General features: G+C 71.6%; 55 protein-coding genes and 2 riboswitches (2 of these 57 cut by a window edge). Of the genes, 25 read left to right on the top strand and 30 right to left on the bottom strand.

Going from position 1 to position 56011, the window contains the following annotated elements; translation table 11 throughout:
* The 3 genes in view from ASF89_RS05645 to ASF89_RS05635 are tightly spaced (each overlapping or abutting the next) and all read left to right on the top strand, a layout consistent with a single transcriptional unit that may run on beyond the window.
* Positions 1-848 carry the 3' portion of a magnesium transporter MgtE N-terminal domain-containing protein gene (locus ASF89_RS05645; protein WP_055794507.1) on the top strand. The gene continues 472 nt to the left of window position 1, outside the view, so the window shows 848 of its 1320 coding nt (coding positions 473-1320); its start codon lies beyond the left edge, outside the window; the stop codon is at positions 846-848.
* The gene (locus ASF89_RS05640; RefSeq protein ID WP_055794506.1) at positions 835-1407 is read left to right on the top strand and encodes a DUF1003 domain-containing protein; all 573 of its coding nucleotides are present in this window, start codon (positions 835-837) and stop codon (positions 1405-1407) included. Before ASF89_RS05645 ends, ASF89_RS05640 begins: the two co-directional genes overlap by 14 nt.
* The gene (locus tag ASF89_RS05635; protein ID WP_055812684.1) at positions 1400-2563 is read left to right on the top strand and encodes an Mrp/NBP35 family ATP-binding protein; all 1164 of its coding nucleotides are present in this window, start codon (positions 1400-1402) and stop codon (positions 2561-2563) included. The genes ASF89_RS05640 and ASF89_RS05635 overlap by 8 nt, the downstream gene beginning before the upstream one ends.
* A gap of 84 nt (positions 2564-2647) precedes the next feature.
* On the opposite strand, the gene ASF89_RS16180 is transcribed toward ASF89_RS05635, so the two are convergent.
* The gene (locus tag ASF89_RS16180; RefSeq protein ID WP_255354969.1) at positions 2648-2770 is read right to left on the bottom strand and encodes a hypothetical protein; all 123 of its coding nucleotides are present in this window, start codon (positions 2768-2770) and stop codon (positions 2648-2650) included.
* A 236-nt stretch (positions 2771-3006) separates the two neighbouring features.
* Here ASF89_RS16180 and ASF89_RS05630 point away from each other — a divergent pair, with 236 nt between their 5' ends.
* Positions 3007-3921 (top strand): LysR family transcriptional regulator, encoded by a 915-nt coding sequence (locus ASF89_RS05630; RefSeq protein WP_055812681.1) that lies wholly within the window; start codon positions 3007-3009, stop codon positions 3919-3921.
* Between the two features lie 93 nt (positions 3922-4014).
* Here ASF89_RS05630 and ASF89_RS05625 read toward each other — a convergent pair whose 3' ends face one another.
* Complete coding sequence (locus tag ASF89_RS05625) at positions 4015-4419, bottom strand: hypothetical protein (RefSeq protein WP_055794500.1); 405 nt, start codon at positions 4417-4419, stop codon at positions 4015-4017.
* Positions 4420-4482: 63 nt separating this feature from the next.
* Between ASF89_RS05625 and ASF89_RS05620 the strand changes: the two genes are divergently transcribed.
* Entirely contained in the window at positions 4483-5109 is a 627-nt protein-coding gene (locus ASF89_RS05620) for an O-methyltransferase (protein WP_055794498.1), read from the top strand.
* Positions 5110-5193: 84 nt separating this feature from the next.
* On the opposite strand, the gene ASF89_RS15345 is transcribed toward ASF89_RS05620, so the two are convergent.
* The 3 genes from ASF89_RS15345 to dapE form a co-directional block, all read right to left on the bottom strand.
* Positions 5194-5364 (bottom strand): DUF3117 domain-containing protein, encoded by a 171-nt coding sequence (locus ASF89_RS15345; RefSeq protein ID WP_082474961.1) that lies wholly within the window; start codon positions 5362-5364, stop codon positions 5194-5196.
* 85 nt (positions 5365-5449) lie between these two features.
* Entirely contained in the window at positions 5450-6712 is a 1263-nt protein-coding gene (locus ASF89_RS05615; protein WP_235483991.1) for a hypothetical protein, read from the bottom strand.
* Positions 6697-7770 (bottom strand): succinyl-diaminopimelate desuccinylase, encoded by a 1074-nt coding sequence (gene dapE / locus ASF89_RS05610; RefSeq protein ID WP_055813173.1) that lies wholly within the window; start codon positions 7768-7770, stop codon positions 6697-6699. Before dapE ends, ASF89_RS05615 begins: the two co-directional genes overlap by 16 nt.
* 89 nt (positions 7771-7859) lie before the next feature.
* Between dapE and dapD the strand changes: the two genes are divergently transcribed.
* Positions 7860-8828 carry a 2,3,4,5-tetrahydropyridine-2,6-dicarboxylate N-succinyltransferase gene (gene dapD, locus ASF89_RS05605; protein ID WP_055813170.1) on the top strand — a complete coding sequence of 323 codons (969 nt, stop codon included), beginning with the start codon at positions 7860-7862 and terminating at the stop codon, positions 8826-8828.
* A gap of 84 nt (positions 8829-8912) precedes the next feature.
* Here dapD and ASF89_RS05600 read toward each other — a convergent pair whose 3' ends face one another.
* From ASF89_RS05600 to ASF89_RS05585, 4 genes are read right to left on the bottom strand one after another with little or no spacing between them, the layout of a single operon-like run.
* A complete protein-coding gene (locus tag ASF89_RS05600; RefSeq protein WP_082474960.1) occupies positions 8913-10208 on the bottom strand; it encodes a citrate synthase in 1296 nt (431 codons plus the stop codon).
* Positions 10209-10224: 16 nt separating this feature from the next.
* Positions 10225-11325 (bottom strand): succinyldiaminopimelate transaminase, encoded by a 1101-nt coding sequence (gene dapC / locus ASF89_RS05595; RefSeq protein ID WP_055812677.1) that lies wholly within the window; start codon positions 11323-11325, stop codon positions 10225-10227.
* A gap of 12 nt (positions 11326-11337) precedes the next feature.
* Complete coding sequence (gene fdxA, locus ASF89_RS05590) at positions 11338-11655, bottom strand: ferredoxin (protein ID WP_055794494.1); 318 nt, start codon at positions 11653-11655, stop codon at positions 11338-11340.
* A gap of 2 nt (positions 11656-11657) precedes the next feature.
* On the bottom strand, positions 11658-12959 hold the full coding sequence (locus ASF89_RS05585; RefSeq protein ID WP_082489798.1) for a PIG-L family deacetylase: 1302 nt from the start codon (positions 12957-12959) through the stop codon (positions 11658-11660).
* Between the two features lie 161 nt (positions 12960-13120).
* On the opposite strand from ASF89_RS05585, the gene efeU reads away from it, so the two are divergent.
* From efeU to efeB, 3 genes are read left to right on the top strand one after another with little or no spacing between them, the layout of a single operon-like run.
* Positions 13121-13996, top strand: coding sequence for an iron uptake transporter permease EfeU (efeU, locus tag ASF89_RS05580; protein WP_055794489.1), 876 nt, complete (start codon positions 13121-13123; stop codon positions 13994-13996).
* Entirely contained in the window at positions 13993-15189 is a 1197-nt protein-coding gene (gene efeO, locus ASF89_RS05575) for an iron uptake system protein EfeO (RefSeq protein WP_055812673.1), read from the top strand. The genes efeU and efeO overlap by 4 nt, the downstream gene beginning before the upstream one ends.
* A gap of 14 nt (positions 15190-15203) precedes the next feature.
* Positions 15204-16511 (top strand): iron uptake transporter deferrochelatase/peroxidase subunit, encoded by a 1308-nt coding sequence (efeB, locus tag ASF89_RS05570; protein WP_200937099.1) that lies wholly within the window; start codon positions 15204-15206, stop codon positions 16509-16511.
* Between the two features lie 91 nt (positions 16512-16602).
* On the opposite strand, the gene ASF89_RS05565 is transcribed toward efeB, so the two are convergent.
* The 6 genes from ASF89_RS05565 to ASF89_RS05540 all read right to left on the bottom strand — a co-directional run bounded on the left by ASF89_RS05565 (position 16603) and on the right by ASF89_RS05540 (position 24729).
* A complete protein-coding gene (locus ASF89_RS05565; RefSeq protein WP_156463316.1) occupies positions 16603-17115 on the bottom strand; it encodes a hypothetical protein in 513 nt (170 codons plus the stop codon).
* Positions 17116-17267: 152 nt separating this feature from the next.
* Positions 17268-19178 (bottom strand): translational GTPase TypA, encoded by a 1911-nt coding sequence (gene typA, locus ASF89_RS05560; RefSeq protein WP_055794484.1) that lies wholly within the window; start codon positions 19176-19178, stop codon positions 17268-17270.
* 142 nt (positions 19179-19320) lie between these two features.
* Positions 19321-21078, bottom strand: coding sequence for an ABC transporter ATP-binding protein (locus ASF89_RS05555; RefSeq protein ID WP_055794481.1), 1758 nt, complete (start codon positions 21076-21078; stop codon positions 19321-19323).
* The gene (locus ASF89_RS05550; protein ID WP_055812667.1) at positions 21075-22031 is read right to left on the bottom strand and encodes an ABC transporter permease; all 957 of its coding nucleotides are present in this window, start codon (positions 22029-22031) and stop codon (positions 21075-21077) included. Before ASF89_RS05550 ends, ASF89_RS05555 begins: the two co-directional genes overlap by 4 nt.
* Complete coding sequence (locus ASF89_RS05545) at positions 22021-22950, bottom strand: ABC transporter permease (protein WP_055794476.1); 930 nt, start codon at positions 22948-22950, stop codon at positions 22021-22023. The genes ASF89_RS05550 and ASF89_RS05545 overlap by 11 nt, the downstream gene beginning before the upstream one ends.
* A gap of 147 nt (positions 22951-23097) precedes the next feature.
* Positions 23098-24729, bottom strand: coding sequence for an ABC transporter substrate-binding protein (locus tag ASF89_RS05540; protein WP_055794474.1), 1632 nt, complete (start codon positions 24727-24729; stop codon positions 23098-23100).
* A 234-nt stretch (positions 24730-24963) separates the two neighbouring features.
* Here ASF89_RS05540 and ASF89_RS05535 point away from each other — a divergent pair, with 234 nt between their 5' ends.
* Positions 24964-25749 carry a CPBP family intramembrane glutamic endopeptidase gene (locus tag ASF89_RS05535; protein ID WP_055812663.1) on the top strand — a complete coding sequence of 262 codons (786 nt, stop codon included), beginning with the start codon at positions 24964-24966 and terminating at the stop codon, positions 25747-25749.
* A gap of 54 nt (positions 25750-25803) precedes the next feature.
* Here the strand turns inward: ASF89_RS05535 and gcvP are convergent, their stop codons facing one another.
* The 4 genes from gcvP to ASF89_RS05515 all read right to left on the bottom strand — a co-directional run bounded on the left by gcvP (position 25804) and on the right by ASF89_RS05515 (position 31254).
* Positions 25804-28737, bottom strand: coding sequence for an aminomethyl-transferring glycine dehydrogenase (gcvP, locus tag ASF89_RS05530; protein WP_082474959.1), 2934 nt, complete (start codon positions 28735-28737; stop codon positions 25804-25806).
* Entirely contained in the window at positions 28734-29111 is a 378-nt protein-coding gene (gene gcvH, locus ASF89_RS05525; RefSeq protein WP_055812660.1) for a glycine cleavage system protein GcvH, read from the bottom strand. The genes gcvP and gcvH overlap by 4 nt, the downstream gene beginning before the upstream one ends.
* 67 nt (positions 29112-29178) lie before the next feature.
* Positions 29179-30393, bottom strand: a complete 1215-nt coding sequence (gene gcvT, locus ASF89_RS05520; protein WP_082474958.1) for a glycine cleavage system aminomethyltransferase GcvT — start codon at positions 30391-30393, stop codon at positions 29179-29181.
* Between the two features lie 102 nt (positions 30394-30495).
* Positions 30496-30595: riboswitch (glycine riboswitch) on the bottom strand.
* Positions 30596-30699: riboswitch (glycine riboswitch) on the bottom strand.
* A 105-nt stretch (positions 30700-30804) separates the two neighbouring features.
* Entirely contained in the window at positions 30805-31254 is a 450-nt protein-coding gene (locus ASF89_RS05515) for an SseB family protein (RefSeq protein ID WP_055794468.1), read from the bottom strand.
* Between the two features lie 79 nt (positions 31255-31333).
* On the opposite strand from ASF89_RS05515, the gene ASF89_RS05510 reads away from it, so the two are divergent.
* Positions 31334-31786 (top strand): hypothetical protein, encoded by a 453-nt coding sequence (locus tag ASF89_RS05510; protein WP_156357246.1) that lies wholly within the window; start codon positions 31334-31336, stop codon positions 31784-31786.
* A gap of 79 nt (positions 31787-31865) precedes the next feature.
* On the opposite strand, the gene ASF89_RS05505 is transcribed toward ASF89_RS05510, so the two are convergent.
* The gene (locus ASF89_RS05505) at positions 31866-32651 is read right to left on the bottom strand and encodes a putative protein N(5)-glutamine methyltransferase (RefSeq protein WP_200913404.1); all 786 of its coding nucleotides are present in this window, start codon (positions 32649-32651) and stop codon (positions 31866-31868) included.
* Positions 32652-32735: 84 nt separating this feature from the next.
* On the opposite strand from ASF89_RS05505, the gene ASF89_RS05500 reads away from it, so the two are divergent.
* The 5 genes from ASF89_RS05500 to ASF89_RS05480 all read left to right on the top strand — a co-directional run bounded on the left by ASF89_RS05500 (position 32736) and on the right by ASF89_RS05480 (position 36704).
* Positions 32736-33218, top strand: a complete 483-nt coding sequence (locus ASF89_RS05500) for an FBP domain-containing protein (RefSeq protein WP_055794464.1) — start codon at positions 32736-32738, stop codon at positions 33216-33218.
* A 41-nt stretch (positions 33219-33259) separates the two neighbouring features.
* Complete coding sequence (locus ASF89_RS05495) at positions 33260-33571, top strand: antibiotic biosynthesis monooxygenase (RefSeq protein ID WP_055794462.1); 312 nt, start codon at positions 33260-33262, stop codon at positions 33569-33571.
* A 146-nt stretch (positions 33572-33717) separates the two neighbouring features.
* Positions 33718-34842: an outer membrane lipoprotein carrier protein LolA gene (locus ASF89_RS05490; RefSeq protein ID WP_055813164.1), complete on the top strand. Its 1125-nt coding sequence runs from the start codon at positions 33718-33720 to the stop codon at positions 34840-34842.
* Positions 34843-34852: 10 nt separating this feature from the next.
* Positions 34853-35854 (top strand): ABC transporter ATP-binding protein, encoded by a 1002-nt coding sequence (locus ASF89_RS05485; protein WP_055813161.1) that lies wholly within the window; start codon positions 34853-34855, stop codon positions 35852-35854.
* Positions 35841-36704: an ABC transporter permease gene (locus ASF89_RS05480; protein WP_055794461.1), complete on the top strand. Its 864-nt coding sequence runs from the start codon at positions 35841-35843 to the stop codon at positions 36702-36704. The genes ASF89_RS05485 and ASF89_RS05480 overlap by 14 nt, the downstream gene beginning before the upstream one ends.
* Before the next feature lie 35 nt (positions 36705-36739).
* Here the strand turns inward: ASF89_RS05480 and ASF89_RS05475 are convergent, their stop codons facing one another.
* The 7 genes from ASF89_RS05475 to ASF89_RS05445 are packed head-to-tail and all read right to left on the bottom strand — an operon-like array spanning position 36740 to position 45556.
* On the bottom strand, positions 36740-37666 hold the full coding sequence (locus tag ASF89_RS05475) for an acetamidase/formamidase family protein (RefSeq protein WP_055812657.1): 927 nt from the start codon (positions 37664-37666) through the stop codon (positions 36740-36742).
* On the bottom strand, positions 37663-38526 hold the full coding sequence (locus ASF89_RS05470; protein ID WP_235483990.1) for a GntR family transcriptional regulator: 864 nt from the start codon (positions 38524-38526) through the stop codon (positions 37663-37665). The genes ASF89_RS05475 and ASF89_RS05470 overlap by 4 nt, the downstream gene beginning before the upstream one ends.
* Positions 38507-40174 carry an ABC transporter ATP-binding protein gene (locus ASF89_RS05465; RefSeq protein ID WP_055812654.1) on the bottom strand — a complete coding sequence of 556 codons (1668 nt, stop codon included), beginning with the start codon at positions 40172-40174 and terminating at the stop codon, positions 38507-38509. Before ASF89_RS05465 ends, ASF89_RS05470 begins: the two co-directional genes overlap by 20 nt.
* Positions 40158-42065 (bottom strand): gamma-glutamyltransferase family protein, encoded by a 1908-nt coding sequence (locus ASF89_RS05460; protein WP_055812652.1) that lies wholly within the window; start codon positions 42063-42065, stop codon positions 40158-40160. The genes ASF89_RS05465 and ASF89_RS05460 overlap by 17 nt, the downstream gene beginning before the upstream one ends.
* A complete protein-coding gene (locus tag ASF89_RS05455; RefSeq protein ID WP_055812649.1) occupies positions 42062-42949 on the bottom strand; it encodes an ABC transporter permease in 888 nt (295 codons plus the stop codon). Before ASF89_RS05455 ends, ASF89_RS05460 begins: the two co-directional genes overlap by 4 nt.
* Entirely contained in the window at positions 42949-43902 is a 954-nt protein-coding gene (locus ASF89_RS05450) for an ABC transporter permease (protein ID WP_055794450.1), read from the bottom strand. The genes ASF89_RS05455 and ASF89_RS05450 overlap by 1 nt, the downstream gene beginning before the upstream one ends.
* A gap of 4 nt (positions 43903-43906) precedes the next feature.
* Positions 43907-45556 carry an ABC transporter substrate-binding protein gene (locus ASF89_RS05445; protein ID WP_055812647.1) on the bottom strand — a complete coding sequence of 550 codons (1650 nt, stop codon included), beginning with the start codon at positions 45554-45556 and terminating at the stop codon, positions 43907-43909.
* A gap of 283 nt (positions 45557-45839) precedes the next feature.
* On the opposite strand from ASF89_RS05445, the gene ASF89_RS05440 reads away from it, so the two are divergent.
* From ASF89_RS05440 to ASF89_RS05430, 3 genes are all read left to right on the top strand, one after another.
* The gene (locus tag ASF89_RS05440; RefSeq protein ID WP_082489796.1) at positions 45840-47507 is read left to right on the top strand and encodes a glycosyl hydrolase 53 family protein; all 1668 of its coding nucleotides are present in this window, start codon (positions 45840-45842) and stop codon (positions 47505-47507) included.
* A 163-nt stretch (positions 47508-47670) separates the two neighbouring features.
* A complete protein-coding gene (locus ASF89_RS05435) occupies positions 47671-48162 on the top strand; it encodes a MarR family winged helix-turn-helix transcriptional regulator (RefSeq protein ID WP_055812645.1) in 492 nt (163 codons plus the stop codon).
* Between the two features lie 160 nt (positions 48163-48322).
* Entirely contained in the window at positions 48323-49318 is a 996-nt protein-coding gene (locus ASF89_RS05430; protein WP_055812643.1) for a hypothetical protein, read from the top strand.
* Between the two features lie 56 nt (positions 49319-49374).
* On the opposite strand, the gene ASF89_RS05425 is transcribed toward ASF89_RS05430, so the two are convergent.
* Complete coding sequence (locus tag ASF89_RS05425) at positions 49375-50067, bottom strand: SDR family oxidoreductase (RefSeq protein ID WP_055812641.1); 693 nt, start codon at positions 50065-50067, stop codon at positions 49375-49377.
* Between the two features lie 160 nt (positions 50068-50227).
* Here ASF89_RS05425 and ASF89_RS05420 point away from each other — a divergent pair, with 160 nt between their 5' ends.
* Both ASF89_RS05420 and ASF89_RS05415 read left to right on the top strand, forming a co-directional pair.
* The gene (locus ASF89_RS05420) at positions 50228-50530 is read left to right on the top strand and encodes a hypothetical protein (protein ID WP_055812638.1); all 303 of its coding nucleotides are present in this window, start codon (positions 50228-50230) and stop codon (positions 50528-50530) included.
* 23 nt (positions 50531-50553) lie between these two features.
* Positions 50554-50772 carry a hypothetical protein gene (locus tag ASF89_RS05415; RefSeq protein WP_055794436.1) on the top strand — a complete coding sequence of 73 codons (219 nt, stop codon included), beginning with the start codon at positions 50554-50556 and terminating at the stop codon, positions 50770-50772.
* Positions 50773-50800: 28 nt separating this feature from the next.
* Here the strand turns inward: ASF89_RS05415 and ASF89_RS05410 are convergent, their stop codons facing one another.
* Complete coding sequence (locus tag ASF89_RS05410) at positions 50801-52426, bottom strand: ABC-F family ATP-binding cassette domain-containing protein (RefSeq protein WP_055795498.1); 1626 nt, start codon at positions 52424-52426, stop codon at positions 50801-50803.
* Between the two features lie 108 nt (positions 52427-52534).
* Between ASF89_RS05410 and ASF89_RS15340 the strand changes: the two genes are divergently transcribed.
* Entirely contained in the window at positions 52535-53521 is a 987-nt protein-coding gene (locus tag ASF89_RS15340) for a bifunctional methionine sulfoxide reductase B/A protein (RefSeq protein WP_326933901.1), read from the top strand.
* Between the two features lie 68 nt (positions 53522-53589).
* Here ASF89_RS15340 and ASF89_RS05400 read toward each other — a convergent pair whose 3' ends face one another.
* Positions 53590-54294 carry a hypothetical protein gene (locus ASF89_RS05400; protein ID WP_156463315.1) on the bottom strand — a complete coding sequence of 235 codons (705 nt, stop codon included), beginning with the start codon at positions 54292-54294 and terminating at the stop codon, positions 53590-53592.
* Positions 54295-54476: 182 nt separating this feature from the next.
* Between ASF89_RS05400 and ASF89_RS15655 the strand changes: the two genes are divergently transcribed.
* The 3 genes in view from ASF89_RS15655 to ASF89_RS05385 are tightly spaced (at most 8 nt apart) and all read left to right on the top strand, a layout consistent with a single transcriptional unit that may run on beyond the window.
* Positions 54477-55160 (top strand): molybdenum cofactor guanylyltransferase, encoded by a 684-nt coding sequence (locus tag ASF89_RS15655; protein WP_055812632.1) that lies wholly within the window; start codon positions 54477-54479, stop codon positions 55158-55160.
* Positions 55161-55168: 8 nt separating this feature from the next.
* Positions 55169-55441, top strand: a complete 273-nt coding sequence (locus ASF89_RS15650) for a DUF6457 domain-containing protein (protein WP_055813153.1) — start codon at positions 55169-55171, stop codon at positions 55439-55441.
* Between the two features lie 4 nt (positions 55442-55445).
* Positions 55446-56011, top strand: partial view of a molybdopterin molybdotransferase MoeA gene (locus tag ASF89_RS05385; protein ID WP_055812630.1) — the 5' end (the start) only. Its footprint extends 610 nt past the window's final position; the window shows 566 of its 1176 coding nt (coding positions 1-566); the start codon lies at positions 55446-55448; the stop codon falls past the right edge of the window.

Genomic DNA, 56011 nt, shown 5'->3' with positions numbered 1-56011 from the left:
AGGCGGGCGAGGCCCAGAGCGCCGAGCACCTCATCGCCGCCTACTCCGACCTCGTGCCGGCCGATCTCGCCAACACCCTGCTCGAGCTGACCCCCGAGCGTCGGCACGAGGTCGCGGCCGAGCTCTCCGACGACCGTCTCGCCGACGTGCTCGAAGAGCTGCCCGAGAGCGAGCAGATCGACATCTTCGGACAGCTCGACGACAACCGCGCCGCCGGCGTGCTCGACCAGATGCAGCCCGACGACGCCGCCGACCTCATCGCCCAGCTGACCGAGGAGCGGAAAGAGGAGCTCCTCGGTCTGATGGAGCCCGACGAGGCCGACGACGTCCGGATGCTCCTCAGCTACGACGCCGACACGGCGGGCGGTCTGATGACCACCGAGCCCGTCATCGTCTCGGCCGACGCGACCGTCGCCGAGGGTCTGGCCCTCATCCGTCGCCACGAGCTCGCCCCCGCCCTCGGGGCGGCCGTCTGCGTCACCCTGCCGCCGTACGAGCCGCCGACCGGCAGGTTCCTCGGCATGGTGCACTTCCAGCGCATGCTGCGGTACCCGCCGAACGAACGGCTCGGCACTCTGCTCGACCAGCAGCTCGAGCCCGTCCGGGTCGACGCGACGGCCCTCGAGGTCACTCGCGTGATGGCCACCTACAACCTGGTCTCGGTGCCCGTCGTCGACGCCGCTCATCGACTGGTCGGGGTGGTGACCATCGACGACGTCCTCGACCATGTGCTGCCCGACGACTGGCGCAGCCAGGATCCGGGCCAGCCCCTGAACCGGATCCGACCGCGCACCCGGCGCGCACCCGTGAACACCACCGCGAGGAGGGCCACCGATGGCACGCGATAACCGCAGCACGGTCCGCCTCGACGCGCCGAAGGGCCTCCGCACGCGGGTGCTCCCGGGCCGCCGCGGTCCCGGTCGTGACCGCTTCGGGCGCGCGACCGAGTCGATCGCCCGAGGGATGGGCACCCCGTACTTCCTGATCGCCCTGACGCTCTTCTGCGTGGCCTGGATGATCTTCAACACGGTCGCCCCCGAGGCGTGGCGCTTCGACAGCGCCGCCATCGGCTTCACGGCGTTGACGCTCATCCTCTCGCTGCAGGCCTCGTACGCGGCGCCGCTCATCCTCCTCGCGCAGAACCGCCAGGACGACCGCGACCGCGTGCAGTTCGAGCAGGACCGCCAGCGCGCCGAGCGCAATCTCGCCGACACCGAGTACCTCGCCCGCGAGGTCGTCGCCCTCCGTCTCGCGATGCGCGACATGGCGAGCAAGGACTTCATCCGCGCCGAGCTCCGTTCGATGCTCGACGAGCTCGACCGACGGGACGGCGACGAGTCCGGGGCGACCCGCGCCTCCTCGGCTCCGATCCGCCGCGAGACCCGACACGACGGACACCGTGGCTGACGCCGGGTCGACCACGGTGCCGCTCGTCGACGGGGTGCGCCGCGCCCTGGGGCGTGTCCTCGACCCCGAGATCCGCAGACCGGTCACCGAGCTCGACATGATCGGCGAGGTGTCCGTCGACGGAGCAGGGGCGGCGAGGGTGGGCGTGAAGCTCACCATCGTGGGCTGCCCCGCCGCCGACACGATCGAACGCGACGTCCGCGACGCCGCCGCGTCGGTGGCCGGCGTGACGACGGTCGACGTCGACGTCACGGTGATGACGCGCGACGAGCGACGCGCCCTGACCGAGAAGCTGCGCGCGGGTCGCGCCGCCCGGGGGATGCAGTTCGGGCCCGAGTCGCTCACGCGGGTCTACGCGGTGACGAGCGGCAAGGGCGGCGTCGGCAAGTCGACCGTCACGGCCAATCTCGCCGTCTCGCTCGCGGCCCGCGGTCTCGCCGTCGGCATCGTCGACGCGGACGTCTACGGCTTCAGCATCCCCGGCCTGCTCGGACTGGTGGGCGACGACGGGGCGTCGGTCAAGCCGACCCAGGTCGACGACATGATCCTCCCGCCGGTGGCGCACGGCGTGAAGGTGATCTCGATCGGCATGTTCGTCGACGACGCCTCGACCGCCGTCGCCTGGCGCGGACCGATGCTGCACCGCACCATCCAGCAGTTCCTCACCGACGTCTACTTCGGCGACCTCGACGTGCTGCTGCTCGACCTCCCGCCGGGCACCGGCGACGTCGCCATCTCGGTCGGCCAGCTGCTCCCCCATGCCGAGGTCCTCGTCGTGACGACGCCTCAGCCCGCAGCCGCCGACGTGGCGGAACGCAGCGGCGTGGTGGCTCGCCAGACCGGACAGCGCCTCCTCGGGGTCGTCGAGAACATGGCCGGGCTCGCCCAGGCCGACGGGACGGTGCTCGAGCTCTTCGGCTCCGGCGGGGGCACCGAGACGGCGAGGCGGCTGTCGGCCGGGCAGGCCGAGCCGGTCGAGGTCCTCGCGAGCGTCCCGTTGAGCATGGCGCTCCGGGAGGGCGGCGACGACGGGGTCCCCGTGGTGCTCGCCTCCCCCGACGACCCCGCGGCGCGCGCCATCGGGACTCTGGCCGATCGTCTGGCCGTCCGCGCCCGGGGTCTCGCCGGGCGGAAGCTCGGTCTCAGCGTGGGCTGACCCCGCCGGGTGCGCGGAAGGGGCGCCTCGCGATGCGAGACGCCCCTTGCGCTGGTGCCGCCGCGACACGCGGCGGCGGAGGACCTAGCTCCAGCGGGTGTAGGTCTTCGTGGGGATCGCGTGGAAGCCGTCGCGCGCGACGGAGACGATCGACCCGGTGATGCCGACGACTGCGGCGATGGCGAGGACGATGATTCCGGTCAACATGATGTTTCTCTTTCTCGGCGCGATGCGTCGCGCGTTCTGATGGTGCGGACACGACGCGGTTCGACGTCGTGCGTGATGGGCGGAGCCGCTGTGCATCCAACGGGCACCCGAGCCTCGGGACCAGGTCGACCGAGGGGCCGGAGCGCATGGGGTCGCTCCGAGGACATGTCCATTCTGCGCCCGACAATGACTTAGATCAATCTCGCATTGCTACCGAGACACCGTAGATTGGCTACATGGACGTCAAGAGGCTGGAACTGCTGCGCGAGCTCGCCGAACGGGGCAGCATCGCGGCCGTGGCCCGGGCCACGCACCGCACCCCGTCGGCGGTGTCGCAGCAGCTCAAGATCCTCGAGAAGGAGGCGGGCGTCGCCCTGACCGAGAGGATCGGGCGCGGGGTCGTGCTCACCGGGTCGGGTCGCGTCCTGGCTCAGACCGCCACCGACGTGGCCGTGGCCCTCGAGCGCGCGCAGGCCGTCTGGGACGACTTCGTGGCGACGCCCCAGGGCGAGGTCACCCTCGCGACCTTCCCCACCGGAGGTCAGATGCTGCTGCCCGGTCTGCTGCGGACCGTCGCCGAGACGCCCGGGCTGGTGGTCCTCGCGACCGACCACGACCCCTCGATCCGCGAGTTCGCCGACCTGGCGGGTGATCACGACGTGGTCGTCGCGCACGCCTCCGAACGCCGGTCGTGGCGCGGTCGCGGGCTGGTCGAGGTCCCTCTGCTGACGGAGCCGCTCGACATCGCGCTCCCCGCCGATCACCGCCTGGCCGGCCGGGCGTCGCTCTCGCCCTCCGACCTCGAGGGCGAGAACTGGATCGGCGTGCCGAGCGGGTTCCCGTTCGAGTGGGTCTACGCCGAGATCGAGAGGGTGACGGGCAGCCCCGTCCGCATCTCGCAGCGCTTCAGCGACACGAAGGTCACCGAGTCGCTGGTGGGGGCCGGTCTCGGCATCGCCGTGCTGCCTCGATTCACCGCCAAGGAGGCGCGGGACGACATGGTCCTGCTGCCTCTCGAGAGCATCCGGGCCGTCCGGTACGTCTCGGCGCTGATGCGCCGCGACCGCGCGGAGAGACCGAGCGTCCGCCGGGTGGTCGACGCCCTCCGCGCCGAGGCGACCCGTGTGGCGGGCCTGCACGGGGGCGTCTAGCCTCGCCCGCCCGGAGCGACGATCCTTCGGGCCGAGGCTCACGGTAGGTCGAGGCTCAGGGTGGTCCGAGGCTCTCGCCGGGCCGGAGTCCGGCTAGGTGGCCTCGGAGTCGTAGGGAGCGACCTCGCCCGCGGCGAGCGGCACGCCGGGCGACGGGGAGCCGCGCGAGGGCAGACCGGCCGACACGGCGCCGGCCGTGGCCATGGCGGCGGGAGCCATCGACGTCGTCGTCTGCGACGGCGGGTCGAGGAGCGCGTCGCGGATGATGCGGCGCGGGTCGTACTGCCGCGGATCGAGCTTCTGCCATTCGACGTCGTCGAACTCGGGCCCCATCTCGCTGCGCATGCGCTCCTTGGCGCCGTTGGCCATGTTCTTGACGGACTTGACCAGCTGGGCGAGCTTCGACGCGTAGACGGGGAGTCGATCGGGGCCGAGCAGGAAGACGGCGAGCACACCCACGATGAGCAGCTTGTCGAACGTCAGACCGGAGAGGGACACGCAAGCAGACTAACCGCTGCCGCCGAGGGCGACCCCCTAGAGTTGGCCTTTCGAGGAGTGAGTGTGTCGCAGATAGAGTCAAGCTGGAAGTTCGCCGAAGAGCTCGTCACCGAGAGCGGACCCCTCGCAGAGGCTCGTCAGCACTCGCTCGAGGTCGGGGTCGAACCGGTGTCCCCCGCGGTCGGCGCGCAGCTCGCCGTCGTCGCCGCGGCGTCGGGCGCCAAGAACATCATCGAGGTCGGCACCGGCGTCGGGGTGAGCGGTCTGTGGCTGCTGCGCGGCGCGCCCCGGGCGACGCTCACGTCGATCGACCGCGAGGTCGACCACCAGCAGGCAGCACGCGACGCCTATCTCGGCGCCGGCGTGCCCGTGAACAGGTTCCGGCTCATCACGGGCCGCGCGTCCGATGTGCTCCCCCGGATGAACGAGAACTCGTACGACATCGTCTTCGTCGACGCCGACCCGGGATCGGTCATCGAGTACGTCGAGCACGGCCTGCGACTCGCTCGCCCGGGCGGCCTCGTGCTCGTCGCGCACGCGCTCTGGCACGGCTCGGTCGCGAATCCGGCACGACGCGACGCGACGACCACGCAGTTCCGAACGCTGCTGACCGAGGTGTCGACCTCCCCCGCGGTCATCAGCTCGCTGTCGACCGCCGGCGACGGTCTCCTGCAGCTCGTCAAGCTCTGAGCGACGCCGTCGCGGACGCACAGGACAGCCCCGCCGATCGGTGATCGACGGGGCTGTCCGAGGTGGTGCTGGGAAGGTGGCCGACTAAGCGCCGACGACGCTCGCGAGGGCGTCGTGGAGCTCTCTGGCTTCGTCGTCGTTGACCGACACCACGAGGCGTCCCCCACCCTCGAGCGGAACACGCACGATGATGAGACGACCCTCCTTCACGGCTTCCATAGGTCCGTCGCCGGTCCTCGGCTTCATGGCTGCCATCAGATAGTCCCCTTTCGCAAAGATGCTCGTCCTATTATCCGTGATTTCTTCGCCCGCACCTAAACGTCGCCCGGGCGATGGCCGATCACGGCGGCGTCCAGTCGTATCCGTCCACCCACCAGCTGAAGTACAGCCAGGCGAACTGACCGGCGACGAACGCGACGAGCAGCCCGACCCGCCAGACCCGCGATCGCGGCACGGCGAGGATGCCCAGCAGGGGGAACAGCGGCATGAGCAGTCGCCAGGTGCTCGACTGGGGGAAGAACACGGCGAGGAGGTACAGCGCGTAGGCGAGTCCCCACAGGCGGAGGTCGACCCCGATGCGCCGACCCCACGGCCCGAGCAGGAGGGCGGCGAACCCGACCACGACGAGCACGAGCAGAGGGATGCCGAGCCCGCTCGGGAACCAGTAGCCGGCCCCCTGGATCCACGGCGTGAACGGGACGAGCGGCCCGTGGCCGACGTACGGGGCGCGCCAGGCGAGCTCCGTCTCCGTATAGGCGTCGGGGCGCCCGGTCACGAGACCCGCGACGATCAGCCACCCCACGCCGAGCAGGGCCGTCGCCCCCGCGCTGACGGACACGGCGATCATCTCGCGCCGCGGGAAGGGATCGTCGGCCCGACGGAACCACCGGTGCACGGCGTGCAGACCGATCGCGAGGGCGAGGGCCAGAGCCCCGGGCCGCGTGAACGACAGCGCCGCCACGAGCGGCAGCATCGGGAGGTACTGCCGCCGCACGAGCAGCAGCAGGCACCCGCAGAGCAGCATCAGGAACATCGACTCGGCGTAGGCCACCTGCAGCAGGGGCGAGACGGGCGAGAAGCAGAACAGCGCGACCGTGAACAGCGCCGTGCCCTCGGGCAGCACGTGCCGCATGAGCCGGTACAGCAGCAGCGCCGTCGCCGCCGCGCAGGCCACCGAGACGGCGACGGCCATCGGGGCGAAGGGGACCCCGGTCAGCTCGGTCAGCGCCCGCACCGTGAACGGGTAGACGGGCATGAACGCCCAGGCGCTCTCGCCGACCCGCCCGTCGGCCGTCGTCGGCAGGGTGGTCGGGTAGCCGACCACCGAGATGATGTAGTACCAGTGGCCGTCCCAGATGGTGGCGAAGCTGGGGTAGTCCGGGCTCGGCAGGGTCCACGCGTTGGGGCCCTGCGCCCGGGCGAAGCCGAGCAGCAGCGTGGTGCTCACCACCCGCGAGAGGGTGAAGACGACCAGGACCCGCGCCCACCAGGGGGTGAGACGGTAGCGGACGACAAGGGCACGGCGCCCCCGCGGTCCCGCCGCGCCTCCGGCGGTCTCCGAGGAGGCGCGGGTCGGCTGCCTGACGCTCAGGCCGTCAGCCACGCCCGCAGTCCGCGCTCGTTCTCGACGATCTGGTCGACGGGCACCCGCTCGTCGTCGTGGTGGGCCAGGAGCGGGTCGCCCGGACCGTAGTTGACGGCCGGGACCCCGAGGGCCGAGAAGCGCGCGACGTCGGTCCAGCCGTACTTCGGCTTCGCCTCGCCGCCCACCGCGGCCAGGAACTGCGCGGCCAACGGGGCGTCGAGGCCCGGACGGGCCCCCTCCGCCAGATCGACGACCACGACGTCGAGATCGGGGAACAGCTCGCGCACGTGGGCCACGGCCTCGTCACCCGAGCGGCTCGGCGCGAACCGGTAGTTGACCGTCACGACGCATTCGTCGGGGATGACGTTGCCCGCGACCCCGCCCGTGATGCCGACGGCGTTCAGGCCCTCGCGATAGACCAGGCCGTCGACCTCGACCTCGCGGGCCTCGTAGGCCGCGAGCACGTCGAGCACCGCGGCGGCGCGGTGGATGGCGTTGTCGCCGATCCACGACCGGGCGCTGTGCGAGCGGCGACCGGTCGTGCGGATCTCCACCCGGAGGTTCCCGTTGCAGCCCCCCTCGATCTCGCTGCGCGTCGGCTCGCCGAGGATGGCGAAGTCGGCCGCGAGCAGCTCGGGGCGGTTGCGGACCAGCCGACCGAGGCCGTTGAGATGGTCGGAGACCTCCTCGTGGTCGTACCAGACCCAGGTCACGTCGACGTTCGGCTCGGCGAGCTCGACCGCCAGGCGGAGATGGACCGCGCAGCCCGCCTTCATGTCGACCGTGCCGCGCCCCCAGAGGTAGTCGACGCCGCCGTCGCTCTCGAACCGCGTGGGCAGGTTGCGATTGAGCGGAACCGTGTCGATGTGGCCGGCGATCACGACGCGCTGGGACCGGCCCAGCCGGGTGCGGGCCACGATGGCGTCGCCGTCGCGCAGCACCTCGAGGTGATCGTGGCCGGCGAGGGTCTCGGCGATGGCGTCGGCGATGCCGGCCTCGTCGCCGGAGACGGACTCGATGTCGCAGAGCTGGCGGGTCACGTCGACGGCGGACACGCTGAGGTCGATCTTCGGCATGGCCCCGAGTGTACGGGGGCCGCCGCGACGGCTCCTGCCAGGCTCCGACGACCGTGACCACGGCGGTCGCGGACGATACGGTTGTCAGCATGACTTCCGACGACACCGCCGCCACCCACGCCCACGGTGACGGGCTGGCGACCGTCTCCGCCGACGGCACGACGCTCGACACCTGGTTCCCCTCCCCCTCCCTCGGCCGCCTGCCGACCGACCGCGACCCGGCGCTCGTGCCGTCCGAGATCGCCGACGCCGCCGGGCCCGATCCCCGCCGGGCCGTCGATCTCGTCCCCGTGACCGTCGAGATCGAGCTCAGCGCGCCTCCGGCGTCCACCTCCGACGCCTATCTCCGACTGCACCTGCTCAGCCACCTGCTCGTCGAGCCGAACACGATCAACCTCGAGGGCGTCTTCGGTCACCTGCCCATCGTCACGTGGACCAACGCGGGGCCCGTGCACCCGGCCGACTTCGCCCGACTGCGCGCGTCGCTCCAGCGCGCCGGCATCGCGACCACCGGCATCGACAAGTTCCCCCGGATGCTCGACTACGTCTCCCCCGACCGGGTCCGCATCGCCGACGCGTCGCGGGTCCGGCTCGGCGCCTACCTCGCACCGGGCACGACCGTCATGCACGAGGGCTTCGTCAACTTCAACGCCGGCACCCTCGGCACCTCCATGGTCGAGGGCCGGATCTCGCAGGGCGTCGTCGTCGGCGACGGGTCGGACATCGGCGGAGGCGCCTCCATCATGGGGACGCTGTCGGGGGGAGGCGCTCAGCGCGTCACCATCGGCGAGCGCGCCCTGCTCGGAGCCAACAGCGGCATCGGCATCTCGATCGGCGACGACACCGTGGTCGAGGCGGGGCTCTACGTCACGGCGGGCACGAAGGTCGTCGTCGTCGGCGGCACCGCCTCGTCGGACGGCTCGACGCAGACCGTCAAGGCCGTCGAGCTGTCGGGCCGCCCCGGGCTGCTGTTCCGCCGCAACTCGCTGACCGGCGCCGTCGAGGTCCTGCCCCGCAAGGGCCACGGGATCACGCTGAACTCGCAGCTGCACGCCTGACGCGTCGGCTCGAACGCGACGAGGGGCGACGCACCGTGCGGTGCGTCGCCCCTCGTCGTCTGGCCCGATGGGCCGCCGATGCCCCTAGCGCTCGGGCCAGTCCCGCTGGGTCGAGCCCAGGTACAGCTGCTGCGGGCGACCGATCTTGGTCGTCGCGTCGGCGTTCATCTCGCGCCAGTGCGCGATCCAGCCCGGCAGGCGCCCGATGGCGAACAGGACCGTGAACATGCGGGGCGGGAACCCCATCGCCTTGTAGATGACACCCGTGTAGAAGTCGACGTTCGGGTAGAGCCTGCGCTCGGCGAAGTAGTCGTCGGCCAGCGCGATGCCCTCGAGCTCCATCGCGATGTCGAGCAGGTCGTCTTTCACGCCCAGCGCCGACAGCACCTCGTTCGCGCTCTCTTTGACGAGCTTCGCGCGCGGGTCGTAGTTCTTGTAGACCCGGTGGCCGAAGCCCATGAGCTTGACGCCCTCTTCTTTGTTCTTCACGCGCTCGACGAAGCGCTCGACGCCCTGGCCGCTGGCCTTGATGTCGGCGAGCATCGAGAGCACGGCCTCGTTGGCGCCGCCGTGCAGCGGACCGTAGAGCGCGCTGATCCCGGCCGAGATCGACGAGAACATGTTGGCCTGCGTCGAGCCGACGAGCCGCACGGTCGACGTCGACGCGTTCTGCTCGTGGTCCTCGTGGAGGATGAGCAGTCGCTCGAGGGCCTTCGACAGGACCGGGTTCACCTCGTACGGCTCGGCCATGGTGCCGAAGTTCAGCTTGAGGAAGTTGTCGACGAAGCTGAGCGAGTTGTCGGGGTAGAGGAACGCCTGACCGAGGCTCTTCTTGTGCGCATACGCCGCGATGACGGGCAGCTTCGCCAGGAGACGGATGGTCTGCAGCTCGACCTGCTCGGGGTCCGAGGTGCTCATCGAGCCCTCGTAGAACGTGCCGAGGGCGCCGACGGCGCTCGAGAGCACCGACATGGGATGCGCCGAGTGCGGCAGCGCGTCGAAGAACCGTCTGAGGTCTTCGTGCAGCAGCGTGTGGCGGCGGATGCGGGCGTCGAATCCGGCGAGCTCGTCGGGGGTGGGCAGTTCGCCGTAGATCAGCAGCCAGGCCGTCTCGAGGTAGGTCGAGTTGGCGGCGATCTGCTCGATCGGATAGCCCCGGTAGCGCAGGATGCCCTGATCACCGTCGATGTAGGTGATCTTGCTGCGGGCGGTCGAGGTGTTCACGAACCCGTTGTCGAGGGTCGTGTAACCGGTCTGCTTGGTGAACGTCGAGATGTCGATCGACGAGGCACCCTCGGTGCTCGGCACGATCGGGAACTCGGCTGTTCCCCCCGGGAACTGCAGCGTGGCCTTCTGGGCGTCGTTGGCAGTGTCAGTCACTCCGCCAGCCTAGCGGTCAGTGCTCCAGGCGCTCCACGGCGGCGGCGATGCGCTCGTCGGTCGTCGTGAGCGCGACGCGCACGTGCTGCTCGCCGCCGATCCCGTAGAACGAGCCGGGCGCCACGAGGATGCCCCGCTCGGCGAGCCAGGCCGCGCTCCGCCATGCGTCCTCGCCTCGTGTCGCCCAGAGGTAGAGCCCCGCCTCGCTGTGGTCGATGCGGAATCCGGCTCGCTCGAGGGCCGGCGCGAGCGCCGCGCGTCGAGCGCCGTACAGCTCTTTCTGCGCGATCACGTGATCTTCGTCGCCGAGGGCCACCCGCATGGCCTCCTGCACGGGGGCCGGCGGCATGAGCCCGGCGTGCTTGCGCACGGCGAGCAGCTGAGCGATCAGCACCGGGTCCCCTGCGACGAACCCGGCTCGATAGCCGGCCAGGTTCGACTGCTTGCTGAGCGAGTAGACGCTGAGGACTCCGTCGAGCCGGTCGCCGACGACCCGGGGGTCGAGGATGCACGGTGTCGGCCGCGTCGACCACTCGCCCTCCCAGCCGAGCTCCGCGTAGCACTCGTCGCCGGCGATCACCGCGCCGAGCTCGCGGGCCCGGGCCACGGCGGCTGCGAGGCGTCCGACGTCGAGCACGGCGCCGTCGGGGTTGCCGGGGCTGTTCAGCCACACGAGACGCGTCGTCTCGGGCCAGTCGGCCGGGTCGTCGGAGGCGAGGGCCTCGGCGCCGACGAGGGCCGCGCCGAGGGCGTACGTCGGGTAGGCGTTGGCCGGGTGGACGATCGTGTCGCCCGGGCCGAGACCGAGCCAGAGCGCCGACCCGGCGATGAGCTCCTTCGAACCGATCGTCGGGAGGACCGACTCGGTGCCGAGACCCGAGACGCCGCGTCGGCGCGAGTACCACTCGACGATGGCCTCGCGGAGGGCCGGGGTGCCCGCAACCTGGGGGTACGAATGCGCGTCGGTCGCCGCCGTGAGTGCCTCGCGGATCACCCGGGGCGTGGGGTCGACGGGAGACCCCACCGAGAGGTCGACGATCGAGCCCGGATGGGACCGTGCTGTGGCCGCGAGCTCCGAGAGGGTGTCCCAGGGGAACTCGGGCAGAGCGAGCGCCACGACCGACGGCCTCTACGCCTGGGGCGGGAGGACGGCGATGACGGGGTGGTCCTTCGCGATCACGCCGACCTTGGCCGCGCCGCCGGGAGAGCCGATCTCGTCGAAGAACTCGACGTTGGCCTTGTAGTAGTCGGCCCACTTGTCGGGCAGATCGTCTTCGTAGTAGATGGCCTCGACGGGGCAGACGGGCTCGCAGGCGCCGCAGTCGACGCATTCGTCGGGGTGGATGTAGAGCGAGCGTTCGCCCTCGTAGATGCAGTCGACGGGGCATTCGTCGATGCAGGCACGGTCTTTGACATCCACACAGGGAAGTGCGATCACGTACGTCACGTCTAGGGTGTTCCCTTCGCCTCGGGCAGAGCGTCCATCTTATCGCGGCCTCGCTGCACGTCCGCGCCGCGGTCGAGGAACGGCCACGCGAGCACGACCATGGCGACGAGCACCGGGCCGAAGGTCCACAGGTAGCCCGCGAGATTGGCCGGGACGAGCGCGGACCCGCCCGCACCGGGCTGCGACAGCAGCGCCGTGACGCCGAGCAGCCCCACGGCGACGGCCGCGACGATCGTGCGCGAGCGGAAGACCTGACGGAATCCGACCAGGAGAGCCGCGGCCATCGCCATCGACACCACGAGCCCGGTCGGCAGCACGGCTCCGGCGACCGACGACGTCCCCTGATGGGCCACCGTGCCGATCGCCCCGAAGACGGCCCCGGCGGCGACGGCCAGCAGATACGTGCCGATGCGACCTCCGACGCTCATGTCGCTGAGCTCGGACGTGTTCGCGGGCCGCGGCGGGAGCTCGTCGGGGTCGGGCACGAAGCGGAACGACTCGGACGAGGCCAGACGGTCGACGCGGCCGTGGGGGTAGCGGATCCCGGCTGCGCCTCCGGGCAGGTCGACGACCTCGAGCTGGGTCCGGTACCGCCGGAGGGCGGCGACGACGCGCGGTGCGACGGGTCGGACGTCCATCGTCACGACCGATTCGTCGTCGCGGAGGGCGGCGGCCTCGGCTCCGGTCGCCTCGTCGGCGCCGGCGACGATGGCGAAGTAGGGCACGCCGGCCAGGCGGGCGGCCCGGACGGCGGCGCGATTGGCCCGGACGTGGTCGGGGTGGTGGTAGCCGCCGTCGTCGTCGTACGAGACGATCACCGTGGGTCGCACGGACTCGACCACCGCCGAGAGGTCCGAGACGATCTCGCCGAACTCGGCCGCGCAGAACGCCGCCGGGTGGAGGTCGTCGGTGGGGCCGGCGACTCCGTCCGCCCGCCAGACCATCCCGCTGTCGCGGTACGCCCGGGTCTCGAGCCCGGCCGTGCGGGCGCCCGCCTCGCCGAGGAACCGGTGATCGCGCACGCCCAGCTCGCGCAGCGCACCCGCGATCTCGCCCTCGCGGTGCACGGCGAGGGCCATCTCGTCGCCGCGCAGGGCGGCGAGGTCGTCCGGGATGACCTCGCCGAGCTCGCCGCGCGTGCACGTCACGACCGTGACGCCGGCGCCGGCGTCGACCAGCGTCGCGATCGTGCCCCCCGTGGTGATCGTCTCGTCGTCGGGGTGAGCGTGCACCACGAGGACCCGCTCGACCCGGGGTGCCGGGGAGTCGGGGCCGTCGCCTCCTGGCGTGCCGAAGTAAGTCATCACTGGACAGGATAGGCCGCGCCGCACTATGGTCGGTCCTCGTTAGGCCGCCCTTAGCAAGGTTAGCCTAACCAAACCAATCGGTGCGGTGGTCGTCCGCCGCCACCAGGCGCCGCCGTCGACGCCCGCCGCCGACCGCCGCCGACCCGAAGGCTCCACCCGTGCTCGCCAATTACCTCATCGGACTCCGAGAGGGCCTCGAAGCCGCTCTCGTCGTCGGCATCCTCGTGGCCTACGTCGTCAAGGTCGATCGACGCGATGTCCTCGCCCGCCTGTGGCTCGGCGTCGCCGCGGCCGTGCTGCTCTCGCTCGGCGTCGGCGCGATCCTCACGTTCGGCGCCTACGGCCTGACGTTCCAGGCGCAGGAGATCATCGGGGGCGGCCTCTCGATCGTCGCCGTCGGGTTCGTCACCTGGATGGTCTTCTGGATGGCCCGCACGGCCCGCAGCCTGAAGTCCGAGCTGCAGACCGGCCTCGACCGCGCCCTCGAGGGCGGGGCCTGGGCCGTCGTGGCTCTGGGGTTCCTGTCCGTGGGCCGCGAGGGCATCGAGACGGCCCTCTTCGTCTGGGCCGCCGTGCAGTCCACAGGCGGCGGGCCCGTGCCGCTGCTCGGCGCCGTGCTCGGCATCCTCACCGCCTGCGCCGTCGGAGTCGCCGTCCACCGGGGCGTGATGACCATCGACCTCAGACGCTTCTTCACCGTCACCGGGTACTTCCTGGTCGTCGTGGCCGCCGGCGTCCTCGCCTACGGGATCGGCGACCTGCAGGAGGCCGGCGTGCTGCCGGGCCGCACCTCCCTGGCCTTCGACGTCAGCGGAGCCGTCCCGCCCACCAGCGTGCAGGGCGTCGTGCTGCAGGGTCTCGTGAACTTCACGCCGACCCCGAGCTGGCTGCAGCTGCTCGCCTGGCTCGCCTACCTCGCCGTCGTCATCCCCCTCGTCGCCCGGGCGACCAGGAGGCGCGGGCCGAGTCGGCCCGCCGCGCCGGCCCCCGAGTCCCCCACCTTCGCCACCCGCACCGCAGGAGCCCCCGAATGACCGCTCGCCCCCTCCGCCCCCTCGCCGTCGCCTCGGGCGTCGCCGCCCTCGCGCTCGCCCTCACCGGTTGCGTCGCGAACTCGCCCGCCGGCTCGTCGGCGGCCACCGCGGTGACGGTCGACGGCTCCGACGACGGCTGCGTGCTGTCGACGACGTCGGTGCCGAGCGGCCCCGTCACGTTCACCATGACGAACAGCGGCAGCGACAACAGCGAGTTCGAGCTCCTGGCCGAGGACGGACTCCGCATCATCAGCGAGAAGGAGAACATCGGGCCCGGCACCTCCGGGTCGATGACCGTCTCCGTGCCGGCCGGCGAGTACTACACGGCCTGCGTCCCCGGCCTCGTCGGCGAGGGCGTCCGCGCCTCGTTCACGGTGACCGACTCGGGCACCGCCGTCGAGCCGACGGGCTCCGAGAAGGAGCGCATCGACGCCGCCGCCGCGGCGTACGTCGGCTACGTCGAGGACCAGACCGGTCAGCTCGTCGCCGCCACGGACGAGTTCCTCACCGCCTACACCTCGGGTGACGACGAGCGGGCCCGCGAGCTGTACCCGACCGCCCGCGCCCACTACGAGCGCATCGAGCCGGTGGCCGAGTCGTTCGGCGACCTCGACCCGAAGATCGACTTCCGCGAGGCCGACGTCGAGCCCGGCACGGAGTGGACCGGCTGGCACCGCATCGAGAAGGACCTCTGGCAGCCGTCGGCGGACGCGAACGGCGGCACGCCCTACGTCGCTCTCACGACCGCCGAGCGGCAGCGCTTCGCCGACCTGCTCACCGCCGACACGGCCGACCTCTACACCGCCGTCACGGCGAGCGGCTTCTCGGTGGGCATCGACACGATCGCGAACGGCGCCGTGGGTCTCATGGACGAGGTCGCGACCGGCAAGATCACCGGCGAGGAGGAGATCTGGTCGCACACCGACCTCTACGACTTCCAGGGGAACCTCGAGGGGGCCCGCGTCGCGTTCGACGGCGTGCGCGACGTCGTCGACGAGAAGGACCCGGAGCTGGCCACGTCGATCGACGACGAGATGACCTCGGTCGAGACGCTGCTGTCCGGCTACGGCAGCCTGGACGCCGGGTACCCCTCGTACACCGAGCTGACCGACGCCGACCGGAAGAAGCTGTCGGACGCCGTCAACGCGCTCAGCGAGCCGCTCAGCCGCCTGACCGCGGCCCTGGTCTCCTGACGGTGAGCGGCGGGGTGCCCCGTACCGGCGGGGCCGGCGCCGACGACCAGAGGTCCGGCCTGTCGCGACGGGGCCTCCTCGGGCTCGTCGGCACGGGCGTCGGCGCCGGCGTGCTCGGTCTCGGCGCCGGGATCGGCGCCGACCGAGCCGTCAGCGCCCGCACGGCGGGCGGCTCGGGCGCCGCAGCGTCGTATCCGTTCTTCGGACGTCACCAGTCGGGCATCGTCACCACCGCCCAGGACCGCCTCCACTTCGCCGCCTTCGACGTGGCCGACGGCACCACCCGGGCCGAGCTGATCGAACTGCTGCAGGACTGGAGCTACGCGGCGTCCCGCCTGACGGCCGGTCTCGACGTCAGCCCGACGGGGGCGACGGGCGGGCCCCTCGCCGCGCCTCCGGACGACACCGGCGAGGCTCTCGGGCTGCCGGCAGCGGGGCTCACCGTGACCATCGGATTCGGGCCCTCGCTGTTCACCGGCACCTCGGGCGTCGACCGGTTCGGTCTCGCCTCACGGCGGCCGGCGGCCCTGATCGATCTGCCGCACTTCCCGGGCGACCAGCTCATCGAGGCGGCGAGCGGCGGCGATCTGTGCATCCAGGCGTGCAGCGACGACCCGCAGGTGGCCGTCCACGCGATCCGCAACCTCTCGCGGATCGCCTTCGGCCGCGCCTCCCTCCGCTGGTCGCAGCTCGGCTTCGGACGGACGTCGTCGACGACCCGCGACCAGACGACTCCCCGCAACCTCTTCGGCTTCAAGGACGGCACGGCGAACGTCAAGGCCGAAGACACCCGCGCCGTCGACGAGGGGGTCTGGGCGACGGCCGACGACGGCGCGCCCTGGATGGCCGGCGGCTCGTACCTCGTCGCCCGCAAGATCCGCATGACGATCGAGACCTGGGACCGCGCCTCGCTCGCCGAGCAGCAGACGGTGTTCGGTCGTGACAAGGGCGAGGGCGCGCCGCTCTCGGGCGGGTCGGAGTTCACCGAGCCCGACTTCACCGCCGCGGCCGCGACCGGAGGGCCCGCCATCGCGCCCGACTCGCACGTGGCCCTCGCCCACCCGCAGAACAACGCGGGCGCGACCCTGCTGCGCCGCGGCTACAACTTCGTCGACGGCAACGACGAGCTCGGTCGGCTGAACGCCGGGCTGTTCTTCATCTGCTTCAACCGCGACAGCCGCCGCCAGTTCGTGCCGATCCAGCAGGCGCTCGCCCGCAGCGACCGCATGAACGAGTACGTGAAGCACGTCGGCTCGGCGATCTTCGCGGTGCCGCCGGGCGCATCGTCGGACGGCTGGGTCGGCGAGACGCTCTTCGCCTGACGCCGCCGTCGGTGCCGACGGGAGGACCTGCAGGAGGCGCGGAGCCCGCCGGGCGGACACCGCGCCTCCGGCAGATGGTCGCCCCCGTGGCTCAGACCGGCGTGACGACGTAGGTCGCGGTCGAGACGCCCTCGGTGTCGGTCGAGACGGTCAGCAGGACCCGGTACGTCGAGCCGGTGAACGTGCCGAAGCCGCTGTCGGCGTCGGAGTCCACCCCGCTCGCGGTGTAGCCGGCCTGCTCGAGACGCTGCTGCGCGGCGGCGAACGCGTCGGGTGCGACGGTCACCTGCGCCACCCAGCCGGACCCCTCCGGCCCGGAGCCGCCCCCGCGGACCGTGCCCTCGACGAGCGGGACGTCCGCGGGGAACGACTCGGGCAACGTGCCGTCGGTCGTGACGCCGGCACCGCCGAGCACCTCGCCCGCGGCGTCCTCGACGGCCTGCTGGACGGTGCCCGTCAGGCCCTCGACGCTGCTGTCGATGGCTCCCCCGACGATGTTGTCGACGGGTGACCCCGAACCGCAGGCGGTCAGACCGCCGACCAGACCGGCGGAGAGGGCCAGAGCGGCGATCGGGCGGAGGAGGGACTTCGGAGACGTCAGCACCCGGCGAGGGTAGCCGCCGTCACTGGACACGCGCGCAGAAGGTGCAGGGTGCGCAGGCGGGCGGCGCTGCCGGACGTCCACCGCCGCCGGACACACCGGACACGCCGAAGGCGGCCCGCAGAGCTGCGAGCCGCCTTCGGATGGAGCGTGTGCTACGCGTTCTGCTTCTTCAAGCGGGCGGTGCTGCGCTGACGCGCGGACGCGTCGAGCTCGACCTTGCGGATGCGGATCGCGTCGGGCGTGACCTCGACGCACTCGTCGTCACCGGCGAACTCGAGCGACTCCTCGAGCGAGAGGATGCGCGACGGCGTCATCGACTCGAAGTTGTCGGCCGTCGACTGACGCATGTTGGTCAGCTTCTTCTCTTTGGTGATGTTGACGTCCATGTCGTCGGCGCGCGAGTTCTCGCCCACGACCATTCCCTCGTAGACCTCTTCGGTCGGCTGCACGAAGAAGGTCATGCGCTCCTGGAGGTTCTGGATCGCGAAGGGCGTCACGACGCCGGAGCGGTCGGCGATGATCGATCCGTTGGTGCGGGTCGAGATCTCGCCGGCCCAGGGACCGTAGCCGTGGCTGATGCCGTTGGCGATGCCGGTGCCGCGCGTGTCGGTGAGGAACTGCGTGCGGAAGCCGATCAGACCGCGCGACGGGACGATGAACTCCATGCGGACCCAGCCCGAGCCGTGGTTCGCCATGTTCTCCATGCGGCCCTTGCGAGCGGCCATCAGCTGCGTGATGGCGCCGAGGTACTCGTCGGGGACGTCGACGGTCATGTGCTCGAAGGGCTCCTGCAGCTTGCCGTTCTCGTCACGACGCGTGACGACCTGCGGCTTGCCGACGGTGAGCTCGAAGCCCTCGCGGCGCATCTGCTCGACGAGGATGGCCAGGGCGAGCTCGCCACGACCCTGGACCTCCCACGCGTCGGGGCGTCCGATGTCGACGACCTTGAGGCTGACGTTACCGATCAGCTCGCGGTCGAGACGGTCTTTGACCATGCGCGCGGTCAGCTTGTGACCCTTGACCTTGCCGATCAGCGGCGAGGTGTTCGTGCCGATGGTCATCGAGATGGCGGGGTCGTCGACCGTGATGGTCGGCAGCGGCCGGACGTCGTCGGGGTCCGACAGCGTCTCGCCGATGGTGATCGTGTCGAAGCCGGCGACGGCGACGATGTCGCCGGGGCCCGCCGAGTCGGCCGGGTAGCGCTGGAGCGCCTTCGTGATCAGCAGCTCGGTGATGCGGGCGTTGACCGTGGTGCCGTCGGCCTTGACCCAGGCGACGGTCTGGCCCTTCTTCAGGGTGCCATGGAAGACGCGGAGGAGCGCGAGGCGACCGAGGAACGGCGACGCGTCGAGGTTGGTGACGTGCGCCTGCAGGGGGTGCTCGTCGTCGTAGGTCGGCGCCGGCACGTGGGTGAGGATCGCGTCGAACAGCGGCTCGAGGTCGGCGTTGTCGGGAAGCGAGCCGTCGTCGGGCTTGTTCGTCGAGGCGGCGCCGTTGCGACCCGAGGCGTAGACCACGGGGACGTTGAGGATCGCGTCGAGGTCGAGATCCTCGACCTCTTCGCTGAGGTCGCTGGCGAGACCGAGGAGGAGGTCCTGCGACTCGGCGACGACCTCGTCGATGCGGGCGTCGGGCCGGTCGGTCTTGTTGACCAGCAGGATGACGGGGAGCTTGGCCGCGAGGGCCTTGCGCAGCACGAAGCGCGTCTGGGGCAGGGGGCCCTCGGACGCGTCGACGAGCAGGACGACGCCGTCGACCATCGAGAGGCCGCGCTCGACCTCACCGCCGAAGTCGGCGTGGCCGGGGGTGTCGATGACGTTGATGGTGATCGGGCCGTCGGTCGCGTGAGCACCGTTGTAGAGCACCGCGGTGTTCTTCGCGAGGATCGTGATGCCCTTCTCGCGCTCGAGCTCGTTCGAGTCCATCATGCGGTCTTCGGTGTCGAAGTGCGCGTCGAAAGAGTTGGTCTGCTTGAGCATGGCGTCGACGAGGGTCGTCTTGCCGTGGTCGACGTGGGCCACGATCGCCACGTTGCGCAGGTCGCTGCGGATGGCAGTCGCCATGGATGTATTCCTTACGAGAAGCGGAGGGGGAGGTGCGCGGGACAGAGCCCGGCGACGACAGTCTACGGCACGTGGTAAAGGGCCCCTCCCCCGTTCCGGTCGGAACGGCGGAGAGGCCCTCGGCCGAGGAGGCGCGGGTCGGCTACCGACCGAACTCGAAGTTCGCGCCGGGGATGGCCTCGAGCAGCTCGCGGGTGTACTGCTGCGCCGGGTTCGCGAAGATCTCGTCGGTCGTGCCGGCCTCGACGATGCGGCCCTTCTGCATGACGCAGACGTTGTCCGCGATCAGCCGGACGACCGCGAGGTCGTGCGTGATGAAGAGGTACGTGAGACCGAGCTCGGTCTGCAGATCGGTCAGCAGATCGAGGACCTGCCCCTGCACCAGCACGTCGAGCGCGGACACGGCCTCGTCGAGCACGATGACGTCGGGCTTGAGGGCGAGGGCCCGGGCCACGGCGATGCGCTGACGCTGACCGCCCGACAGCTCGCCGGGGTACCGGTTGACCATCGAGACCGGCAGCGACACCTGGTCGAGCAGCTCGTGCACGCGCTTCTGACGGCTCTTGCGGTCGCCGATGCCGTGGGTGACGAGCGGCTCGGCGATGGTGTTGCCGACGCTGTACATCGGGTCGAGCGAGCCGTAGGGGTCCTGGAAGACGGGCTGCACCCGACGACGGAAGTCGAAGAGGTCCTTGCCCTTCAGGGCCCCGACGCTCCTGCCGTCGATGGCGACCGTTCCCGACGTGATGGACTCGAGCTGGAGGACCAGCTTGGCCACGGTGGACTTGCCCGAGCCGGACTCGCCCACCAGCGCCATCGTCGTGCCGCGCGGGATCGAGAACGAGACGTCGTCGACGGCCCGCAGCTCGGTCGTCTTGAAGCCGCCCTGACGGATCTTGTACAGCTTGGTGAGGTTCTCGACCTGGATGTACGACGCGTTCCGCTTGCCGAGCTCCTCGCGCTGGTGCGCGCGCTTCATCAGCTCGGCGTCGTCGGCGCCCTCGTCGGAGATCTCGACGTCGTTGGTGTGCGTCGGGGCGATGCTCGACTGGATGCGCTGGCTCGCGAGGCTCGGCGCCGCGGCGACGAGACGCTGCGTGTAGGGGTGCTGCGGGTTCGCCAGGATCTCCTTCGAGGGCCCCGACTCGACGACCTGGCCCTTGTACATGACGACGAGCTTCTCGGCCCGCTCGGCGGCGAGACCGAGGTCGTGCGTGATGAACAGCACCGAGGTGCCGTAGTCGCGGGTCAGGGTCTCGAGGTGGTCGAGGATCCGCCGCTGCACCGTGACGTCGAGCGCCGAGGTGGGCTCGTCGGCGATCAGCAGCTTGGGGCGCGACGAGAGGCCGATCCCGATGAGCACGCGCTGACGCATGCCGCCCGAGAACTGGTGCGGGAACTGCTTCAGACGCTGGTCGGCGTCGCCGAGCCCCGCCTCCTTCAGCACCTCGATCGCGCGATCGCGCACAGCCTGCTTGCCGGTGGCCACGCCGTTGGCGCGGATCGCCTCTTCCACCTGGAATCCGATGCTCCAGACCGGGTTCAGGTTGGACATCGGGTCTTGAGGGACGTAGCCGATGTCCCGACCGCGGATGGCCTGCATCTCGGCGGGCGTCGCCTTCGTGAGGTCCTTGCCCTCGAAGAGGATCTGGCCCCCGGTGACCTCGCCGGCGCCCGGCAGGAGGTCGATGATCGAGGTGGCCGTGGTCGACTTGCCCGAACCGGACTCGCCGACGATGGCGAGGCGCTCGCCCGGCATCATCGTGAAGTCCACGCCGCGGACGGCGTCGACGTAGCCGGACTGGGTCTTGAACCCGATCTTCAGGCCCTTGATCTCGAGCAGGGGGGTCGCCGAGGAGGCGGTGCCCGCCGACTCGGGACGGGTGGAGGTGGAGGTCATCGACGGGCCCTCGCCTTCGGGTCGAGGGCGTCGCGCACGACGTCGCCCATCATGAGGAACGACAGCACGGTCACCGAGAGGGCGGCCGCCGGCCAGATCAGGGGCATCGGGGCGACCCGCAGGGAGGCGCGGGCGGCGTTGATGTCGTTGCCCCACGACATCACGGTGCCGGGCAGGCCGATGCCGAGGAACGAGAGGGTCGCCTCGGCGACGATGAACGTTCCGAGCGAGACCGTCGCCACGACGATCACGGGGGTGATCGCGTTGGGGACGACATGCCGGATCAGGATGCGGAACCGCGAGACGCCGAGAGCGGCGGACGCCATGACGTAGTCGCTGCTCTTGGCGCCGAGCACCGAGCCGCGCATGATGCGGGCGATCTGCGGCCAGGCGAAGAGCGACAGCACGAGGGCGACCGTCAGCGGCGTGCGCGACGGCAGGACCGACATGAGCACGATGGCGCCGAGCACGGTGGGGATGGCGAAGAAGATGTCGCCGAGTCGCGAGACGAGCGCGTCGAGCCAGCCGCCGTAGTAGCCGGCGAGGGAGCCGATGACGATGCCCACCAGGGTCACGAGCACCGTGGCCAGCAGGCCGACGGTCAGCGAGGCCCGGGTGCCGTAGACGACACGCGCGTAGACGTCGAGACCCTGGAGCGTGAAGCCCATCGGGTGCCCGGACTCGGCCGGCCCGTTGCTGTCGGGGAGGCTGGCGCCGGAGGTCGGCGAGGTGCTCGTGAAGAGCTGCGGGAACAGCGCCACGACGATCACGAAGAGGATCAGCACCGCGGAGATCCAGAACAGGGGACGCGTCTTCATGGCGTCCCATGCGTCGTTCCAGCTGGAGCGGGGCTTCTCGGTCTCGTCGACGGCGTCGACGGCCTTCAGCGGCGTCTCGTCGAGCGGGGCGACGTAGTGGTCGGGCGACAGGCCCGGTGTCGTGTTACTTGGCATAGCGGATCCTCGGGTCGAGAACGGCGTAGAGCAGGTCGACGAGCAGGTTGGCCAGCATGAAGATGATGACCATCACCGCGACGAACGACACGACGGTCGGCCCCTCGCCGAGCTGGATGGCCCGGTAGACCGTGCCACCGACGCCCTGGATGTTGAAGATGCCCTCGGTGACGATCGCACCGACCATGAGCGATCCGATGTCGACGCCGAGGTAGGTGATGACCGGCACGAGCGAGTTGCGGAGGATGTGCACCCCGACGACCCGACGACGGGTCAGGCCCTTCGCCGTCGCCGTGCGCACGAAGTCGGCGCTCATGTTCTCGGCGACGGAGGCGCGGGTGAGCCGGACGATGTACGCGAACGACACCGAGGCGAGCACGATCGCGGGCAGGACCAGCTCGCTCCACGGCGCCTGCGAGCTGACGGTGGTGCGGAAGAGGGCGAGCTGGATGCCGAAGACGTACTGCAGCACGAATCCGATGACGAACGTCGGGACCGAGATGAGCAGCAGCGAGACCACCAGGGCGCTGTTGTCGAAGATCTTGCCCTTGCGGAGACCCGCGTAGAGGCCGACGACGATGCCGGCGATCGATTCGAAGAGCAGCGCGAGCATGGCGAGACGGAACGTGATCGGGAACGCCCGGACGAGCTCGTCGATGACCGGACGACCGGAGAAGGTCGTGCCGAGGTCACCCGTGAACAGACCGCCGATGTAGAGCAGGTACTGCACGATGAAAGGCTTGTCGAGGTTGTACTGCGCCCGGATGGCCTCGATCACGGCCGGGCTGGGCTGCTTCTCGCCGAAGAGCGCGGCGATCGGGTCGCCCGGGAGAGCGAAGACCATGAAGTAGATGAGGAACGTCGCCCCGAAGAAGACGGGGATCAGTTGGAGGAGGCGCCGGCCGGTGTACCAGAGCATCAGGCCGCCTCGATTTTCTGCGCGTGCATGGATGTCGCAATCATGGAGAGAGAGTGGTGGACGCCCACCGAGGGGCCCGGAGCAGGATAACCCGCCCGGACCCCTCGGCAGTTGTGATCGAGGCCGAGGCCTCGCTCGATGCGTTCCTTACTGCTTGGTGACCTCGTAGAACAGCGGGACGGAGTTCCAGCCGAACTGGACGTTCTCGACCGTGTCGGCCCACACGCCGGTCACGTTCGAGTACCACAGCGGGACGACGGGGAGGTCGGTCAGGAGGACCTCCTGCGCCTCCTGGAACTTCGCGTTGGCGTCCTCGACGGAGGTCGACGCGGCGCCCTCGCTGAGGAGGCCGTCGAACTCGTCGCTGGTGTAGCGGCCGTAGTTCGAGCCGGCGCCGGTCTGGTACAGCGGCGCGAGGAAGTTGAACAGCGACGGGTAGTCGGCCTGCCATCCGGAACGGAAGGCGCCGGTCATGGCGTCGTTGTCCTCCTGGTCGAGGAGCTCGGCGAACGTCGGCTTGGGCTCGCCGGCCGCCTTGATGCCGAGGGTGTCGGCGATGCTGTTCGACGCGGCGTCGACCCAGTTCTGGTGTCCGCCGTCCGAGTTGTAGGCGATGGTGAAGGTGGTGTCGCCGTAGGGGGCGATCTCCTCGGCCTGAGCCCACAGCTCCTTGGCGCGGTCGGCGTCGTAGTCGAGCACGTCCGAGCCCTCGAGGTCTTCGGAGTAGCCGTCGATGACGGGCGACGTGAAGTCCTTGGCGGGGGTGCGGGTGCCCTGGAAGATGACGTCGGTGATGTCGTCGCGGTTGATCGCGAGCGAGATCGCCGCGCGACGCAGCTTGCCCTCTTCGGTCGTGCCGTCGAAGTGCTCGAGGTACTGGGGGATGGTGATCGACTGGAAGATCGCGGCCGGCTGGTTGGCGAAGCGGTCCGGGAAGTCGCTCTCGTACGAGGCGAACTGGGTGTCGGGCACCTGGTCGAGGATGTCGAGGTTGCCCGAGAGCACGTCGGAGTACGCGGCGTCCTGCGTCGTGTAGAACGTGATGGTCAGGCCGCCGTTGACGGGCGTGCGCGGGCCGTCGTAGTCCTCGTTGGTGACGAGCTTGATGTCCTGGTTGTGAGTCCAGGCGCCTTCGCCCTCGAGCTTGTACGGGCCGTTGCCGACGGGGTTCTCACCGAAGGCGTCGACGTCGTCGTAGAACGACTCGGGCAGCGGCGAGAACGCCGAGTAGCCGAGACGCAGGGGCCAGTCGGCCTCGGGGGCGTTCAGCATGACCGTGAACTCGGTGTCGCTGACGACCTCGAGCGACAGGTCGCTGTCGGCCTCGGCGTCGTAGCCCTCGATGTTGTCGAAGAAGTACGAGGCGCTCTGCGCGTTGCTGATCTGCGCGGCCCAGTTCCAGGCCTTCGTGAAGGACTCGGCCGTGACGGGGGTGCCGTCGGTGAAGGTCTGACCCTCCTTGAGCTTGACGGTCCAGAGCTGGTTGTCGTCGGACTCGATGGACTCGGCGACGTCCATCTCGGTGGCGCCCTCGGCGTCGTACGAGACGAGGCCGGCGAAGATCGAGTCGATGATCTTCCCGCCACCGGTCTCGGTGGTGTTGGACGGGACGAGCGGGTTCTGCGGCTCGCTGCCGTTGGTCGTGATGATGGCGTCGGCGTTGCCCGAGGGAGCTGCGTCGCCCGAGTCGCCACCGTTGCTGCTGCTGCAACCGGTGAGGACGAGTGCTGCCGCCCCCACGACGGCGACGGACCCGAGGCCCATGCGCGTCTTCTTCAATGTTCCTCCTGATGCAAGAAAGGACGCAGCACGATTCCCCATGAGCCGTGCCGCGTTGGATGAGACGACCCTAAGCACCGCCCTCAGGCATCTCCAAACCTGAGGCCGAACGGTTACACGACGGAAACCAATTCGGAGGATCCTTGCGTCGAGGCCCACAACGTTGCGTCCAGGCCCGCATCTACGCAGCTTTCCGTTGCGAGAATTCGGACACGTGGCAGGTATTATCCGGCCATGCCCCTCGAACCGGCCGTCGACCCACCCGGCCGCGCGCGCCTCCGGGTCGAGATCGCGATCGTCCTCGGCCTGTCGCTCGGCGCCTCCGCCGTGTACTCGCTCGTGTCGATCGTGAACCGCCTGACGCAGCCCACGAGCCTCTCGCAGCAGACCGCGACCCTCAACTCGTCGCTGAGCGACCGGGCGGTATTCGACCTCGTCTACCAGGTGCTCGGCGTGCTCGTGGACCTCGTGCCCGTCGCCCTCGTGGCCTACCTGCTCTGGCAGCACCGCCGACCGCACCTCGCGCGTCTCGGCGTCGACTTCTCGCGAAGCGGCCGCGACGTCCTCGGCGGTCTCGGACTCGCCCTCGCCATCGGCATCCCCGGCATCGGGCTCTACCTCGTCGGCAAGGCCCTCGACCTCACGGTCACCGTCGTCCCCACCGACCTCGCCGAGCACTGGTGGACGGCGCCGGTGCTCGTGCTCTCGGCGCTGCGGGCGGGACTCACCGAGGAGATCATCGTCGTGGCGTACCTCTTCGCCCGCCTCACCGATCTGCGCTGGCGACCCGTCGCCATCATCGTCGCCGCCGCCCTGCTGCGCGGCACGTACCACCTGTATCAGGGCTTCGGCGCGTTCGTCGGAAACGTCGTCATGGGCCTCGTCTTCGGCTGGCTGTACGCGCGCTACGGCCGCATCCTGCCGCTCGTCGTGGCCCACGTCGTCATGGACTCCGCGGTCTTCATCGGCTACCCGTGGGCGGCGTCGGCGTTCCCGGCGTTCTTCGGACTGCCGTCCTGACCACGACCGCCGGACGCCCGGGCCGAGCGGCGACTCGGGCCCGGGCGTCGGCGATCAGGCGAAGGCCTCGACCGGAGGGCAGGCGCAGAACAGATTCCGGTCGCCCCACGCCTGATCGATGCGGCGCACCGGCGGCCAGTACTTGGCCCGCTTGAGCGAGTCGACGGGGTAGACGGCCTCGTCGCGGCTGTAGCCCTTCGTCCACTCCCCCGAGATGACCGACTCCGCCGTGTGCGGGGCGGCACGCAGCGGGCTGTCCTCGACGGGATGGCGCCCTGCCGAGATCTGCTCCGCCTCGTGGCGGATGGCGATCATCGCGTCGACGAAGCGGTCGATCTCGGCGAGGTCCTCGCTCTCGGTGGGTTCGACCATGAGCGTCCCCGCGACGGGGAACGACATCGTGGGCGAGTGGAAGCCGTAGTCGACCAGTCGCTTGGCGACGTCGTCGACGGTCACCCCGGTCGCCTCACGCAGCGGACGCAGGTCGAGGATGCACTCGTGGGCGACGAGCCCGCCCTCGCCCGCATAGAGCACCGGGTAGTGCTCGCGCAGCCTGACGGCCACGTAGTTGGCCGCGAGGACGGCCGCGCCGGTGGCCTGCACCAGACCCTCGTCGCCCATCATGCGGATGTAGGCCCAGCTGATCGGCAGGATGCTCGGCGAGCCGTACGGGGCGCTCGAGACCGGCACTCCAGCGTGGGCCGGGCGCTCCCCCGGTGCCGCCACGGCCGCACCGGTGCGCCGGTCGGCCTGCTGAGCCATCGGGTGCCCGGGCAGGAACGGCGCGAGGTGCGCCTTGGCCGCCACCGGGCCGACACCCGGGCCGCCGCCCCCATGGGGGATGCAGAACGTCTTGTGCAGGTTCAGGTGCGAGACGTCTCCGCCGAACTCGCCGAACTTGGCGAAGCCCAGCAGCGCATTGAGGTTGGCGCCGTCGACGTACACCTGACCGCCGGCGTCGTGGACGGCGTCGGTGATGTCGCGGATGTCGTGCTCGTAGACGCCGTGGGTGGACGGGTAGGTGATCATCAGCGCCGCGAGATCGTCCGCATGGGCCGCGACCTGTCGGCGGAGGTCGTCGAGGTCGACGTTGCCCCGGTCGTCGCAGGCCACGACGACGACCCGCATCCCGGCGAGCACGGCGCTCGCGGCGTTCGTGCCGTGGGCGCTCTGCGGGATGAGGCAGACCGTCCGCGCGGCGTCGCCGTTCGCGAGGTGGTAGCCCCGGATCGCCAGCAGCCCGGCGAGCTCGCCCTGGCTGCCCGCGTTGGGCTGCAGGGAGACCGTGTCGTACCCGGTCAGATCGGCGAGCCAGCCCTCGAGCTGACCGATCAGGTCGAGGTACCCCTCGACGTCGTCGGCGGGCGCGAACGGGTGCACCGAGGCGAACTCGGGCCAGGTCACCGCCGCCATCTCGGTGGCGGCGTTGAGCTTCATGGTGCAGCTGCCGAGCGGGATCATGCCGCGGTCGAGGGCGTAGTCCTTGTCGGCCAGGTGCTTGAGGTACCGCATCATGCTGGTCTCGCTGCGGTGGGTGCGGAAGACCGGGTGCGTGAGGTAGTCGCTCGTCCGCAGCAGCGCCTCCGGCAGCCCGGAGGGCCCGTCGCCGCCCCGACCCGGGCGGAGCTCGACCCCGAGGACGTCCGCGATCGTCACGACGTCGTCGCGCGTCGTCGTCTCGTCGAACGACAGCCGGACGCAGTCCTCGTCGACCGCGTGCACGAGATATCCGCGCCGGCGAGCCGAGGCGACGATCTCGGCCGAGCGCCCGGGGACGAAGACCTGGAGGGTGTCGAAGAACGTGTCGTTCTCGAGCTCGAGATCGGAGGCGGAGATCGCCTCGGCGAGGTCGGCGGCGTGGCCGTGCACCCGGGTGGCGATGTGCCGGAGGCCCCACGGGCCGTGATAGACCGCGTACATCGAGGCCATGACGGCGAGCAGCACCTGCGCGGTGCAGATGTTCGAGGTCGCCTTCTCGCGGCGGATGTGCTGCTCGCGTGTCTGGAGGCTGAGCCGATACGCCGGGCGACCGTCGACGTCTTGCGAGACCCCGACGAGTCGTCCGGGCAGCTGGCGCTCGAGACCGGTGCGGACGGCCATGTAGCCGGCGTGCGGGCCGCCGAAGCCCATCGGCACGCCGAATCGCTGGCTCGTGCCGACGGCGACGTCGGCGCCGAACTCGCCGGGCGCGGTGATCAGCGTGAGTGCCAGCAGGTCGGCCGCGACGACGACGAGACCGCCGTGGACATGGCTCGCGTCGGCGACCGCGCGCAGGTCGTGGACCGCGCCGGTGGCGGCGGGGTACTGCACGAAGACGCCGAACGACTCGGGCAGCTCGGCGGCGTCCGGACCGGTCAGGTCGAGTTCGACGAGCTCGATGCCGACGGCCGCGGCACGACCGGCGAGCAGGGCCTTGGTCTGGGGGAAGGCGTCCGCGTCGACGACGAACACGTCGGACTTCGCCTTCGAGGCGCGTCGGGCCAGCAGCATGCCCTCGACGACCGCGGTCCCCTCGTCGAGCATCGACGCGTTCGCCGTGGTGAGACCGGTGAGCTCGGAGACCATCGTCTGGAAGTTGATCAGGGCCTCGAGGCGGCCCTGCGAGATCTCGGGCTGGTACGGCGTGTACGCCGTGTACCAGCTCGGATTCTCGAGCACGTTGCGCTGGATGACGGCCGGGGTCACGGTGTCGTAGTAGCCGAGACCGAGGAGCGTCCGGGAGGCGCGGTTGCGGTCGGCGAGCCTCCGCAGCTCGGCGAGCGCCTCGGTCTCGCCGACGGGTGCCGGCAGAGTGCCTCCGTCGGACGTCGTGTGGATGCTGTCGGGGACGGCGGCCCGGACGAGCGACTCGACGCTGTCGTGGCCCACGACGGCCAGCATGGCCGCCTGATCGGACGGCGTCGTCCCGATGTGACGGTCGACGAACCCGGCGGCCTCGCGGCCCGCCCAGTCGCCGAAGACGCCGCCGGAGCCGTTCTGCGCGCTCATTCGGCGGTCAGGGCGACGTACTCGTCGCGCGAGAGGAGTCCGACGCGGTCGGCCGAGGCGAGGGTGATCTTGATCAGCCAGCCGTCGCCGAAGGGGTCGCTGTTGACGAGGTCGGGGCTGTCGACGACGGCGTCGTTGATCTCGAGCACGGTGCCGAGCGCCGGAGCGTAGAGCTCGCCGACGGACTTCGTCGACTCGATCTCGCCGACGACCTTGCCGGTCTCGACCTCGGTGCCGGCCGCGGGCAGGTCGACGTAGACGACGTCGCCGAGCTTCTCGGCGGCGTAGTCGGTGATGCCGACGGTGGCGGTGTCGCCGTCGATGAGGAGCCACTCGTGCTCGGCGGTGTAGTGGAGCGAGGTGAGGTCGGTCATGCCGAGGCCTTTCGAGGAGGGGGGAGGTGCGGAGGACGAGCCGTCGGCTCGTGGACTGGCAGGGTGATCAGGAGCGCTTGTAGAACGGCAGCGGGACGACCGTGGCGGGCAGCGCCGTCCCGCGGACGTCCACCGCGAGGGCCGGGCCGCGGTCGACCACGTCGGGGTCGACGAAGGCCATGGCGACGGGGTGCCCGAGAGTCGGCGAGAGCGCCCCGCTGGTGACCTCGCCCACGACCGTGCCGTCGTCGGTGACGACCGGGTAGCCGGCCCGAGCCGCACGGCGACCCTGGAGGGTGAGGCCGACGAGGACGCGAGCCTCGGGCGAGGGCTCGACGCCGGCCCTGCCCACGAAGTCCTTCGACGTGTCGACGACGCGACCGAGACCCGCCTGGGCCGGTCGGACGTCGCGGCCGAGCTCGTGTCCGTAGAGCGGCATGCCCGCTTCGAGTCGCAGGGTGTCGCGACTGGCCAGCCCCGCCGGCACGAGGCCGCGCGGCGCACCGGCCTCGGCGATCGCCGTCCAGAGGTCGGCGGCGAGCTCGGGTGCGAGGTACAGCTCGAAGCCGTCCTCGCCGGTGTAGCCCGTGCGGGCGATGAGCACCGGAGCGTCGTCGAACGTGCCCTGCAGCACGCGGTAGTAGCGGAGGCTCGAGAGGGGGGCGTCCGGCTGCAGCCGGTCGGCGCTGATGAGCTCGTCGAGCACGCCCTCTGCCTCGGGGCCCTGGACGGCGATGAGCGCCGTGTCGTCGCTCTCGTCGTCGACCGTGACGTCGGAGCCCGAGGCCCGGGTGGCGAGGGCGGTGAACGCGGCCTCCCGGTTGCCGGCGTTCGCGACGACCAGGAAGTCGTGGTCGTCGAGCCGGTAGACGACGAGGTCGTCGATGATCCCGCCGTCGTCCGCCAGCAGCAGCGAGTACTTCGCCCGACCGACGGTCATGGTCGAGAGGGTGCCCGCCAGGGCGTGGTCGAGGAACGCGCCCGCGTCGGGACCGGACACGGCGATCTCGGCCATGTGCGACAGATCGAAGAGCCCGGCCGCCGTGCGGACGGCGTGGTGCTCGGCGAGGTCGGAGCTGTACCGGACGGGCATCTGCCAGCCGGCGAAGTCCGTGAAGGACGCACCGGCCGCCACGTGGATCTCGTGCAGGGGGCTGAAGCGCTCGTCGTCGCCCTCCGAGCCGACCGGGTCGGCGTCGGACGCTCCGAGCGGGTCGGAGCCGATGAGCTCGGCGTCGGTGGGGCCGGGGGCGGCGGGCAGATTCGAGGCTGCGTCGGACATCGGACTCCTGGGGGACGGCCCGGCCTCGAGCTGTCTCGACCGGGAGCGTGCCGTGCAGCACCTGCACGACGGGGCGGGCCCCGCACGACGGGCGTCGGGCGGGGCTCCCCCTCTGTCATGGGCCTGAGAGCTTCACCGACCGAGGTCGGCTTTCACCGTGGGCGAGAGGTCGCCGCGAGACGCCTCTGCTTTTCAGAGTGGCCAGTCCGTCGCGGTACGCGTACCTGAGAGATTGGCGGGGAGCTTGCTCCTTCGGTGCCCGGTGCTCGCACTGCGTGCGCACCGGGGCTCTCCCGCGACGTGTTCATGGCCCGATGTTCGTTTGTGGCGCTCAGCCTACAGGCGGCGTGTGTCCGACAGGTTTCGCCCCGGCGTCCTTCGCGGCCGGGGCGATGACGTCGGGAGTGCGGGTCAGGACTCGGAGGGACGCTCGACGGAGGCGGCCCCGTCGGCCTGGTGCGCCGCGACGAGCTCGCGCACGTCGTCGGCCAGCTGCGCGACGCCCTCGGGCAGCATCTCGAAGCCCTCGGGGTTGCCGGGGTTGATGACGAGGCCCGTCTGGGGCGGGATCGCCTGGACGAGCTCGGCCGCGTGGATCGTGGCGGAGTGCCCGGCGACCTCTCTCACCTGGTCGCCGATCATGTCGGCGTGGGTGAAGGCGGCGAGCATGGGGGTGCCCTCGCGGTCGAAGAGCACGGGCTGGAGCTCGTTCAGCGACTCCTCGGCCTCGACGGCCGTCGGCACGACGATCTCGGCGTTGACGAACTCGGCGAGCACCGAGTTCATGTCGCCCTCGCCCGCCTGGCCCTTGGCGATGGCCTGCTCGAGGGGGGTCGGTTCGCGGTTCTCTGAAGCGGTCATGGGACCAGCCTGCCCGCAGAACCTCCGTGTCGCCTCCGGAGCAGTATCCTGAGCGCGAAGCCCGCCACCGTGGCGGCCCGTGATCTCCCGAGGAGCCCTCGTGCCCCGCATGGCCGCCCCCCTGATCCTCAGCAGCCTCGTCGTCGTCCTCGCCCTCGCGGGGTGCGCGACGCCCACCTCGGAGCCCGGTGCGGCCGACACCACGGCCCTGGCCACCACCGGCGCCGACGCCTCGAGCACGCCGATCCCGACGACGACCCCTCCGGCGCCCGCCACGGCGCCGACCCGCGAGGCGCCTCCCGCCTGGGACGCCTGCGTGGCCGCCGTCGCCGCCGAGCACCCCGACCTCCCCTTCATCGACGACGTCTGGAACTACGAGGAGGACGACGTCCGCGACTCGGCCGACGGCGCCGTCGTCGAGGTCCGCTACGGGCATCTCGCCGACGGCCGCATCGAGGCGGCCTTCATGTGCGACGTGTCGGGCACTCCCGAGTCGCCCGTCGTGGCCCGCGTCTACCCCGTCGACGTCTGATCCGACCGAGGCGCTCAGCCCGCGGCCGCGAGCACCGGATGACCCCCGGCCTCACCGTCGCGCGGGTCGACCCGACCCGTCACGCAGGGCGGACGCCGATCACGACCGTCGCGTCGAAGCCGTCGTCGTGCTCGCTGCGCGCGACGAGGCCGCTCGCGGTCAGGAGGGCGACGGCGGCGGGCGCCTGCGCGGCGCTCGCCTCGATCAGGACGGACCCCCCGGGGCGGAGCCAGGCCCGCGCCTCCTCGGCGATCCTCCGGTGCACGTCGAGACCGTCGTGGCCGCCGTCGAGCGCGGCGATCCTCTCGTGCAGCCGCGCCTCTGCCGGCATCGTCGCGAGCGCGGCCGTCGGCACGTAGGGCGCGTTGGCCGCGATGACGTCGATGAGGCCCCGGAGGCGCGAGGGGACCACCGCGAACAGGTCGCCGGCGACCACGAGGGCGTCGGCGGGGAGGTTCGCGCGGGCGCACTCCACGGCGACGGGGTCGACATCGGCGGCGACGAGCTCGAGCCGGGGGTGGTCGCGCGCGAGGACGGCGGCGACGGCGCCCACCCCGCAGCAGAGGTCGAGGGCGACGGCCGCGCGGTGCTGCGGGACGAGCGCCGAGGCCCGCCGCGCCAGCGCGACCGTGCGGCGGCGCGGCACGAAGACGCCGGGCGCGACGCCGAGGCGGAGACCGTCGAACCCGGCCCAGCCGAGCACCTGCTCGAGGGGCTCGCCGGCGGTCCGGCGGCGCACGAGCCCCTCGAGAGCCGCGGGGTCGTCGACGGCCTCGGTCAGCAGCGCGGCCTCGTCTTCGGCGAAGACGCAGCCGGCCCTCCGGAGGCGCGCCACCAGCGCGTGCATCGCCTCCGCTCCCGACATGGCCCCAGGCTAGGCCCGCCGCCTCCTCGCGTCGGTGTCGGACGTGCCGCGTAGGGTGGCGGGACCGAGGCCCCGAGGGAGACCATGAAGCCGCTGACCGAGTCCGACATCCGATCGTCGTTCGTCAACGCCCAGCCGGGCGACCTCGACCGGCTGCCGATCCCGGGGCTGCACGAGATGCTGTGGTCCGAGCGCGAGTTCCTGGGGTGGCGCGATCCGCAGGCCCATCACCGCGGCTACATCGTGCACTGGATGGACGACCGGCCGGTCGGTCTCGTCGTCCGCTCGTCGAGCTCGTCGCTCCGACCCGGCATCGCGGCCATGTGCTCGCTCTGCCACTCGCCGCAACCCGCGACCCAGGTGCGTCTGTTCACCGCGCCGAAGGCCGGCGAGGCCGGGTTGAACGGCAACACGCTCGGCACGTACATCTGCGAGGACCTCGCGTGCTCCCTGCTCATCCGGGTGGCACCGCCGCACCTCAATCCGCCCGAGCAGATCGAGCGCCGCGCCGCGGGTCTGCGCGACCGCGTGCAGGGCTTCACCGCGACGGTCATGAAGACCGCCTGACGCGCACCCCGCCCCGTCCCATCCGAACGAGAGAGAGCACCATGTCCGTCGTCAAGATCAACGCCATCCACGTCCCCGAGGGAGCCGGCACCGAGCTCGAGTCGCGCTTCGCCGCCCGCAAGCACTCCGTCGACGGAGCCGAGGGCTTCGAGGGCTTCCAGCTGCTGCGCCCGGTGAAGGGCGACGACCGCTACTTCGTCGTCACCACGTGGCGGAGCGAAGAGGACTTCGCGGCCTGGGCCGCGAACGGGGCCCGAGCCGCCCATGCGCGCCCCGAGGGCGCCGGCGACGCACCCCGCGGGCCCGTCGCCACGGGCGCCGATCTGCTCGAGTTCGAGGTCGTCGACCTCTAGCGGCGGCCGCCCGGCCCGGGCGTCTGCGGAACCGTCTCGACGTCGAACCGTCCGCCTCGGATTCGCAGTGTTCTCCAGGGTTCACGCGTACTCTGCCGACCAGTCGTCGACCCGTCCACGGTCCGATGCGAGAGGCCATGATCACCATGAAGAAGTCAGCCCGCTGGATCCCCGCCGCAGCGATCCCCGTCGCCGTCATCGCCGCCGGCATCGTCGTGCCCTCGGTCGCAGCCAACGCCGAGGTCGACCTGCCCGACAAGACGCCGCAGCAGGTGCTGGCGCTCGTCGCCGGCAGCTCGGACGCGGCGTTCTCGGGCACGGTCGAGCAGACGTCCGATCTCGGTCTGCCCGATCTGCCCGCCGGCATGTCGTCCGGCTCGGGCGACTCGTCGTCGCAGGCCCTCGAGATGCTGACGGGCGACCACACGGCCCAGGTCTTCGCGGACGGTGCCACGAAGCAGCGCGTGCAGGTGGTCGAGGACCTCGCCGAGCGGAACGTCATCCGCGACGGCTCCGACGTCTGGACGTACGACTCCTCGTCGAAGGAGGCCACCCACCTGACCCTCCCCGACCGCTCCGCGAGCGACGCCCTCGAGACCTCCGTCGACGGCGCCGATCTGCCGCAGACGCCCGGTGAACTGGCCGACGCCGTCCTCGACGCCGTCGACGACTCGACGACCGTGACGAGCTCGGACGACGTGTCGGTGGCCGGGCGCGACGCCTACGAGGTGGTGCTCTCGCCGGACGACGCCGAGACTCTGGTCGGTCGCGTCGTCCTCACCGTCGACGCCGAGACCGGGGTCCCCCTCAAGGTCGTCGTCGAGGCACGGGGTCAGAGCGAGCCCGCGATCTCCGTCGGATTCACCTCGGTGTCGTTCGACGCGCCCGACGCATCCGTCTTCGCCTTCGCCCCGCCGGCCGACGCGACCGTCACCGAGGTCGACAAGCCCGCCGACGGTGCCCACGGCGACGGGGCACCCGGTCACGAGGGTGCGTCGACCGAGCACCCCGCTCGCACGGTCATCGGCTCCGGCTGGTCCGCCGTCGTCGGTCTGACCCCCGCGAAGGGCACCGCTCCGGCGGGATCCTCCGCGTCCGACCCCACCGGCGGGTCGGCGGCGCTGCTCGACCAGGTCATGACCCCGGTCGACGGCGGCAGGGCCCTGCAGACGTCGCTCGTCTCCGTGCTCCTGACCGACGACGGGCGCGTCTTCGTCGGGGCCGTCGATGCGGACGCGCTGGTCGCCGCTGCGTCGGCACCGGCCGAGTGACCTCCGTCGCGTGACGACGGCCCCGCCGGCGACCGGCTCGACCTCGAGCCTCGCCATCGAGACGTCGTCGCTCACGAAGTCCTTCGGCCGGCAGAAGGCCGTCGCCGATCTCGACCTCGCCGTGCCGACGGGGAGCGTCTACGGGTTCCTCGGACCGAACGGCTCGGGCAAGACGAGCACCATCCGCATGCTGCTCGGGTTGACGTCCGCGTCGAGCGGGGACATCCGCCTGCTCGGCGGGTCGATGCCGGGCGACGCCCGTGACGTCCTCCCCCGCGTCGGCGCGCTGGTCGAGGGCCCGGCGTTCTATCCGTTCCTGTCGGGCCGGGCCAACCTGCAGCGTCTCGACGCCGCCGATCGCTCGGCCCCGGCCTCGACGCGATCGTCGAGGGTCGACGCGGCCCTCGATCGCGTCGGCCTGAGCCACGCCGCGTCGAAGAAGGCGCACGCCTACTCGCTCGGCATGAAGCAACGACTCGGCATCGCCAACGCTCTGCTCATGCCCCGCGACCTGCTCGTGCTCGACGAGCCGAGCAACGGTCTCGACCCGCAGGGGACCCGCGAGGTCCGGACCCTCATCCGCTCCCTGGCCGACGAGGGGACGACCGTGTTCGTCTCGAGCCACCTCCTGGCCGAGGTCGAGCAGATGTGCACGCACATCGGGGTGATGAGTGCGGGCCGACTGCTCACCCAGGGGACCCTCGACGATCTGAGGGCCCTCGGCCTGCACCGCGTCCGCCTCCTCACGCCGGATGCCGACGCCGCCCGCGACGTCCTGCGTCGGCTCGGCCTGTCGCCGGAGGCGGGCGTCCGATCGACGGATCCGCCCGACTCGCGCGCGGGCGTGGCCCGTGTCGAGGCCGACCTCGTGGTCGAGGGTCTGTCGCCCGAGTCGATCGTCGCCGCGCTCGTCGCCGCCGATGTCCGCGTGCGGGGCTTCGAGGTGGCGGGCGCCAGTCTCGAAGACCGTTTCGTCGATCTCACCGGGGAGGGCTTCGATGTCGCCGGCTGACCCCTCCCCCGCACTGCGGCCGTCCCGTGGCGCGGGGATCTCGCTCCTCCGGAGCGAGATCGTCGTGCTCTTCCGGCGGACCCGGACGATCGCCCTGCTGGGCGCCCTCGCCCTCATCCCCGTGCTCCTCGCCGTCGCCGTCCGCGTCGCGTCGGACGACTCCGACGGAGGCGGCGACGGCCCCGCCTTCCTCGGCGACATCACCCGGAACGGCCTGTTCGTCTCGCTGACGGCGCTCACCGTGGCCATCCCGCTCTTCCTGCCGCTCACGGTGGGCGTGGTCGCCGGTGACACGATCGCCGGCGAGGCCGGTCTCGGGACGCTCCGCTATCTGCTGGTCTCGCCGGTGGGCCGGGTGCGCCTCCTGCTCGTGAAGTACGCCGGGGCCGCTCTCTTCTGCCTGGCGGGGACGCTCGTCGTGGTCGTCTTCGGGGCGATCGCCGGGGCCGCCCTCTTCCCGATCGGTCCCGTGACGCTGCTGTCGGGGCAGACGATCGGCTACGGCGACTACGCGCTCCGCATGCTGCTGATGGCGCTCTACGTCACCGTCTCGCTGCTCGGGCTGAGCGCGATCGGGCTCTTCATCTCGACCCTGACGAGCGTGCCCGTCGGCGCGATGGCCGCCACGATCGTGCTGTCGACCGTCTCGCAGATCCTCGACGCGCTGCCCCAGCTCGACGCGCTCGACCCGTGGCTGTTCACGCACCACTGGCTCGGCTTCGCGGACTTCCTGCGCGACCCGGTGGTGTGGTCCAATCTGGCCGACAACGCCCTGCTGCAGGGCGGCTACATCATCGTGTTCGGAGCGCTCGCCTGGGCCCGCTTCACGACGAAGGACATCCTGAGCTGACATCCCGCTCGACGTCGCGGACGCCGTGAGGGGGATCAGACGCCGAGAGCGCCGGTCGGCAGGACCGCGTGCACGCCCCAGGTCTGATTGGCGACCTGGGTGACCCTCAGGTCGACCACCGCGCTGGCGAACGCCAGGGCCGTGGCGCGGTCGACGTGGAGCAGCGGCGCGAGCCACGAGACCATGGCGTCGAGCGCATCCCCGGTCGCGACGTCGAGATCGGCGTCGAAGCCGAACGTGATGCGCCCGGCCGGGGTCTCGGCGTGGATCCCGTCGACGGGACGGTCGTCGACGAGCTCGAGCCGCACCTCCGTCGTCATCGGGCACTCCACGGCTGTGCCGCCGACCTCGCCGTCGCCCTGCGCCGCGTGGCCGTCACCGAGGTACACGAGCGCGTCGGGCACCTGCACCGGCAGATAGAGCGTGGAACCGGCGACGAGCTCGCGGCAGTCGATGTTGCCGCCGGCCGAGGGGCGCGGCGGGGTCGTCGGGTGCTCGCCGGGTTCGGCCGGGGCGACGCCGGTCACCCCGAGGAACGGCGCCAGCGCCACGCGCGGCCCGCGGCTCTCGATCGCGGTGCCCGCCTCGACGTCGATCTCCCAGAGGAGCCACGACGGCGGCACGGAGTCGAGACCGAGACGGGTCGTGATCGGCGTCTCGCGTCCTCCCGCGACCGTCCATCCCCAGTCGCCCGGCCGGAGGCCGTCGAAGTGGACTGCGAGCGTCTGCCCGGGTCGAGCCCCGCGCACGGCGATCGGCCCGGTGAGGGCGTGCCCGCGGGCCTCGGCGAAGAGCCTCGGCCGCTGCTCGCCCGGCACCGTCTGGCGTTCGAGGTGCCCCGAGGCGTCGAGCGACTCGACGACGACGGCGTCTCCGCTGTCGACCGTCAGCACGGGGGCGTGATCGCGCGAGTAGACGTCGTTGGTCGTCTCGCGCGTCGCGTCGAGATGGTGCCGGGTCACGAGGCGACCGGCCCGTCCGCGCCGACGCGCGGCGCCCCGGACGGGGCCGAAGCGGTGGTCGGCGCGACGACGGGCGGCGTCGCGCGCAGGGCGTCGACCACCGCGGTCGGCACCGTGCGGCTCAGGTAGCCGATGCGCGACTCGCGCACATGCCACCCCATCCGCTCGGCCGCCTGCTCCGGGTCGCCCGCGTCGATGGCCGCGAGGATGACGCGGTGGTCCGGCCACAGCCGCTTGCCCCGCGAGAAGGTGTCGAGAGCGTAGAGCCACTCGATCTTCCGCGACAGCTGGCGCAGCAGGGTCGCGAGCGTGGTGCTGCCGCTCAGCTCGGCGACGCCGAAGTGGAACCGCTCGTTGAGGTCGACCAGCCGGTCGAGGTCGTCGTCGGCGACGGCACGGTCGCCGTCGGCGAGGATCCGCTCGAGCGAGCGACGGACGCGCCACCAGTCCTCCGGCGGCGCGTCGACGCTGAAGAGGGCCCGCGCCCGCGTCGCCGCGCGCCGGGCGGTCGCGATCTCGAGGGCCTCGCGCACGGCGAACAGATCGTCGGCCTCGTCGACCGGGATGGCGGCCACACGCGATCCGACGTTCGGGGTCGACTCGACGAACCCCTCGGCCTCGAGACCCCGGAGCGCCTCGCGCACGGGCACGCGCGAGACGCCGTGCCGGTCGGCGAGCGAGGCCTCGGTCACGCGGGTGCCCGGCTGCAGGACGCCCGTCACGATCTCGCGCCGCACCGCGTCGAGCAGGCTGATCGGCGCCGGGGCGCAGGCCTCTCCGAGGGGGTCGGAGCCGGGGGCCGAGGAGGCGCGGGTCGTCCCGTCGCGTCGGTCGGACGGGTCAGACGGCCAGGCTGGCACCGGGGATCGCTCCTAGCAGTTCGTGGGTGTACTCGTCGCGAGGCGACAGGAACACGTCGTCGACGCTGCCGCGCTCGACGATGCCTCCCCGGCGCATCACCACCACACTATGGGCGATCTGCCGCACGACGGCGAGGTCATGCGTGATGAACAGGTAGCTGAGACCGAGACGGGTCTGCAGCTCGGCCAGCAGATCGAGGATCTGCTCCTGCACCAGCACGTCGAGCGCCGACACGGCCTCGTCGCAGATGAGGAGCTCGGGCTCGAGGGCGAGGGCCCGGGCGATGGCCACGCGCTGACGCTGACCGCCCGACAGCTCGTTCGGGCGGCTCTGCGCCACCGTGCGGGGAAGGGCGACCTGGTCGAGCAGCTCGGCGACGCGGCTCCGGCGCGTGGCGCGGTCGCCGACGCCGAAGATGCGCAGCGGCTCGTCGATCAGCCGTTCGACGGAGTACGTCGGGTCGAGCGAGCCGTACGGATCCTGGAAGACCGGCTGCACCCGTCGCCGCAGCGCATGCCGGGCCGCCCCGCGACTGGCGGTGATGCTCTCGCCGTCGACCAGCGCCGTTCCGCTCGTCGCCGACTCGATGCCGAGCACGATGCGGGCGAGGGTCGTCTTGCCCGAGCCGGACTCGCCGACCACGGCGGTCGTCGTGCCGCGCGGCACGGCGAACGAGATCCCGTCGACCGCCCGGACCGTCTCGCCGCGTCGCCCGCGGAGGCGGTACTCCTTGACCAGATCGGTGACGACGAGGATGTCGTCGGCGGCGGTCGGCGCATCGTCGCCGACCGGCTCGTCGGCCCGGAGGGCGGCGGCCGCGGCGACCGTGGGCGCCGCCGCGACGAGGCGACGCGTGTACTCGTGCTGGGGGTCGAGCAGGATCTGCCGAGGGGTGCCGGTCTCCACCACGCGCCCGTCGAGCATGACGACGATGCGGTCCGTGCGGTCGGCCGCGACGCCGAGGTCGTGCGTGATGAACAGCAGCGACGTGCCGTGCGCGTCGACGAGCGTCTGCAGATGATCGAGGATCGTCCGCTGGACCGTGACATCGAGGGCCGACGTCGGCTCGTCGGCGATGAGCAGCTCGGGTCGGCGCGCGAGCGCCACGGCGATGAGCACCCGCTGGCGCATGCCGCCCGAGAACTCGTGCGGGTACTGACCCGCTCGCCGGGCGGCGTCCGGGATGCCCGCCTCCGTCATCAGCTCGACGACCCTCTCGGTGACGGCCGAACGGCCCCGGGCTCCCCCGGCCCGCAGTCCGTCGGCGATCTGCGCCCCGACCGTCATCGACGGGTTGAGGTTGGTCGACGGGTCCTGGGGGACGAGTCCGATGCGGGCTCCGCGCACCGACCGCATCCGCGCCTCCCCGGCGGTCGTCAGCTCGTCGTCGGCGAGCCGGATCGTGCCCCCGGTGACGCGACCGGCGCCGGGCAGCAGGCCCAGCACGGCGGCGACGACGGTCGATTTGCCCGACCCCGACTGGCCGACGATGGCCACGCGCTCGCCTCGTCCGACGTCGAGGTCGACGCCGTGCACCACGGGGCGGTCGCCGAACGCTACCGTCAGGTCGCGGACGCTCAGGAGGGGCGCGCCGGCGGACGCGTCGGGGGTCGTCGTCGAGACGGTGCGGTCAGCGTCCTGCGGCATAGGCCTGTGCTCCTCGGGGGTTGGCCGCGGCGGACAGCACGCCCGTCGCGGGGTCTCGGGTGACGCTCGACAGCCGGCCGAGCGACCAGTCGCCGGCGCGGGTGACGCGGTGGCCGCGCGACTCGAGGTCGGCGATGACCTCGTCGCCGAGGCGGTCCTCGACGACGACGCCGCCGGGGGTCCAGGTGCGCGGCCAGAACGAACCGGGGAACGCGGTCGTGTGCAGGGCGGGCGCGTCGATGGCCTGCTGCGGCGTGTAGCCGCCGACGATCGTGCGGAGCAGGTAGAGCAGCTGCCACTGGTCCTGCTGGTCGCCGCCCGGCGAGCCGAGGGCGACGACCGGTCTCCCGTCGCGCGAGACGAGGGTCGGGGTCAGCGTCGTACGGGGGCGCCGCCCGGGCTCGAGCGTCGAGGCGGTGCCCTCGTCGAGCCAGGCCATCTGCAGGCGGCTGCCGAGGCAGAACCCGATCGCGGGGATCGTCGGCGAGGACTGCAGCCAGCCGCCCGACGGCGTCGCCGAGACGATGTTGCCCCAGCGATCGACGACGTCGATGTGGCAGGTGTCGCCGCGCGTCGCCCCCGTGGCGTCGACGGCGGGCTCGGCCGACGCGGCGGCGACGGGGTCGTCGTCGACGGGCGTCTCGGCGAACGAGCCGACGGTCGGCTCGCCGACTCCCGCGACGGCGCCGGAGGCCTCGTCGTCGGTGCGGAGCGCCGCCAGCGGACGCGCCCCGGTTACGAGATCGCCCGGTCGCAGCTCGAGCGACGCCCGCGGGCCGATCAGCGCCCGCCTCGCGTCGGCGTACTCGCTCGAGAGCAGCGCCTCGAGGGGCACGTCGCGGTCGCCGTAGTACGCCTCGCGATCGGCCATGGCGAGCTTCTGGGCCTCGATGATCGTGTGCGCGCCGTCGGCGGTCGAGGGATCGAGCAGCTCGTCGGGCATCGGGTCGAGCAGGGCGAGCACCTGGAGCAGGGCGGGGCCCTGACCCCACGCGCCGGTCTTGGCGACGGTGTGACCGCGGAACTCCACGGTGGCCGCCGGCTCGAACCCGGCGCGGAACGCGGCGAGGTCGGAGGCGCGGATCACCCCGGCGTGATCCGTGCCCGACGAGTGACGGTGCGGGCGGCGGACGAACTCGTCGATCGAGCGGGCGACGAGCCCCTCGGCCCACTCGGTCCGGGCCGCCTCGATGCGGTCCTCGCGACCGGTGGGGGCGTCCTCGGAGACCGGCGCCGCGCCTCCTCGGCCGGTGACGGTCGGATTCTCGCCGGCCGCGACGAGCCCCTCGAGCACGGCCGCGTAGGCGGGGTTGGCGACGAGGTCGCCGGGCGCGGGGGGACGGCCGTCGACGAGCCAGCGGTCGGCGGAGGTCGGCCAGTGCTCGGTGAACAGGTCGCTCACGGCGCCGATCGTCTCGGTGACGCGGGCGGTGATCGGGTGGCCGTCGCGGGCGTAGCCGATGGCGTAGGCGAGCACGTCGCCGAGCTCCCACGTGCCGTGGTCGCGCAGCAGCAGCAGCCAGGCGTCGACGGCCCCGGGGACGGCAGCCGCCAGGGCGCCCGAGCCGGGCACGAGGTCGAGGCCCTCGGCGCGGTAGTGCTCGACCGTGGCGCCGGCCGGTGCGGGCCCCTGACCCATCAGCACGGTCGGCGAGTCGGGGGCGTCGGCGGTCGCGAACACGGCGGTCAGGTCGCCGCCGGGCCCGTTGAGGTGCGGCTCGACGACGTGCAGCACGAAGGCGCCGGCCACGGCGGCGTCGAAGGCGTTGCCCCCGCGCTCGAGCACGGCCTGGGCCGACGCCGTCGCCAGCCAGTGCGTGCTCGCCGTCATGCCGAAGGTGCCGACGAGGTCGGGGCGGGTGGTGAACGCCGGAGGCGCGGTGTACGTCACAGTGGTCGGTTCCGTTCGCTGGAGGTCGGGTCGAGCGCGTCGCGGAGGGCGTCGCCGAACAGGTTGAAGCCCAGGCAGATGGCGGCGATGGCCAGACCCGGCACCACGGCGGCGAAGGGCGCCCGCCCGAGGTACTGCTGCGCGTCGCTGAGCATGATGCCCAGACTGGCCGTCGGCGGCTGGATGCCCAGTCCGAGGAACGACAGCAGCGCCTCCCCGATGACGGCGACCGGCATGATCACCGTCGCCTGCACGATGATCGCCGAGACGCAGTTCGGCAGCACGTGGGTGAAGATCACCCGCAGCCCCGTCGCGTCCATCGTGCGGGCGCCGAGCACGAAGTCGGTCGACGCGACGCGCATCGTCTCGCCGCGCACGACGCGGATCATGGTGGGGATCTGAGCGATGCCGAGCGCGATGACGGCGTTGCCGAGACTCGGCCCGCTGATCGCCGCGAGCGCCACCGCGATGATCAGGAACGGGAACGCCAGCATGACGTCGGTCACCCGCGAGATCACGCCGTCGAGCCACCGCCAGTAGCCGGCGAGCAGACCGAGCGGGGTGCCGACGACCACGGCCAGCAGCACGCTGAGCACGCCGACGACGAGCGAGACGCGGATGCCGTGCAGCATGCGCGAGAGGATGTCGCGGCCGAGGTCGTCGGTGCCGAGGAGGTACCCGACCGTGCCGGGCTGCTGGAACGGTGCGGCGAAGTTGACCTCGGTGGGCCCGTGGGGGGCGATCAGCGGGGCGAGCACCCCGAGGAGGAGCACCACGAGCAGCATGACGCCGCCCGCGAGGCCGAGGCGGTTGCGTCGCAGCTGACCCCAGACCCGGCCGCGGGCCGAGCCGAGCTCGGGGGTGGTGGGCACGATGACGGTCATCAGGAGGCTCCTCCGACTCGGATGCGCGGGTTGAGGACGCTGTACAGCACGTCGACGACGAGGTTGATGACGATGTAGCCGAGGGTGATGACGAGCACGACGGCCTGGACCACGGGGTAGTCGCGGGTGAACACCGAGTCGAGCGTCAGCTTGCCGAAGCCGGGGAGGGCGAAGATGCGCTCGGTGACGACGGCGCCCGAGATGAGACCGCCGAGCTGCAGACCGACGATCGTGACGACCACGATCATCGAGTTCCGCAGGCCGTAGCGCATCAGCACCCGGCCGCGACCGAGCCCCTTGGCCCGGGCCGTCCTGACGTAGTCGGTCTTCATCGTCTCGATCATCGAGGCCCGGGTCTGGCGCATGATGACTGCCGCCAGGGACGTGCCGAGGATGAGGGCGGGCAGCGTCAGATGCACGAGGGCCTGGAACGGGTCGACGCTGACGGGCACGTAGCCGGAGGCCGGGAAGATCCCGAGCCCCACCGCCAGCCAGAGGATGGCCAGGATCCCGAGCCAGAAGTTCGGCACGCTGAGGCCGACGAGCGCCGCGGCGTTGGCCATCCACTCGGGCCAGCGACCCCGGTAGCGCTCGGCGACGACCCCGAGGGCCACCCCGACCGCCACCGCGACGACGATCGCGTAGAGCGAGAGCCAGAGGGTGACGGGCAGGGTCGCGCCGATCAGCTCGGACACCGGGGTGCCCGTGCGGGTCGACTCGCCGAAGTCGCCGGTGAGGAAATCGCCCGCGAACCGGAGGTACTGCACGACGATCGTGTCGTCGAGTCCGAGCTCGGTGCGGATCGCCGCGACGCGTTCGGGCGAGGCCTCCTCACCCGCCAGGGCGAGGGCCGGGTCGCCCGGCAGCTGCCGGACGCCGACGAACACGACGATCGAGGCGAGCACGAGCGTCAGGGCGGACTGCCACAGGCGGGTGAGGAGGTAGCGGGCCATCGGGTCAGTCCGCCTCGACGAATGCGGCGTTGCTCAGACGGACCACGCCGTCGGCGTAGGTCGACACCCCGGCGATCTCGTTCGAGAGCGCGGTGAGGCTGCGCACCCGGTACAGGTAGATGATCGGGTCGTCCTCCTGCACCTGCGCCACGGCCTGGCCGTAGAGGTCGGCGCGCTCGTCGATGTCGTTCGTCGCGGCCGCCCGGGTGAGCAGGTCGTCGACCTCGTCGGAGCTGTAGCCGCTGTAGTTGTTGCCGCCGCCCGTCGACAGGAAGTTGTACGTGTTGCCGTGCGGGTCGACTCGGCCCGACCAGCCGAGCTGGAGGGCCTCGAAGTCGCCGCGCGTCTGCACGTCGAGCAGGGTCGAGTACTCGACCGGCGTGATGGTCAGCTCGAAGCCGCCCTCGGCGACCTGGGCCTGGAGCGCCTGGGCGAAGCGGACCGTGTCGGGGTTGTTGCTCACCTGCATGTCGATGGCGTAGGGCGTCTCGACACCGGCGTCCTCGAGCAGCTGCCGTGCGGCCTCGGGGTCGTACTCGGGGCAGGCGTCGCTGGCCTCGGTCGCGAAGGGGCTCTCGGGCGAGATCGGCGAGCAGGCCGGGTCGTAGAGACCGCCGAAGATCGACGAGACGAGCGACTCGCGGTCGATCGACATCGAGAGCGCCTGGCGGACGGTCGCGTCGGAGGCGAGCGGGGTGTCGATCTGCACGGGGTCGGTGCCGACGCCGTCCTGGTTGCCGATGTTGACGGTCAGCCCCTGGTAGCCGAGCGAACCGACCTCGAGCACGGTCAGGGCGTCGTCCGCCTTGAGCGACTCGACGTCCTGGGTCGACATCGAGTCGGCCACCTGCACGTCGCCGGACTGCAGGTTCGCCGCGCGGATGCTCGCGTCGGTGATGATGCGGTAGGTGATCGAGTCGAAGTGGACGTCGTCGGCGTCGTAGTAGAGCGGATCGCGCTCGACGGTGATCGAGGTCTGCGGCACGCGGTCGGCGAACTTGAAGGGTCCGACGCAGACCGGGGCGTCGCCGAAGTCGTCGCCCTGGGCTTCGAGGGCGGCGGGCGACATGACCATTCCGGCCCGGTCGGCGAGCGCCGCCGTCAGCGGGGCGAAGGGCTCGGAGTAGTCGATCTCGACCGTGTCGTCGCCGACCGCGGTGATGCCGGTGATGGGGCCGAGCTCGCTGCGCCGCGACGAGTCCTCCTTGTCGAGTCCGCGCTGGAGGGTCGTGACGACGGCCTCGGCGTCGAGCGGCGTGCCGTCGGCGAAGACGGCGTCGGTGCGGACGGGGAAGCTCACGGTGAGTCCGTCGTCCGACACCTCGGGCAGCTCGGTCGCGAGCATCGGGACGATCTGACCGTCGGCGTCGATGTCGTAGAGCTTCTGGCACATCGTCTCCATGACGTACCGGGTGTAGAGCGACGACGAGGTCGTGGGGTCGAGGCGGTCGGGCTCGGCCGACAGCGCCATGACCAGGTCGCCGCCCTCGACGATCGTCTGGTCGCCGATCGCGGCGGTCGAGACGTCGTCTCGGGTCTCGTCGGAGGTCTCGGCGGTCTGGACCGCCTGGCAGCCGGTCACGGCGAGAGCGAGTCCGAGGGCGGCCGCGGGGAGGCCGAGCAGCCTGCGGCGGGAGTGCGGGGAGCGGGACATGCGGATCCAATGCTCGAGGTCGGAGGGGTCGGGGTGGATTGAATACAATCAGCCGCGATGACACCTCTTCGTATACATCTTGTTACGACCGTGTAAAACGTGCCGGAGCCGAGGAGGCGCGATCCGACCCGCATCTCCGGTCGGAACTGGGATCGATACCAGGCCGTTATCCTCGATGAACGCACGCATTTAATGGGCTCTACCCTTTCACTAAGCAGACAGGTCGTGCTAGAACTGGGAGCGCACACAGTCTCGTGCGCCCCATCGTCAAGGAGGACGACCGATGTCACGAACCCATCGACCCCGCCGACCGCTCACCAGCCCGCGGAGGCGGCTCGGCATCGCCACCGGGGCGTTCGCCCTGACGGCCGCGCTCTGCGGAGGGATCGTGCCGACCGCCTCGGCGACGGCCGCGACGACGGACGACGCGACCCGCGCCTCCCGGGTGGCGGTCGCGAACCCCGGCTTCGAGGCCGGCTCGACGGGGTGGGTCTCGAAGGGCACGGGCACCGCCCGCCTCGAGTCCGGCGGCCACGAGTCGGCCACCCGTCTGACGCACCACCTGCCGACCGCCGGCCGCGCGACGACCACGCAGAAGGTGAAGAAGGTCTCCCCCGGCTGGTGGACCTTCTCGGCCTGGGTGAAGAGCGGCGGACCGGCCGGATCGAGCACCCTCTCGCTGACCGGCTGCGGTCAGGGCTCGAGCAAGGACGCCGCGGGCACCACGGTCGTCCCCTCGACCGAGTCCGACGACGGCTGGCTGCGCCTCACGGTGTCGGCCGAGGTCACCCACAGCCAGTGCACCCTGACCCTCACCACCGCCGGCGACGCGGGCGCCTGGGCGAGCATCGACGACGTCGCCTTCGCGCCGGGGCGGGTGACCCGGGACATCCGCGGAGCCGACCTGTCGGGGCTCCCCCGCAACGAGGACCGCGGCGCGGTCTACCTCGACGCCTCGGGACGCCCCACCGACGCTGTCGAGCAGATCGCCGACGCCGGCGCGAACCTCGCCCGCCTGAAGGTCTGGGTCGACCCGACGGACGGCTACAACGACCAGGACGACGTCGTCGCCATGGCGAAGCGCATCGAGGCCTCGGGCATGGGACTGCTCGTCGACTTCCACTACTCGGACCGCTGGACGGACCCGGGCGCCCAGACGATGCCGAAGGCCTGGGCGGGGCTGTCGGCCCCCGAGGTCGCCACGCGCATCCACGACCACACGCGGAGCGTGCTCGACGCCCTCGCCGCCGAGGGCATCGTCGCCGACGCCGTCCAGGTGGGCAACGAGATCAACCCCGGCATGGTCTGGCCGCTCGGTCAGACCTGGGACGTCGACCCGAGCGACGGGGTCAGCGGCGCCCAGTGGGACAACCTCGCGATGTTCCTCTCGGCCGGCTCCGCCGCGGTGCGCGAGGTCTCGCCCGAGACCGACGTCATCCTGCACCTCACGAACATCAACAACGGCATCGACGGCCTCACCTGGTGGTTCGACCAGGCCACCGCCCGGGGCGTCGACTTCGACGTGATCGGACTCTCGTACTACTCGTACTGGCACGGGAGCCTCAGCGACCTGCAGCAGGCCGTCACCGTGCTGACGGACCGCTACGACCGTGACGCGCTCGTCGTCGAGACCTCGTACCCGTGGACCCTCGCCGACGACCCCGACCACACCTGGGAGAACGTCGTCGCGAGCGCCTCGATGCTGACGGCCGGCTACCCGGCGACCCCCGCCGGCCAGGCAGCGAACTTCCGCGCCGTGCAGGACGTCGTCGCCTCCGCCCCCGGCGGACGCGGCACCGGCGTCGTCGCCTGGGAGCCCGCGTGGACCGCCGTCGACGGCGCCGGCTGGGACCCGGACGACCCGACCTCGGGCAACGCGTGGGAGAACCAGGCCATGTGGGACTTCGACGGGCGGCCCCTGCCCGCCCTCGACGAGTACGCGGCCGACTGACGGCACCCGCCGACGGCCCCGAGGAGGCGCGGTGCGCGACCTCGCGCACCGCGCCTCCTCGGCCGCCCGGCCGTGCCTGCTCGGCCGCTCCCGCCCTGGCTGACAGCGGCCCCGGCGAGACTGGGGCATGATCGAGGCAACCCCGTGACTCGATTGGACCAGCGTGACCACCAGCGACGAAGTCGACCTGATCATCGACGCGTGGGCGCGGGTGCGACCCGACATCGACTTCGCCCCGCTCGACGTGTTCTCGCGACTGCGTCGCATCTCGAGGCGCCTCGACCGGTTGCGCGCCGAGGCGTTCCGTCACGCCGACCTCGAGATCTGGGAGTTCGACGTGCTGTCGACCCTGCGTCGCGCCGGCGACCCGTTCCAGCTCTCGCCGAAGGATCTCGTGGCCGCCACGATGGTGACCAGCGGCACGATGACCAACCGGCTCGACCGCCTCATGGAGCGACAGCTGGTCGAGCGCCACTCGGACCCGCGAGACGGCCGGGCCGCGCTCATCCGCATCACGCCGGCCGGCGTGGAGCGCGTCGACGCGGCGATGAGCCTGCTCGTGCAGGTCGAGCGGTCGCCCCTCGACTCGCTCACCGCGCACCAGCAGGCGGAGCTCGCCGAGCTGCTGCGCGTGCTCGGCGCCGAGTTCGCCTGAGGCCGGCTCGCCGGGCGTCGGCCCACCCCCTTTTGGGGGATGCAGACTTGAGAGTCCGTCACCATAACCTGTGGTGATCCCGGGGGACGTGGCCATCCACCGTCTTGACACCGGCGGTCGTCGCGACGAGGCACCCGACCGCCGTCGCGGAGGGAAGCCCATGTCCAGACGTCTCCGTTCCGTCGTCGTCCTCGCTCTCGCCGCAGCACTCACCGCTACCGTCGCCGTCCCGGCATCCGCCGCGGGACCCGCCGCGGGTGGCACCGGCAATCGCTACCTGCTTAACGACCGGTGGAGCGGCGCGGCCAACATCGACGTCCGCTACGGACGCGACACCGACGTCGTCTACACCGGCGACTGGAACGGTGACGGCAAGGACACCCTCGCCGTCCGCCGAGGGGGCACCTACTACTTCTCGGACAAGGTCGGCGGCAAGGCGACCACGACCGTGAGCTACGGCCGAGCGAACGACGTCGTCGTCATGGGCGACTGGAACGGCGATGGCCGGGACACGCCGGCCGTGCGCCGCGGCAACGTCTACCTCGTCAAGAACAGCCTGTCGGCCGGAGCCGCCGACGCGACCATCCCCTTCGGCCGTGCGAGCGACGACGTCGTCGTCGGCGACTGGAACGGCGACGGCAAGGACACCCTCGGAGTCCGGCGTGGGAACCAGTACTTCCTGAAGAACAGCATCCGGGGAGGCGCGGCCGACATCACCTTCAGCTTCGGCAAGACGACCGACAAAGTCTACTTCGGCGACTGGAACGGCGACCGGAAGGACACCCCCGTCGTCCGCCGGGGCAACACCTACTTCATCTCGAACGCCACGCGTGGCGGCGCCGCGGAGACCTCGCTCGTCTACGGCAAGACCACCGACGTCACCCTGACCGGCGACTGGAACGGCGACCGGAAGGACACGCTCGGCGTCCGACGCGGCGTGGTGAAGCCCCCGGCGCCGAAGCCCGCACCGGCACCGGCACCGGCACCGGCACCGGCACCGGCACCCACCGGACCCAACGGCGACCTCGACTGCGGCGACTTCTCGAGCCAGGCCGCCGCGCAGGCGGAGTACGAGCGATGGATCCGGGCGGGCCTCGGCGACGTCCACGATCTCGATCGCAACAACGACGGTCGCGCCTGCGAGTCGTCCTTCTAGCCGGGAACGCGGGCCCGGGCCATGCGCGACTGATATCGCGACACTCTGCTCGCGGGCTAGCGGGACGCCGTGAAGGCCGTGCTGGGGAGGTCCTTCTCGCCGTCGACGATGGCACGCACGATACGGGCCGCGACGTCGTCGGGGTCGAGGGCCGACCCGAAGGCCGGGGCGGTGCCCGCCACCGCGCGAGTCGCGAGCCCGGTGTCCGTGTGACCGGGGCGGGCGTCGAGCACGCGGACGCCCCGACGTCGGTACTCCCGCGACGCTGCGGACACGAAGGCGGCGAGGCCGGCCTTCGACGCCGAATAGGCGGCCATGCCGGCGGTCGGCGACTCGCTGACGACACCGCTGATCGTCACGACGAACGGGTCGCGTCCGGCGGCGGCCGAGTCGGCGAGCGCCGCGGAGGCGTCGCGCAGCACCCTGATCGGGCCGAGCATGTTCACCTCGACGAGCTCGGAGAGGGTCTCGTCGCCGACCTCCGCGGCCGGCCCGAAGGCCACGACTCCCGCCGCGACGACGACCCCGTCGAGTCGGCCGTGCGACTGCAGGGCTGCGGCCACCAGGGAGGCGCCCCCCTGCTCCGCGCGGAGGTCGGCCAGGTAGGCGTCCGGCCCGGACAGCGACTCGGGCCTCCGCGCCGCGCGGACCACCGTGGCGCCCTCGTCGTCGAGCATGGCGGCGATGCGGGAGCCGAGGCCCCCGGAGGCGCCGAGGACGAGGACGACTGCGCCGGTCAGATCGGTCATGAGCCGGAGCCTACGCCGGGCTGCTCCGGCGACGGACGATAGCGGCGTCGGGCCCGAGGCGTCAAGGCGTGTCGGCGTGCGTCGGTGGAGGTCGGCACGGTGGCACGATGGAGGCCTCGTCGACGACGAGTGGACGCACGCCGCACGACGAGGGAGAGCCATGGACGACGATCCGATCGACCCCACCCGGATGCGGAATCAGCCCGCCTTCCGCACGTCGACGGGCACCGAGTGGATCGTCATCGGCCTCGTGCTCGCCGGCATCAGCAGCGCCGTCCTGCTCTTCCAGGACCATGCGACCTCCGACGTCGTGGCCGCCGTCGTGATCGCGCTCTTCGTCGCGATGCTCGTGGTGCGCCTCGCCGTGCCTCGACGTCGACCCCGGGTGACGACCCTCGCCGTGCTGCTCGCGCTCATCCCGATCGTCACCATCGCCGAGCTGCTCGCCCTCATCGCCCTCTGAGCCTCCCGCCGTACCATCGAGGGATGACCGCCTCAGCGAACCACGAGAGCCGATTCATCGCCGTCCTGCAGGGCGGCCCGTTCGACGGGCAGGAGCACGAGATCGACGTCGCCGACGGCATCCGTCACGACACGCTCTCGCTGCCGCAGAGCGACACCGAGGTGCTGGCGAACTATCGGCGCGACGGCTCGGACGGGGCCGACCGCGTGCTCTTCCGCTTCATCGACGACACGTTCGCCTGACCGCCACCGCTCGTGCCGGCGCCGGCCCTCAGACCGCGCTGAGCGCGAGCGCGCCCTGGCGTGCGCCCTCCGCGCCGAAGACGAGCCGCCGGTTCGCGACCTTCTCGCTGAAGAACCGGTCGTGGCTGACGACGACGACGGCTCCGGGGAAATGGACGAGCGCGCGCTCCATCACCTGGGTGCTCGCCATGTCGAGGTGGTTGGTGGGCTCGTCGAGCAGCAGCACGGAGGCCCCCGAGAGCAGGCACTGCGCCATGGCGACGCGGGCCCGCTGGCCGCCCGAGAGCGCGCCGATGCGCTGCTGCAGGTCGGCGTCCGAGAACTGGAACATCGCCAGGAACCGCGCCACCGACTTGCGGGTGGCCCGCAGGGCGAGACTGTCGGGCATCGCGTTGACCGAGTGGGTGACCGTGTCGGCGTCGTCCAGCTCGGCGAGCACCTGGTTGTACGAGACGACCCTGGCTCCCCCGGCCCAGTCGATCCGGCCCTCGTCCGCCTTCTCCTCGCCGGTGAGCACCCGCAGCAGGGTGCTCTTGCCGCTGCCGTTCGCGCCGACGACCACCAGTCGGTGGCCCCGACGGATCTCGAGGTCGAGACCTTCGAACAGGACCTTGTCGCCGTACGCCTTGCCGAGACCGTCGATGCGGCAGAGCACGTCCTTCACGTGGAGCCCGCCGTAGATCTCGGTGATGATCTGGTCGACGGGTCGGGGGGTGCGCTGCTTCTTGATCTTCGCGAGATCCTTCGTGAGCCCGCCCGCGCCTCCTGACTTGGCGTTCTTCGCCGCCTTGGCGGCCTCGCGGCGGTCGCTGATGCCCTCGGACTCGAAGGCGAGCAGCTCGGACTCGTGCGCGAACTGCTGCTCGAGGTTCTTCAGACGGAACTGCTTCTGGATCACGTACTCGCCGAAGTCGCCGGGGTACTCGTGCAGATGGAAGTTCTCGACCTCGACGATGCGGGTGACCACCTGGTCGAGGAACCGCCGGTCGTGCGAGACGACGATCGCCGCCCCCCGGAAATCGCGGAACCACTGCTCGAGCCATTCGACGCCCGCCACGTCGAGGAAGTTCGTCGGCTCGTCGAGCAGCAGCACGTCGGGCTGCTGCAGCAGGATCTTCGCCAGCGCCGCCCGGTTGCGCCAGCCTCCGCTCAAGGAGTCGATCGGCGTGGTGCGATGCACCGGGTCGAAGCCGAGCACGGTGAGGGCGGTGTCGATGCGGCGGGGGTACTCCCACCCGTCGAGCCGGTCCATCTCGCCGAAGAGCTCGGACTGCCGGTCGATCAGACGACCGAGCTCGTCGCCCTGGTCGGGGTCCATCGCGGCGACGGCGATCGCGGCGTCGATGTCGGCGAGCTCGGTCTCCATCGCGCGGATGTCGGCGAAGAGCCCCTCGAGCACCTCGGTGACCGTCGCGGTGCCGTCGAGCTCGCTGAACTGCGAGAAGTAGCCGAGCGTCGTGCCGTCGTCCACCGACACGGTGCCCTCGTCGGGCTGCACCTGGTCGAGCACGAGCTTCAGGAGAGTCGACTTGCCCGATCCGTTGCGCCCGATGAGCCCCACCCGGTCACCCGTCTCGAGGCGGAAGAACGCCTCACGCAGCACGGGGCGGTTCTCGAAGCGGACGGTGACGTCGTTCAGGCGGATCAAGCTCATACCCACCAGTCTCGCAGCCACGGTCGGAACACCCGCGCCCCGCCCGCTGTTGACCCCCCTGGAGCCGGCCTCACCGCACCTGTGGAGGAGGCGCTCCGAACAGGAGGCATGATGTCGAACGACTACCGCAGAGACCCGGCGGCCGTGGCGCGCCTGACGCCCGCACAGCGCCGTGTCACGCAGGACGGCGGCACGGAGCCCGCGTTCCGCAACGAGTTCTGGGACTCCACCGACGCGGGCATCTACGTCGATCTCGTCTCGGGCGAACCGCTCTTCGCGTCCGTCGACAAGTTCGACAGCCGCTCGGGCTGGCCGAGCTTCACCCGGCCGATCGACGCCGAGAACGTCGTCGAGAAGCGCGAGGGCATGTTCTTCCTCCGTCGCACCGAGGTACGGTCGGCAGCGGGCGACAGCCACCTCGGTCACGTCTTCGCCGACGGTCCGACCGCGACCGGCGGCCTCCGCTACTGCATCAACTCGGCGGCGCTCCGCTTCGTCCCCTACAGCTCACTCGAAACCGAAGGATACGGTGCCTACATGACGCTCTTCTCCCCCGAATCCACTCCCGCGCCCAGCGGCACCACCGAGACGGCGATCCTCGCCGGCGGCTGCTTCTGGGGCGCCCAGCAGCTGCTGCGCCGTCGGCCCGGCATCGTGTCGACCCGCGTCGGCTACTCGGGCGGCAGCGTGAAGAACGCGACCTACCGCAACCACGCCGGTCACGCCGAGGCCGTCGAGATCGTCTTCGACCCGGGCCTGACCTCGTACCGCGAGATCCTCGAGTTCTTCTTCCAGATCCACGACCCGTCGACGAAGGACCGTCAGGGCAACGACGTCGGCGACAGCTACCGCTCGGCGATCTTCTTCACGACCGACGAGCAGCGCGCGACGGCGCTCGACACGATCGCCGACGTCGACGCCTCGGGCATCTGGCCCGGCAAGGTCGTCACCGAGGTCGCCCCGGCGGGCGATTTCTGGGAGGCCGAGGAGGAGCACCAGGACTACCTCGAGAAGGACCCGTTCGGCTACACCTGCCACTTCATCCGCCCGGGCTGGGTGCTGCCCAAGCGCGACCAGGCGGTCGCCGCGGGCTGACCCCTGCGACGCCGAGGAGGCGCGGTGCCGGTCCGACCGGCACCGGGCCTCCGTCATGCGGTCGGGTCTCAGCCCCAGATCCGGCTGACGATCGAGCCCATCAGGTCGTCGGTCGGCTTGTTCGCCTGGCTGACGGTGATCACGACGTCGTCGCGGACGAGCACCGTGTCGGCCATCTCGACCCCGTACATCTCGTGCGTCGTCGTGTACTGGCAGAGGGTCCCCTCGTAGGCCTCCGAGCAGTCGTAGGCGACGCCGTCGAGGTAGGACTCGGTGACGGGCTCGCGCCTCCCGGCCAGCCAGCCCGGGTACGCCTCCGCAGTCGCCTCGTCGACGAGGGCGACGTCGACGCCGAGGCCCGTGATGTCGGCGCGGGGATCGCGCCAGCCGCAGCGGAGGACTCCGGCGGCGTCGACGACGGCGCGGAGATCGGCGTCGGCGGGCGGAGCCGTCGGGGTCACCCGGCCCATCGGACGCTCGCCGTACTGCTGCGGGTCGTTGAGGGGCGCGTCGCCCATCGTGGCCTCGTAGGCGGCCCGGTCGACGACGTCGGTGCAGTCGGTCGGGATCGAGGCCGGCACGGCGACGTCCGTGGCCGTCGGCATCGGCACGGGCGTCGGCGACGCGGAGCCGACGGCCGTCGGGCTCGTCGAGGCGGCGGGCGACGTCGACGGGGCGGACGATCCCGTCGCGCCGCCGGGCATCGCGCCGCATCCGGCGAGCAGCACGACCCCCAGAGCGGCCGTCGCGACCCCAGTCAGAACACGCTTCATGATCATCTCCCCCGGCGCCGTCGTCGGCGCCATCCCCGCGGCCCGCGCGGCCGCTCCCCCACGGTATCCCGGGCGGAACGGCGCGCTCTCATCCGAGCGATCGAGCCTCGTCCTCCTCGGGTCTCGACGTCGGGCGTCGCCTGCGGCGGGGCCGAGCACGGTCCCGGGAGCAGGATGGTCGCATGCCCTCCGCCTTCGACGCCGTCCTGCTCGCCGGCGGGCGCGCCTCCCGTATCGGCGGCGACGACAAGACGACATTCACGAGTCGGGGCGAGCGTCTCGTCGATCTCGCCGTCGCCGCGGCCGACGGCGCGGCATCCCTGATCGTCGTGGGTGCGCGCGACGGGTCGCCGCTGCCCGAGGGCGCGATCACGACCCGCGAGGACCCGCCCTGGGCCGGACCCGTCGCCGCGCTCGCCGCCGGTCTCGACGCCGTGGACCGCCCGTCGCCCGAGACCCTCGTGCTGGCGTGCGACCTGCCCCGCGCGCCCGAGGCCGTCCGAGCCCTCCGGGGGGCACGAGGAGGAGCGGGTCGCCTCGCCCCGGACGACGGCGACGAAGGGACCCCCGAGCCGGGATCCGGCCGCGACGGGCTGATCGCCGTCGACGCCGGCGGCCGCCGTCAACCCCTGCTCGCCCTCTACCGCACCGATGCCCTCCGCGAGCGGCTGGACGCGCTCCGCGCCGACGGTGCGCTCGCCGGCCTCTCGATGCGGCGTCTGCTCGACGGGCTCGACCTCGTCGAGGCGCCCCTCCCCGACGAGGTCTGCGCCGACGTCGACACCCCCGCCGATCTCGAGCGGCTCGGCGTCGTCCGCCAGGCGGGTCCGCCCTCGCCGCAGCCGACCCCGCCGACTGCTGGTTGAGTGTGCTCATGACCACCACCCCTCCCGAGCTCGACGTCTGGGCCGCCCGTCTGATCGCCGCCCTCGATCTGCCCGACGGCACGGTCGTCGACGTGGCCGCCGTGCTCGACCTCGCCCGCGACGCCGCGCACGGCGTCGCACGCCCGGCCGCTCCCCTCACCACGTATCTGGTCGGCTACGCCGCGGGTCTGGCCGGCGGCGGCGCGGCCGACGTCGATCGAGCGGTGCGGATCGCGACCGAGCTCGCGACCGAGCCCGCGACGGGCGATCCCACCCCGTGACGGCATGAGCCTCGTCCGCCCCGACTGGCGCGCCGCCCGCGACGCCGCGCACGCGGCGGGCTCCGCCCTCCGCGGCCCCGGGGAGCTCGTCGCGCTGAGCGACGCCGTCGGGCGCACCCTCGCCGCCGACCTCCACGCTCTCGCGAGGGTGCCCGGCTTCGACGCCTCGGCGATGGACGGCTGGGCCGTGCGCGGCAGCGGACCGTGGCATCTCGGCGAGGCGATCGTGGCCGGTCCGGTCGATCCCGGCGCCCCCGGTCTCGACGTCGGCACGGCACGGCCGATCACCACCGGTGCGGCGATCCCCGAGGGCACCGATCGGGTGCTCCGCTCCGAGTCCGGTCGGGTGTCGGGCGGCGTCCTGACGTCGGTCGACGATCCCGCCGCACCCCCGCGCCATGTCCGGCGAGCCGGCGAGGAGGCCGCCCCCGGCGACCTGATCGTCTCCGCCGGCGCGCGGCTCACGCCGCCGCGGGTCGCCGTCGCCGCGGTCTGCGGTCTCGATCACGTCCCCGTCGTCATCCCCCCGCGGGCGGCCCTCGTCGTGCTCGGAGACGAGATCGTGGCCGC

Source organism: Frigoribacterium sp. Leaf172 (assembly GCF_001424285.1).
GTDB lineage: Bacteria > Actinomycetota > Actinomycetes > Actinomycetales > Microbacteriaceae > Frigoribacterium.
Note: the sequence above shows the minus strand (reverse complement) of the source record. Positions and strands in the feature narration are given on the sequence as shown.

Coding starts and splice junctions, on each gene's coding strand:
- ASF89_RS05420 (WP_055812638.1), top strand. CDS start 50,228: ATGGACGACGATCCGATCGACCCCACCCGGATGCGGAATCAGCCCGCC.
- ASF89_RS05550 (WP_055812667.1), bottom strand. CDS start 22,031: ATGCCAAGTAACACGACACCGGGCCTGTCGCCCGACCACTACGTCGCC.
- ASF89_RS05515 (WP_055794468.1), bottom strand. CDS start 31,254: ATGACCGCTTCAGAGAACCGCGAACCGACCCCCCTCGAGCAGGCCATC.
- typA (WP_055794484.1), bottom strand. CDS start 19,178: ATGGCGACTGCCATCCGCAGCGACCTGCGCAACGTGGCGATCGTGGCC.
- ASF89_RS05400 (WP_156463315.1), bottom strand. CDS start 54,294: ATGAAGCGTGTTCTGACTGGGGTCGCGACGGCCGCTCTGGGGGTCGTG.
- gcvT (WP_082474958.1), bottom strand. CDS start 30,393: ATGTCCGACGCAGCCTCGAATCTGCCCGCCGCCCCCGGCCCCACCGAC.
- gcvP (WP_082474959.1), bottom strand. CDS start 28,737: ATGAGCGCGCAGAACGGCTCCGGCGGCGTCTTCGGCGACTGGGCGGGC.
- gcvH (WP_055812660.1), bottom strand. CDS start 29,111: ATGACCGACCTCACCTCGCTCCACTACACCGCCGAGCACGAGTGGCTC.
- ASF89_RS15340 (WP_326933901.1), top strand. CDS start 52,535: ATGATGTCGAACGACTACCGCAGAGACCCGGCGGCCGTGGCGCGCCTG.
- ASF89_RS05500 (WP_055794464.1), top strand. CDS start 32,736: ATGAAGCCGCTGACCGAGTCCGACATCCGATCGTCGTTCGTCAACGCC.
- ASF89_RS05630 (WP_055812681.1), top strand. CDS start 3,007: ATGGACGTCAAGAGGCTGGAACTGCTGCGCGAGCTCGCCGAACGGGGC.
- ASF89_RS05640 (WP_055794506.1), top strand. CDS start 835: ATGGCACGCGATAACCGCAGCACGGTCCGCCTCGACGCGCCGAAGGGC.
- dapD (WP_055813170.1), top strand. CDS start 7,860: ATGACTTCCGACGACACCGCCGCCACCCACGCCCACGGTGACGGGCTG.
- ASF89_RS05495 (WP_055794462.1), top strand. CDS start 33,260: ATGTCCGTCGTCAAGATCAACGCCATCCACGTCCCCGAGGGAGCCGGC.
- ASF89_RS05450 (WP_055794450.1), bottom strand. CDS start 43,902: ATGGCCCGCTACCTCCTCACCCGCCTGTGGCAGTCCGCCCTGACGCTC.
- ASF89_RS16180 (WP_255354969.1), bottom strand. CDS start 2,770: ATGTTGACCGGAATCATCGTCCTCGCCATCGCCGCAGTCGTCGGCATC.
- ASF89_RS15345 (WP_082474961.1), bottom strand. CDS start 5,364: ATGGCAGCCATGAAGCCGAGGACCGGCGACGGACCTATGGAAGCCGTG.
- ASF89_RS05480 (WP_055794461.1), top strand. CDS start 35,841: ATGTCGCCGGCTGACCCCTCCCCCGCACTGCGGCCGTCCCGTGGCGCG.
- ASF89_RS05415 (WP_055794436.1), top strand. CDS start 50,554: ATGACCGCCTCAGCGAACCACGAGAGCCGATTCATCGCCGTCCTGCAG.
- ASF89_RS05490 (WP_055813164.1), top strand. CDS start 33,718: ATGAAGAAGTCAGCCCGCTGGATCCCCGCCGCAGCGATCCCCGTCGCC.
- ASF89_RS15655 (WP_055812632.1), top strand. CDS start 54,477: ATGCCCTCCGCCTTCGACGCCGTCCTGCTCGCCGGCGGGCGCGCCTCC.
- ASF89_RS05585 (WP_082489798.1), bottom strand. CDS start 12,959: ATGACTTACTTCGGCACGCCAGGAGGCGACGGCCCCGACTCCCCGGCA.
- ASF89_RS15650 (WP_055813153.1), top strand. CDS start 55,169: ATGACCACCACCCCTCCCGAGCTCGACGTCTGGGCCGCCCGTCTGATC.
- ASF89_RS05410 (WP_055795498.1), bottom strand. CDS start 52,426: ATGAGCTTGATCCGCCTGAACGACGTCACCGTCCGCTTCGAGAACCGC.
- ASF89_RS05430 (WP_055812643.1), top strand. CDS start 48,323: ATGTCCAGACGTCTCCGTTCCGTCGTCGTCCTCGCTCTCGCCGCAGCA.
- ASF89_RS05445 (WP_055812647.1), bottom strand. CDS start 45,556: ATGTCCCGCTCCCCGCACTCCCGCCGCAGGCTGCTCGGCCTCCCCGCG.
- ASF89_RS05535 (WP_055812663.1), top strand. CDS start 24,964: ATGCCCCTCGAACCGGCCGTCGACCCACCCGGCCGCGCGCGCCTCCGG.
- ASF89_RS05545 (WP_055794476.1), bottom strand. CDS start 22,950: ATGCTCTGGTACACCGGCCGGCGCCTCCTCCAACTGATCCCCGTCTTC.
- dapE (WP_055813173.1), bottom strand. CDS start 7,770: ATGCCGAAGATCGACCTCAGCGTGTCCGCCGTCGACGTGACCCGCCAG.
- ASF89_RS05555 (WP_055794481.1), bottom strand. CDS start 21,078: ATGACCTCCACCTCCACCCGTCCCGAGTCGGCGGGCACCGCCTCCTCG.
- efeO (WP_055812673.1), top strand. CDS start 13,993: ATGACCGCTCGCCCCCTCCGCCCCCTCGCCGTCGCCTCGGGCGTCGCC.
- ASF89_RS05505 (WP_200913404.1), bottom strand. CDS start 32,651: ATGTCGGGAGCGGAGGCGATGCACGCGCTGGTGGCGCGCCTCCGGAGG.
- ASF89_RS05455 (WP_055812649.1), bottom strand. CDS start 42,949: ATGACCGTCATCGTGCCCACCACCCCCGAGCTCGGCTCGGCCCGCGGC.
- ASF89_RS05425 (WP_055812641.1), bottom strand. CDS start 50,067: ATGACCGATCTGACCGGCGCAGTCGTCCTCGTCCTCGGCGCCTCCGGG.
- ASF89_RS05465 (WP_055812654.1), bottom strand. CDS start 40,174: ATGCCGCAGGACGCTGACCGCACCGTCTCGACGACGACCCCCGACGCG.
- ASF89_RS05440 (WP_082489796.1), top strand. CDS start 45,840: ATGTCACGAACCCATCGACCCCGCCGACCGCTCACCAGCCCGCGGAGG.